Raw genomic sequence first — 57,671 nt, 5'->3', positions numbered from 1 at the left:
TTTTCTTCAATCCAAAGAAAGAACTTTTCTTGCTCGTTGAGGGAGGGAAGTTGCTGTTCGGGATGATAGCCAAACGCCGGATAGATGTAACGCGGATGCTGTTTAGCAAGTTCCAGATTGGCCTGAGCAGAAGCCAGATTCATAGAAACCGCAATGACGGCTTCGACCTGATGCGATGATAAGCTTAACAACATCTTCTCCTGTTCCTCATGTGTGTATTTATCAAAATGAATGTGGGCATCGATTAATGGTGCAAACGTTGGAGAATGCATGGGGAGTGCCTCCTTATATCGTAGGTATGTATATATATAACGCCGAGTTCATGGTGTTGGATCACCCATATTAGGAAAAATATAACTAAAAAACCCGCGCTATCAAGATAGGCGGGCTTTCTGCTGTTCTTCTTTCATCCACTGGGCAATCTGCCGTTTGCGTTCGAGAAAGGCAGGCTCTTCTGTTATTTCATCTCGTCTTGGACGGTCAAAAGGAACATGAACCTCGTGTAGCACAGCCGCCGGTCGATTGGATAATACATAGACCCGATCCGCCAGTAGTAGTGCTTCCTCGATATTATGGGTGATGAATAGCACCGAGCGACGATTCTGTTCCCAGATATCCAGCAACCAGCGTTGCATGTCGCTCCGCGTCAGAGCATCGAGCGCGCTAAATGGCTCATCAAGCAGCATCAGTTCCTGCGGGCTGAGCAGTGCACGAAGGAAAGCAACACGCTGTTGCATTCCGCCTGACAGCTGATGAGGATATGCCCGCTCGAAGCCTGCAAGACCAACGCTGCCCAGCCACTGTCTTGCCTCTGCGAGCGCTTCGGCACGCGGAGCAACGGGGGCAGTGAACGCTGTAGCAGAAGCGATCTCGCCTGCCAGCAACACATTGTCTTCAATGGTTCGCCATGGGAAAAGGGCGGGTTGCTGTGGCATGTAGCTGATATGTCCGCGTTGTCCCGTAACTTGCTTGCCGTTCATGAGCACTTGGCCATCCTGCGGCTTGAGCAAGCCACCGATGATGTGGAACAGGGTGCTTTTGCCGCAGCCGGAAGGGCCGACGATGGCAACAAACTCCCCTTTTTCCACCGTCAGGGACAAGCCATTCAACACAGACAGTTTCTGCCGCCGTTCCTTGAAGGACACATGCAAGTTAACAATGTCTAGCGCGGGAGGAACCGAAATGGAAACCGGACCATTCGTTTTATCCTTCGGGTATCTTTTCATAGGGAGTCACTTCCTAAGTACATAATACGTTAACCTCTGATATGCAAAACTAGCGCTTCTGTGGGCGCCAGCGAACGAGCAGCTTCTCTAACAGCGCAATGAGCAGGAAAAGCAGCAGGCTGAGTGCCACGATAATCATGATGGCAACAAAAAGGCGATCCGTGCGGTAAGCCGATTTCTGCAACATCATATAATAACCGATGCCTTTGTCGGCACCAATCCATTCCGCAATGATGGCACCCATCACGCTGTAGGTAGCGGCGATTTTGACACCGGAAAATATCGATGGAAGGGCATGAGGAAGCTCCAGTTTCCAAAAAATATGACGGCGATTCGCACCTGCCATGCGCATATAGTTCATCATCGCCGCATCCGTGCGTGTTAGACCGTCCATGGCAGCGACTGCTACCGGGAAGAAGCAGACCAGAATGATAGTAATCAATTTGGGTAGCAGGCCAAAGCCGAACCAGATCAGCAGGAGCGGTGCAAGTGCGATGGTCGGGATATTTTGACTAAGAATAAGTAGTGGATACAAAGCTGACTTCAGAAAAGGGATCAGATGCAGCACCATCGCAATGAACAGACCGACCGCTGTCCCGGCGACAAATCCGATAAGGGTTAGCTGAATCGTTGCAGAGGCGTGCATACCCAATCGGTCAGCCTGAGACGCTGCTTCGCGAGCGATATCGGACGGGGCAGGCAACATCCATTTCTCAATGTGGAATAGGGAGACGGCCCCTTGCCATATCGCAATAAAGAGAATAACCGCCACGAGGGGCGGCCATACACTTTTGAAATAGGCAGACATTAGCGATATTTCTCCGTCAGTGTATCCATGCTGAATCCGTCCGGGCTATGTGCGATTTTGATCTGGGAGATGATACTTGGACTACCGGCTTCCACAAGCACCTCGTGCATTTTGCGAACAACCTCCAGCAGTTCATCCAGTTCGCCTTCCATGGTGGTATCTAGCGCATTGACCTGATATTTCAGGCCGGATTGCTGAATCACTTCGATGGCACGGTCTACGTATGGATAAGAGTTCTCGCCGTTCGGTGTTTTGGGAATAACCTGAATACTGAGTAATGTACTTGCCATGAGAGATTAATGCTCCTTTCGTGTGTGGGTAAAATGAAAAGTATATCGTTACACGTGCCACTCCGGTTCCAGAACAACTTTTCGATCACTGTTATCCCCAGTTTCTTTGAAAAATTCTAAATAAATTCAACTAAAGATGGTTTACACATACACTTCGATGACAGAATAACCTTCCAATCGCTGTTATCCCCAGATTTTTTTGATTCCCTTTTCCAAAGGGGAAAATCCGGTGATAAAGGCGACCGCTCCGCTTTTTCAGGTTTTTTCTGTCCTCTCCGTTAATGTGTAAATGAGTAGTTCAATTGATGTAGAAGGGGGAAACTCGGCGAGCCTTATAAGCGATCGCTTCGCTCTAGTTTTCTCCTGTCCTCTTCGTTCAAAACGTGTAAATATCAAAGTTCATGGTTACATTTAGATTTAATACTACTGTGGTAAAAAATCATTGGTGTAAGCCTTCGTTACATCAATCTCTTTATCCAGTAATTTCTTGCTGAACATCCAGTCGGTGTAGTTCTTCCATACCTCTTCCTTTTGTTCACCCCAGCGCGGGGCATCATCTTTGTATTTCGGGCTGAGCCACTTTTGGCTTGCGAGTACTAATTCTTTGTCCAGGTCGGGAACAGCTTTGATCAAAATGTTCGCTGCTTCTTCAGGGTGATCAATCGCATATTGATATCCTTCAGAAGTGGCCTTTAGGAAAGCCTTCACCAGTTCAGGGTCTTTCTGAATCGTCTGTTCATTGGTCACGAGTACAGGAGTGTAATAGTCCAGCGCTTTGGCATAATCCTTCACATATAACATGTCAATCGGTTCCCCGCGTAATTCAGCCTCAATTCCTGTCCAGGCATAGAAAATCCACGCAAAGTCGATGTCCCGTTTCACAGCTGTGAAGAAGTCGGCATCGCCCATGTTAATCTTTTTGACTTTGGATACGTCAGCACCTTCGCCCTCCATAATGGATTGCATCACTGCTTCTTCCACCGGGGAACCCCAGCCGCCGTAAGTTTTACCTTCAAAGTCTTTGGGTGATTTGATCTTACGATCCACTGGAGCGGCAAAACCGGATGTATTATGCTGAATAACTGCGGCAATCGACACAAGGGGAACATCCTGCGTACGTGCCTGAGTGACACTTTCCTGGTAACTGACGCCAAACGGCACCTCACCCGAGGCAACCATCGTATCCGCACCGCCGGCTCCCGGCTGTACAATCTCCACGTTTAAACCTGCTGCTTTATAAAAACCTTGGTCCACCGCTGCATACAGACCGGTATGATTCGTATTTGGAGTCCAGTCGAGCACGACCTTCACATCTTTCAGTGCAGTGTTGCCATCCTTATTGGTTTGCTCCGAGCCTGTTGCACCTTGCTGCTCTGTTGGAGCGGCTTCTTTGCCACCACATGCAGCTACGGTAACGAGTAGCACACACATGAGTAACATTCCCATCGTTTTACGCCATTTCATCGTGTTTCTCTCCTTCGGTATGTCCGGCCAGATGGCACGGGGGTACTCCTTGGCTTCATATCCAATCCCTTTGCATAAATCGACGGATTTATACGTGCGGGTTATCCGAATAACGTCATTTTTCTGTTTCTGCTTGTCAAAAGAAAACAAAAAAAGCGCCCCGTAATCCGGGACGCGTGCAGGCGTGAGAGAGTGGCGTTCAGCTTATAGCTGTGCCGTTGCAATATACTCCGATTCCTACGCTGGCATGATCCAGATCAGGTCTAAGGGTTAGTATCTTGATGGGATACACTCTCAGCCGGCCAATTCCGACTCCCCTGGGAAACTATGAAGTTACGGGCATTACTAGGTGTAATTATAGGCCAGTGACGGGAGTGTGTCTAGTCGGTAAATCGTTCACAGAATGTTCACTTATGTGAGGGTAGTCCGATTGTCTATAATGATCCAAGTTACAGAAAGGATGAGTGTATTGCCAGTAAGCAAGAAACAACAAGTGATTTTTGGACTTATGATGTGTACAGGAATGGTCGTAGTGATGATGACCTTCAATCTATGGCATACGGGGATGTTAAGTCAGATGTCCGTGCCGCAGCTATTGCTCCAATTTGTGATCTGTTTTGCCATCGCCTTTTTGGTGGAGTCGTTCATCGTGGGACCGATAGCTAGAAAAATCACATTTTCCTTCTCATTTGCGAGGTCGAGTAAAATTAAAGGTGTAGTTACGATGTCCTTTTTAATGGTAATCGGCATGGTTTTGCTGATGTCTTTATATGGCATCATTACAGCCTATACTGCACGTCAGCTAGAAGGAGATTCCGTAATCAATGCGTATCTTCATACGATTGTACGTAACTTCGGTCTGGCATTGCCTTATCAGTTGATTGTACTTGGGCCGCTAGTGCGTTATGTATTTGGCAAGTTGTTCAAGGGACCAGCAGCCGTTGCGTCGGTTTAAATCATCGTATCGTTATCCATCATAACAAAAGTATTTCCTGGGCAATCCTGTGGTTTAAGAAGTTCTAGCGTAAGCGATCCAAAACAAAATACCAATAACCACAGCGGCAATAATGATCGTAGTGAAAACTCCGCTCAACCATGAACCTCGCTGGGCTTGGCGGGCAAGTTCATCTGCTCTTTGTTTGGCGGCTTCGCCCTCGGATGAATTCAGATGGTTTGGGTCCATATTCATGCAATATCTTCTCCCCTCGACAGCTTAATTTACCATAGTCTGAACTGTTATATAGGACAACTCATATATTTGAAAAACGGTTACTCGACTAATTGTTTAATGGAAGCTAAAGCCATGACGATACTAATTGCAAGAAGGAAAATACCTCTGAATTTAATACGTATGATGTCGGAAAGTATTAACTCGCCTTTATTCCGGTTGAAAGGCCAGGAATTCGGTATGAGCAGGGCTCTGATTCCAAAGACGAGTCCGAATAAACTAATCAACAGAAAGATGATGAAGAAAAACATAAATTCACCCCTTGGTGTTTTAGAAGTTATTTCAATTGTACTTGATCCAGCTTTGGAAAGATACGTAAACGGGCATATATGAGTTGCAATGTTGTTCTGTCTTCGTATATACTGAGAAACACAATTACAGATCGGATCATGCCGTTGAAGAGAATCCAACTCAGAGGCGTTTTCGCCAGGGAGCGAATTGAAACTATCCCAAGTTAACCGGAACCGCCCGTTATCGCGGACCAAGAGGCTGAATCAGGAGATTTGAACTGATTTGGCAAGTTGGGTGGCACCGCGAGCAGAGCGCTCCTCGTCCCAAGGGATGAGGGCGCTCTTTGTATTTTTTTAGCCAAAGGAGACGGTGACCATGTTAGACATGAAATGGGTTCGGGCACATGCAGAAGAGGTTCAGGCGGCAGCAGACGGGAAGAAGATCAAGGTTAATATCGCTGCGTTAATACAGCGGGATGACGAGCGCAAAGTGCTTTTGCAGCAAACAGAAGAAGCGCGTCGTCAGCGTAATACACTATCGGCTGAGATCGGGAAGCTTATGCAGTCGGGTGAGCGTGAGCAAGCGGAGAAGATGCGGGCACAGGTTAAACAATTGAATGAACAGCTGGAGCAAGAGGAAGCCAAGCTGGCGGTAATCCAGGAGGAAGTGACCAGACTGCAATGGCTGGTGCCTAATATCGTGTCGCCAGATACGCCTGTGGGCTTGTCGGATGAAGATAATGTAGAGCTACGGCGAGTGGGAGAGCTACCTGTGTTTGACTACGAGGCCAGAGATCATGTCGAGCTGGGAGAGATGCACGAACTGATCGACATTCCGCGGGGTGTGAAGATCGGTGGAACGCGAAGCTATGTATTGAAGGGGGCAGGTCTGTTGTTACACCGGGCGGTACAGCAACTTGCACTGGACCTGTTGCTGAAGAAGGGATTCACCCCGCTGGAGGTTCCGCTCATGGTCAGGGAGGATACACTGGTAAACACCGGATTTTTCCCGACAGGCCGGGATCAGGTATATGAATTGCAAGGAGAGAACAAATGGCTGGTCGGCACATCGGAAGTGCCGCTGGTTTCGTATTATGCGGATGAAGTGATTGATGTGAAAGAGCCCGTGAAGCTGGCCGCAGTGTCGACGTGTTTCCGCAGTGAAGTAGGCTCGGGAGGACGGGATGTGCGGGGCTTATACCGTGTACACCAATTTGCCAAAGTAGAACAGGTCATCCTGTGTGCGCCGGATGCGGCCGAATCAGAACGGATGCTACAGGAAATTACGGGACATGCAGAGGAATTGCTGCAACGGCTTGAATTGCCCTATCGTGTAGTGGCGGTATGTACGGGAGATATGTCGCAGAAAACGTACAAACAGTATGACATCGAAACATGGATGCCAAGCCGCGAAGCATATGGGGAAACTCATTCTTCGTCGAATTTGCATGATTTTCAGGCTCGGCGTTCGAACATTCGCTGCCGTGATGAGGAGGGCAAGTTGGTCTACTGCCATACGCTCAACAATACTGCCGTAGCTTCGCCGCGCATTTTGATCCCACTGCTGGAAAACCATCAGCAGGCAGATGGTAGCATTTATATTCCGGCAGCTTTGCGTCCATATATGGGCGGGGCCGAACGCTTGATTTTGCCAGAGCATGAGCAGGGTGGATAGAAGAAATACAGTAGTTTCAACTTAATGAGATGAAAGAAGCAAATAAAGAGGAGCCCTTATCGGGTTCCTCTTTATTCAAACATATGATCAATAACCCATTGATATTCTTTTTCAAACCGGGATGCCAATTTGATATTTTCTATGTTTACCGTGTTCCTTATATATGTCAGGTCAATGTTATCGAATTGGCTATACATGAGGTAACGAGCCCATTCCAGGCTACGGGCATCAGACCAGAACTCGGCTGCTCTTAATCGATCTAGGATAAGATCATCTATTCCAATCACATAACAATAACCTTCTGGTGTGTTTAATTTGATTATTTTTTCTTTCGAACCCTCAAGTGTATCCGAAGGGATTTCAATTGGTATATCCATCTCAGATACATAGTAATGCCTTCCTTCTCGGACGAAACCTAGTTCATCAAATAGAGCTCGTGCTAAATCATCTCGGATCATTACAAGATCAACATCAGCTGTCTTATAGCTTCCAGATGTATATAGTTCAACGGCATGTCCACCAACAATGATTGCTGGATCTGCATCTAGTTCATCAAGTATAGGAGTTATGATCCCCATGACATAGAATTCTTTAAGTTCTCTTCTGGATACATCGCCTGCAAGTTCAATAAGCTTTTCTTTAGCCCATTGAATTTTTTTCTGAATTTCTGGTGTTTTTATACGCTCCATAGTTCACCTGTATTCTTAACGCAGCTTCCATTCACGCTCGTTAATAATTTCGATCTTTCCGGATTTGAGTGCCTTTTCAAAACGATTGCGGGCCGTTCTCATTAGTAAGACCATCTCATCTTCTGAGCGTACCTTCGTAGATGTTGAAGTGGAAATGGTTCTCATGCGTTTGCGATTATTGGTGACAGCGACCACGTCCAGCAGATTCTTTTCGATCATACATGCTTCACCTCACTTGTTATTAGAACAGTATTTCATCGCTTATATATATTATACAATGAAAATCATAAAATGGTTCTACCTGTCCTTGCACTTTGTCATTTAACTTTAACCATCCAATGTCCGATATAAAGTATAGTAGATAGTAAAATATTAGGCGAAAAATAAATTAAACGGTTGGATGATGGGAGAATGAGACTGGACATGGACAAGAGTCGAATCAAATGGTCGTTACGAGGTATGCTTGCTCTAATTATCGCACTTACGGTTGTCGTGCCTACGTCAGTTTGGGCAGCGTCAGGTGATGTTATCTCCATTGAGATTTCAGGTAGCAGTCCGCAGAAGATGAATGTTGGGGAGACTACATCCTATCAGGTGCTGGCGACGGTGGAAGGCGCGGACCATAAACAGGATGTTACCGGGGGAGTAACCTGGTCCACTAGCAATACTGCTGTGGTGACAATCACAAAAGGTAAAGCCAAAGCGATCGCTGCAGGCGAGGCCACGATTGTTGCTCAAGTGAGCGGGGTTAAAGCACAGGTGGTTGTTCAGGTGCAGGATAAAATCAAAAGCATCAAGGCTTCACCTAATGCGTATACGTTTGTAAAAGGAAACGAAGGCACGCTTCCGAAAGTCAGCATTACGCGTGCTAATGGCAAGGAAGAGGAGGTCACATCCGATATTGTATGGACGGTGTCCAGTAACCTGGCTGTGATTGAGAACGGAAAGATCAAAGGCGTCACTCCTGGTAAAGTGATACTGCAAGGGAAGTACGGATCGACCCTCGTTAAGGTACCGATAACGGTGACAGACACCATTAGCAAGATAGAGGTTAAGCCTGCAACAATCCAGTTAACGATCAAAAAATCTACCCCGCTTAAAGTGATGGGGACGTACTCCAGTGGCAAAACAGTAAACCTATCCAAATCTGTTGTGTGGACGTCATCCAATCCCGGCGTGGCTGCGGTGAAAAATGGTACGGTCAAAGGGATGAACGAAGGACAAGCCACCTTGACTGGTACGTATCAGGGTCAGACCGTTACTGTACAAGTCAACGTAGTACCTACCCTCCAGAAGCTGATTATGGGTCAGAAGAGTTTGGTTTTGTCTCCGCAGTCCAGCTCGGCTCTAGGGGTAATGGCTCAGTATGATACAGGGAAAACGTTGATGGTGACAGGAAGTGCGGTGTGGAGCAGCTCCAAGCCGAATGTCGCCACGGTAGCGAATGGCAGAATTGTTGCGCTAGCTAAAGGTAAAACAAGCATCACCGCGAAGTGGGGCAATAAAAAAGTGACGATACCTGTGACGGTAAAATAATGTTCCCTTTTTCCATATAAGTGTTGATCAGATCGAATTGAATCCATGTATACTATGAGGGAGGCGTACTTATGCGTCTCCTTTTTTGAACATAGAATCGAGCTTCGAGGAGTGATTATGGAAATGACCGATCAGATGAACCCGGAGAATTGGCCTGCATGGGCCACGGAACCTGTAGAAGTTGTAGAAGCTAACCCCGCTTGGAGTGCGCAGGCTGAGCTTGAAATTAAGCAGTTAAGAGAACTTTTGAAGCACCTGGATATACATACATTTGAACATATTGGAAGTACGTCTATTCCTGGTTTATCTGCCAAGCCAATTATTGATCTGATGGGGGAGGTGCAGTCCTGGGATGACATGGAACGCATTGCCGAGCAGTTGAACCCTGTAGGCTGGAACTACGTTCCGCCCGAACTGGATGGCCGGGAATACAGACGATTCTGGGTCAAAGTTAAAGATGGGAAACGAGCTGTGCATCTGCATCTCATGCGTCCAGATGAGGAACGTTGGGAGCGACAGATCCGGTTTCGGAATGCAATGAGATCTCGGCCGGATTTGGTGAAGGCCTACGCCGAACTGAAAATCAAGCTTGCAGATGAGAATAAAGACGACAGAGAATCGTATACCGCTGCCAAAACCGAATTCATCTTAAAGGTTCTGGATGGACGGCTGTGAAGCATCAGAACGGGCTGTCCATTAAAAATAGATGGGTCTACTTCATCGCTGTGATCATCACGATGGCAGCGGGACTAGCTTCCAGAACATATGGAGCGGTTTTGCCGAACTGGGTTCATGAACATTTTGGAGATGCACTATGGGCAGGCATGATATATTTTGGCGTACGTATGGTATTCATTCACTTGAGCCGTGCGAGAGCAGTCTGGATCAGTGTTATATTCAGTTGGGGCGTTGAATTCTCTCAAATGATTCAGGTACCTTGGCTGAACGATCTGCGTTCGACGTTGTTGGGAGCTCTGATATTGGGTCGTGGATTTCTAGTCATTGATTTAATCCGATACCTAATCGGCATTTTATGTGTTTATTTTATAGACCGTTTTATCTTGACTAGATTTATACGTTTATAGAGTCAATTCATAAATAGGAGGTACGCTGAATGAATATCGATAAACTTTTTGCAGCATCCCCTGAGTTTGAAACCGAACGGTTGTACCTCAGACGTCTTACGATGGATGACCTCGATGAATATTATACATTTGCATCTGACCCGAAAGTTAGTGAGCAAAGCTTGTGGCAGTGCCATCAAAGCAAGGATGACTCCATCGGTTATCTGGAGCGAGTGCTGCGAAACTATGAGCAAAAAACGGTATATCTCTGGGCTTTTGTGCTGAAAGAAACGGGAACGCTGATTGGAAGAGGTGGCATTTTCCATCTGGATGAATTCATGCAGAGCGGGGAACTGGGGTACGCCATTGGTAGCGCCTATTGGGGCAAGGGGTTTGCCGCGGAAGCTATGCAACCTATCGTTGATTATTGCTTTGATCAACTGGACTGTAACCGGCTGGAAGGAAAATGTAATGCGGGCAACATCGGCTCTGCGCGTGTGATGGAAAAGCTGGGCATGGTGCAAGAAGGGGTGTTACGCAAGCAGTTGAAAATTAAAGGTGTGTTTACCGATCAGAAAATGTACGCCCGCATCCGGGATGATCTATAATATTAGATTAACATGAGCTGTCTTACAGCGACCAAGGAGGAAAAAACTATGATCTATAGCATTATTTCCCGTTCCGTATGGGAGGAAGTGTCCAAAGGAGACACATATGCACCAGAGAGCTTAGAAACGGACGGCTTTATTCATTGTTCCACTGCGGAACAGATTCCGTGGGTAGCTGGACAGTATTATGCAGGACGTACCGATCTGCTGCTGCTCGGGATTGAAGAGAGAACGTTGAAGGCAGAGCTGGTCTATGAGGATCTATATGAATTAAACGAGTTATTTCCACACATCTATGGAGAGTTGAATCTGGATGCGGTAAGTAAGGTCCTGAACTTTGAACCGAATGCAGACGGCACGTTTTCTTTCCCGGCATAACTTTCTGAAATGGGGGTAAGACGGATGGATATGAATCAGGCTTTTTTGGAAACAGCGGAGAAACAGTTCCTCTACTACAAGCAGCTTGGTGAACGCGCAATGGAGCAATTGGAGACGGAGCAGTTGTTCCAGACATGGAACGAAGACACCAACAGCATTGCAGTCATCGTAAAGCATTTGTGGGGCAATATGCGATCCCGCTGGACGGATGTGCTAACAACGGATGGTGAGAAACCATGGCGTGAGCGTGATGCCGAATTCGTGGGTGATTTTCATACGAGGGAAGAGTTGCTTGCCAAGTGGGAAGAGGGCTGGGACTGTCTGCTGGGAGCACTGCGTTCGTTTACTCCGGATCACATGTCTCAGATCATATATATTCGGAATGAGGGCCATACCATTATGGAGGCGATTATGCGGCAGTTGGCGCATTATCCGTACCATGTGGGGCAGATTGTGCACACGGCCAAAATGTTAAAAGAAACGTCGTGGGATAGTCTTTCTATCCCCAGAAACGGGTCAAATACTTATAACGAAGGCAAGTTTTTGAAACCAAAGACCAGAAAACATTTTACAGAGGGCGAGCTTGAATGAGTTTTAGAGAAAAGAGGGATTACAAACGATGACACAAATTGCGTTGATACGTCACGGCAGTACGGCATGGAATAAAGAAAAACGTTCGCAGGGACAGACAGACAACCCGCTTGATCAGGAGGGCAGAGAACAGGCAGCTTTGTTAGCGGCGAGGCTGGCGGAGGAATCCTGGGATGCCATCTACGCCAGTGACTTGGAGCGGGCAAGTGAAACGGCTCGTGTTATCGCAGATCGGCTTGGTATTCAGGAGATTCATCTCGACCCGAGATTACGTGAAATGGGCGGAGGTCAGGTGGAGGGCACAACAGAAGAGGAACGTGTCGCGAAATGGGGAGCAGATTGGAGTTTGCTCGATCTAGGAAAAGAGCACCCGGACACAGGTGCTTCCCGAGGGAAAGCGGCGTTAGAAGATATCCTTCGGCAGCATCCGAATGGACGAGTCATCGTGGTGAGTCACGGGGCTGTGCTTCGTAATACATTGCGGGCTCTGGTACCGGAACTGGATATCAGCGTAAAGCTGGGGAACACATCGATTACACGAATGGTGCATCAGGATCAGGCATGGCAGTGTGAATTGTACAATTGCAGTGCGCATCTGGAGTGAGGTAAAGCCATGGACACAATCTCCTATAACTGGACAGAGGACAGGTTATCTCCACTCGGAGAGCGTGGAATTGTAATTCGCTGCGGCGAGTCGCTGTCTGAGGTGGTACATCAGAGAGTGATGTCAGTATGTGCTCTTTTGGAAAAGGGATCTGTGACAGCTGCGGTGGAGTGGGTGCCTTCTTATTTGTCTGTCACATTGTTTTACGATCCTTGGATATCGTCTTATGAGGACACATGTAAGCTTCTGCTACAACATTTGCGTCAACTCAATGACGAATCTAAAGATTTGAAGTCGATTGGGATGGGGAATCCTCCTAGGATCGTGACTATTCCGGTATGTTACGGCGGAGAGTTCGGGCCGGATCTGGAACATGTGGCTAACGAACATGGGCTGACAATAGAGGAAGTCATAGCGATCCATTCATCGGTTGATTACCTCGTACATATGATTGGATTTGCCCCCGGCTTCCCATATTTAGGAGGACTGCCTGAACAAATAGCCACGCCAAGGAGGGCAACGCCGAGGCTTCAAGTAGAGGTGGGGACGGTCGGCATAGGTGGTTCTCAGACAGGGATCTATCCGATAACGACACCAGGTGGGTGGCAGTGTATTGGACGGACACCTATCCGTCTTTTCCGTCCTGAAACGAATCCTCCAAGTCTTCTTGAAGCAGGGGACTTTGTTCGTTTCCAACCTATCACAATGCAGGAATACTTGGAACTGGAGCGGAGGGAGGGGAAGGGATGAGTATACAGATCATTCGTCCTGGCTTGTTAACAACCGTTCAAGATGAAGGCAGATTCGGATATCGCCGTTATGGCGTGCCGGTGGGCGGTTCTATGGACATGTTCGCGGCCCGAGCAGCCAATATACTTGTCGGTAACTCTCGGCACGATGCAGTACTTGAAATCACGATGTCCGGGCCGGAACTGCAAGTACAAACCAATCAACTTGTTTCGCTATGTGGTGCAGATCTCAGTGCCACGGTAGATAGGCAGCCTGTACCTTTGTGGCGTCCCGTGCTGTTGCGGGCTGGCAGTGTATTGAAGTTTGGCGCATGCCGGCATGGCCTGCGTGCATATTTGGCGTTTGCTGGCGGGATCGATGTACCAGAAGTGATGGGTAGCCATAGTACGGATGTTAAGACCGGGTTTGGTGGTTTTCATGGAAGGGCTCTGCGTGCGGCAGATGTACTGGATACGGGGAGCATCCAAGAACAGGTTCGACAATGGATGCGTTTTATGGAAGAACAATTAGGCGATAACAAATGCATGGTCGCTCCGGCATGGCTATTATCAGAGCGGGAGAGACCCAACTATTACGGTAAAGCTGTCGTTCGAGTGATGCAAGGTCAAGACTGTGCGGAATTTAGCGCAGAGAGCCTGGATCGATTTTATACCGAAGATTACCTCATCTCTCCCCAATCTGATCGTATGGGATACCGGATGCAGGGGTTACGGCTGGAGCTGGATCGGCCATTGCATCGTTTATCTGAGGCGGTCACCTTTGGCACGGTGCAGGTACCTGCGGATGGGCAGCCTATCGTATTGATGGCGGATCACCAGACCATTGGAGGATATCCTGTGATTGCACAGGTAGCTGCGGTTGATTTGCCCATTCTGGCTCAGGCCAGGCCCGGAAGTCGCGTTTCTTTTGCAGAGATTACGCATGAAGAAGCACGTGATCTCTATATAGAACGTGAGCGGAACTTAAGATTGCTGGATCAGTTGATTCGCAGGAAAATGGCCGAAATGGAGGTGATATCATGAGCGTTTCATATACACTGGATATCAATTGTGATCTTGGTGAAAGTTATGGTGCTTATCAGACGATGATGAATTCCGATGAAGCCATGATGCCATTGATCACATCGGCTAATATTGCCTGTGGATTCCATGCGGGTGATCCCTCCGTCATGCGGCTGACGGTAGAACGGGCAATCGTGCATCAGGTAGCCATCGGCGCACATCCCGGGTTGCCTGATTTGCAAGGATTCGGAAGACGAAATATGGAGATTACACCACGGGAAGCCTACGACATGGTGGTGTATCAGATTGGGGCACTCGATGCTTTTGTCCGTGCCAGCGGAGGGCGTCTGCATCATGTAAAACCACATGGAGCACTTTATAATATGGCGGCAACCAATTCGAAGCTCGCTGAGGCTATTGCCGAAGCGGTATATAGGGTGCAACCTGAGCTTTATTTATATGGTTTGGCAGGCAGTGAGCTGATCAGGGCAGCTCAGCGAATCGGTGTTCGCGGCGTGAATGAAGTATTTGCAGATCGGACGTATACCTCTGATGGCAGATTAACGCCTCGCAGTCACGAAGGTGCTCTCATAGAACGATCTGAAGAAGCACTGGCTCAGGTGATTCGCATGGTTAAAGACGGAGTGGTCGTATCTACGGATGGAACCTTAGTTCCCATTACAGCAGATACAGTTTGCATCCATGGTGACGGCACACATGCCCTTACGTTTGCTCAAGAGATTCGTCGCATGCTGGAAGCGGAGGGTGTTGCACTGACCGCTTATGAAGCGAGATAAAGATGGAAAATAGAGGAGTTGTATACCATGAAACCGATACGGAATTCGGCCAAAGCGGTCATTGTTCAGGACGGAAGTTTGTTACTGATTCGTCTACAAGATCAGTATGGTGATGCCTATGTTTTTCCAGGCGGTGGACAGGAGAAGGGCGAAGAACTGAAAGATGCGGTAGCACGGGAGTGTCTGGAGGAGATTGGACAGGCGGTGCAGGTAGGCAAGCTATTACATATCCGGGAATACATCGGTGCCAATCATGAGTTTGCTGAGTGGGATGCAGATATCCATCAGGTGGAGTTTTATTTCGAGTGCAGTCTGGTTGATCCAAAAGCTTCAGTCTTTGAAGGCTCTAACCCGGATGATCATCAGGTTGCTGTAGAGTGGGTTGCACTTGAGGAACTGCACAACATCCGTCTGTATCCCAAAACCATCGGTGAATTGCTGTTGAAAAAGGGAGAGCAACGCATTTACCTTGGAGACCTTAATTAAGTTAACATTCTCAAAATTGTCATGCATATGTTCTGGTTCAGGGATTCATCATAGGTGAGGGGGGTACACTATAAGTACAGGCGTATGTTAAAGGAATCGTGCTTAAATATACATCTGTACATTGTGTCATTAGGAATCTGTGTCGACTGTTAGAGACATAGATTGTATACAATTAATCTTAAAAGAATAGTTCAAAGCTTTTGGGCTTTGAAACTGCTTCTACCAATGAAAGAACTGCAGAAGTAGTGAAAGGGACGAAGTCGATTCTGAAGAAGCGAAGCGCTCGCCTTTATCACCGGATTATTTACCATTAAACCATATTCAATAATAAATCCGGGGATAACAGCGATCGAAAGAACGATTCGTCACTGTAACGGTTACACTGCATAACTATGTTGGTAGCTAGATCAAAGCCAAGCTTTCAAACACTCCCCCATCCCGAAAGGAGCAACTCCCATGAACCAGAACGAATTGGAACAAAACATTGTGAAGGCTTTGGAAAATAACCCGTATTGCAGTTTCTCCACCGTAGAGAATGGCAAGCCGAAATCCCGTTATATGGCTATTTTCAATGATGGGCTGAATATTCATCTGGCAACCAACCGTCAGACGCACAAAGTAGAGGAACTGGAGAACAATCCGAATGTTAGTCTTCTGCTTGGTTACGAAGCCGGAGGCACCAAGGAAGTGGTGGAGATCGAGGGCACTTGTGAGGTCACTAAAAATGAATCCTTGCGTGAGCAAGTGTGGAATGATGAGTTGAAGGCATGGTTCGATGGACCTAATGATCCCAACTATGTAATCTTGGATATTACCCCAGCTCGCATAGAATATACAGGCAAAGACCATGAGCATCATGTGTGGGAGCAATAAATTCAGGCGTAGCTTCAAGGTAAAGCCAATTACCAAATGATTTTGGCGAATACTCGTTGTCAGACGACGAAAATATAGAGAATGTTCAACCGTGAATGCCTTTTCTAAGGCTTCGCGGTTTTTAATTTTATCCCAAAACAGCAAGATATGCAGTTGATGTGACATCGATGTAATATACGTGATTTTGAGTAATTATACCCTAACCCTTTCCTTATTCACTGCAAAATATGTCGAAATCACGCATGAAAACGTAAAATGGACTAGTTATGTGCGGATAACGTAAAAATTAATGCTTTTCATTGTTTTAACATTACGTTATGATTTGATATGTAAATACACGCACAGATATGAATAGATGTTCATGTGAGATAACCTTACCTGAAGACGCCGATGAGTGCTCATTGGATCATCAGTACGCACAACCCATGAAATCTATTATTTTCTGTGCCTGTGTTTGCGGTATTGCATGATTTAATGTACATAAACCGGGAGGGGTTATTTTTGAAGAAAAGTAAGAAGTTGTTATCAAGCCTGACTGCCGCTTTCGTTGCATTTAACGTGCTTGCGGTATTTCCAGTACCTGTATCGGCTGCCGATGCGGCCAAAGTCAAATTGCGGATCATGGAAACAACGGACATTCATGACAACCTGATCAACTATGACTATTATTCAGACAAAGCGACGGATCAATATGGACTGGCCAAAACGGCTACGCTGATCAAGAAAGCCCGTGAGGAAGCGAAGAACAGCTTGTTGTTCGACAACGGTGACTTGATCCAGGGTAACCCGATGGGAGACTATGTTGCGAAGATTGATCCTCTGAAAAAGGGTGAAACTCACCCTGTATATAAGGCGATGAATCTGCTCGATTATGATGCAGGCAACATCGGTAACCATGAATTCAACTATGGTCTCGATTTCCTTGACATGACGCTGGAGGGGGCAAACTTCCCTTACATCAATGCCAATGTTTATGTAGACGATGGTGACAAAGATGAGACAAATGACAAAAACTACTTCACTCCTTATAAAATTTTGGACAAAAAAGTAACGGATGAAAATGGTAAGGAGCATACCATTAAAGTAGGTGTGATCGGCTTTGTGCCGCCGCAAATCATGCAATGGGACAGTGCTAACCTTGAAGGTAAGGTTATTGCCAAGGATATCATCGCTACTGCGAAAAAATTTGTTCCAAAAATGAAAGCCGAAGGTGCGGACATTATCGTAGCGATCCCTCACTCGGGATTCGAGGATATTCCGCAAACCGACCTGATGGAGAACTCCGTGCTGTACCTGAGCCAAGTGGAAGGCATTAATGCCATTCTGTTTGGACATGCCCACAAAGTATTCCCTAGTGCAGACTTTAAAGGTAAAAAAGGAGTCGATCTGGAGAAGGGTACAATCAATGGTGTTCCTGCTGTTGAGCCTGGCTTCTGGGGTGATCACCTCGGAATCATTGATCTGGACCTGGAGCAAGTGGACGGTAAATGGAAAGTGGTTGATTCCAAAACAGAAGCACGTCCAATCTACGATACAGCGAACAAAAAACCGCTGGTAGATGCGGATCAGGCAATCGTTGATGCTGTCCATGACGAGCACGAAGGCACACTGGAATATGTACGTGGTCCCGTTGGCGAAACGACAGCACCGATCAACAGCTTCTTCGCTCTGGTGCAGGATGACCCATCCATTCAGATCGTAACGAATGCACAGAAATGGTACGTGGAAAAGAAACTGCAAGGCACTGACTATGAGAATGTCCCAGTCCTGTCTGCGGGTGCACCTTTCAAAGCAGGTGGACGTTCTGGTGCTTCGTATTACACGAACATTCCTAAAGGTACAATTGCCATCAAAAACGTGGCAGACCTTTATGTATATCCAAACACGGTACACGCTGTCATGGTGAATGGTGCCGAATTGAAAGAGTGGTTAGAATGGTCAGCAGGCCAATTTAACCAGATTGATCCGGCTAAAGGCGGTCAGCAACAATTAATTAATATGGATTTCCCAACGTATAACTTTGATGTTATCGATGGTGTAACCTACCAGATTGATGTTACACAACCAGCTAAGTACGATAGTAAAGCGACAGTGGTTAATGCATCGGCCAGCCGGATCAAAAACTTGAGCTTCGAAGGCAAGCCGGTAGATCCAGCACAAAAATTCATCGTAGCAACGAATAACTATCGTGCGTCTTCATCCAAATTGGCTAACCCGGACGGTAAACGTATCGTTCTGGCTGCACCGGATGAGAACCGTCAAGTGATTATCGACTATATCCGTGAAAACAAAACAATTAACCCGACAGCAGATGGCAACTGGTCACTGGCACCAATTAAACCTTCTGCTGGTGTAACTGCGGCAGCGCTGAATGACCTTGAGGTGGTATTTGCTTCTTCCCCGGATGCTAAAGATCTTGTGGAAGCGAATCCGGCTATGTCCTTTATTGGTACCAATAAAGATGGGTTCGCAGAGTACGGATTGAAACTGACAGGTGAGGCAGCAACAACACCAAAACCTGAACCAAGCCCGGCTCCGACACCGAAACCCGAACCAACACCAGCGCCGGCACCAAAACCTGTACCAGCACCAAAACCACAGCCGGAGAAACCAGCTACGAACCATAAAGTCGTATATGTGGTGCAAAAAGGGGACAACCTGTACCGCATCGGTTTAAAACATGGTGTAGACTGGCGTGTTCTTGCCAAAACAAACAAAATCACCAATGTGTATAACCTGAAAGTTGGACAAAAAATTGTCATTCCTGCTTCATAGAGTCTAATAAAGGGTATAGACGAGAGACTGGCAGTCATCAGACTGCTGGTCTTTTTTGTGGTAAGAAGGAATACAAATGTTTCTGTATACGTCATACAGGAAGTCATTAAAACATTAGAGATTAATTGTTGGACCCATGATATACTATTTACAAACTTTGGGTATAAAACTTGGTAACATTAATGATGTAGCTTGATAAACTGGCAAGGGGGTTCTACATGAATTGCAGTGGCTGCAGTCCAATCTATCCGATAGAGGGCCAAGGTACGTTGTACCTGCGTCCCGTCTCCCCTGCTTTGCTGGAAGCGCTGCAAACCAAGGGAAGGCATGTTGATTATTCAGAAGAGATGCTTTGGTTCCATTTTTCAGACGTACAGGAGTTACAGGATCGGATGGAAGAGATTATAGATATGGAGAAGACGTTGTCGATTTCGCTAGCCGTTCATTTAAAGTCTGTAACGGAACCATTCACCGATGGTTTTGAGGGTGATTGGATTAGTCTATCCATGCAACATGCCAGAATCAAATATGCGGATATCGTCTCAACTATTTTAGAACGCCAGTTTACCAGTTATATGCAACCGATTGTAGATGCCTCACAGTGCATTATCGGATATGAGTTTTTGCTTCGTCCGGCTGAACATGGGAGAGCATTTAGTTCCTATGAATTGTTTGAAGTAGCTCGCGAAACGGGACTGCATTCGTTTCTGGATCGTACTGCCCGTATTAAGGCCATTGAGACAAGCGCCAAATATCTGCCTCGCGGTGTGAAACGTTTTGTTAATTTCCTGCCTTCCTCTATTTATAACCCCGAATATTGCCTGACACATACATTTGAGGCGATAGAACGTCTCTCGCTCGATCCGAAAGATTTCGTTTTTGAAGTCGTGGAAACGGAACAGATCCAGCAACTGTCTACATTGCAACATATTTTTGAAGTTTATCGCTCTCGCGGTATGTCCGTAGCATTGGATGATGTAGGCGCTGGATTTTCGACGATCGAACTAATGAACCGCTTAGAGCCGGATTTTGTGAAAATTGATCGCAGCCTGATTGACTATTGTGATCAGGATGAAGTGAAGCAACAGAAGATCAGAAACATTGTTCAGTTATCCAATCGATTTGGAGGCAAAGTGCTTGCCGAGGGGATCGAAAGAATGGAGGAGTTTGATTTCTGCCGATCGGTTGGAATTGAACTTGCACAAGGATATTATTTTGGTAAACCCGCAGCACAACCTCCCGATGGTCCATATTCAGATCCATCGTACAGAGAAGCGAGATAACTGCCGTTCACATTTGGACTAAACACTAATTTTCAACATTAACACTACAGCACAAGTCACTTTCCCCTTGAAGTGACTTGTTTGTTTTGAACTTTGTTTTTATTCAAAAAAACTCCGTCATTAGCCGATATATAGTATAGACCAATAGAAGTTCATACATAGCTGGGAGAATGGCTTCATAATATGAGGGGGAGAACCGATTGAAAGAGACTAAGAACAAAAAGAAAAGTAAAAAGAAAGCTTTTGTCTGGAATATCCGCAATAAAATGCTCGTTTCGTTTTTGGTTGTTCTTTTGGTACCAAGTTTGGCAATTGGCTTGGTGTCTTTGTATATCGCGGAAGATACAGTACAAGCACAATTGAACGACAGTGCCCTTCAGAGCGTAAGTACGGCTAATAAGATTGTCGAAAGTCAGGTTAATAACAAAATTTTTGACATTAATTTCTTCTCGGATTCACTCGACCCGTCCTTGATCAAAGGAGAAGATGATAGCACGGAGCTTCAAACCAAGCTTGCTCAGTATCTGGGACTGCATCCGGATGCTTTAAATATTTTTGTAGGGTCGACAGAAGGAGTCATGGTTCGCGGCAAGCCAACAGAGAGTAGCCAGCGGGGAGAAGCTTATGATCCGAGAGAGCGTGAGTGGTATAAGCTCGCGATGGATAAGCCGGGTACGGTTGCTGTTTCGCCTGTCACCAAAAATACAGATGGCGTAGCGGTTGTTTTTATCTCCAAAACGCTTAAGGATCAATCCGCTGTAATTGGCTTGTCACTTGATTTGACCGATCTACGGGATCAGGCTGCGATTAAGGTTGGTCAAGAAGGGTACGTTATTATTCTGGATAAAGATAAACATGTTGTTGTTTCTCCTGTGCAAGAAGTAGGTACACAGGAAAAGAGCGGCGTGTTGGATCAAATGTATGATGGCAAGGAAGGTCAGTTTGACTATGATTACGAAGGCCGCTCCAAAACCATGATTTTCTCTACCAATGAAGCAACTGGCTGGAAAATTGCAGGTACGATGTTCAAAAGCGAAGTCACCGATGCAAGCAAAGAAATAAGGCTCGCTACACTCATCGTGCTTTTGGCTTCTGTGTTCCTGGCCCTTATCTTTATTATCTGGTTCACTCGTTCGTTAGTGAGTCCGATTAAACGGTTGCAGGAAAATGCAAGAGCTGTAAGTAAAGGCGACCTCACCGTGAAGATGGATAGTAAACGTAAAGATGAAGTGGGTGAACTCGCGAAGTACTTTGAACGCATGGTGGATAACTTACGCATGATGATTCTGGGTGTGCAGGAAACGGCAGAACAAGTATCCGCTTCTTCACAAGAGTTGTCTGCGAGTGCAGACCAAACAACCAAAGCCATCGAACATTCAACGATGGCGATCCAAGAACTGGCCGAGGGTGCAGAGCAACAAGTGAATAGTGTGAAGGATGGTTCTGGACAGATGAGTCGCATGGCAGAAGATGTTCGTCAGATGTCACAGCGTGTACAATCCATAACTACAGCGATGCGAAATACATCCGGGGCAGCATCTTCAGGGAATGAAGCAGCGGGAGAGGCTGTTGAACAGATGAATATCATCCAGGAAACGGTAGAACAGTTAGGAGATGTTGTGCAGTCCCTTAACGCCCGTTCAGTTGAGATCGGTAGTATGGTTGATGTCATTGCATCTATCTCGAAACAGACTAACCTCCTTGCACTGAATGCATCTATTGAAGCAGCACGAGCAGGAGATGCAGGACGTGGATTTGCAGTTGTAGCTGGAGAGGTACGCAAGCTGGCTGAAGAATCGGGTAGTTCCGCGGCTCAGATTGGTGAACTTGTGCATAATATTCGTCAGGACATGGACTCTGCCCTAACAGCGATGAATGCTGCCCAAAGCCGTGTCGGTGAGGGGATACAGGCTGTAAATACTTCTGGAAAATCCTTCTCTCAAATTCGTGAAGCAGTGGAAGATGCTGTTCATACGCTGGACGAACTATCCGAAACGACGAAACAATTGGAGAATGGTGCCTCTCATGTGGCTCAGACGATGACGGATATCTCGAACGTCACTCAGGAATCTGCGGCGAGTACCGAATCTGTATCGGCTTCATCGCAAGAACAACTGGCTTCTGTTGAGGAAATTGCTTCGTCTTCTGCACATTTGAATAGTATGGCTGAACAGTTACAAGGATTGCTGGGTATGTTCAAAATGATGGATGATCCCGCAAAAGATAATAGCAAAAAATAATAGCAAAAAATAAATATAGACATTCCTCTTGCGTCCCTGTATAAATATATCGTCTGGTTCTTACGGGCAATTGTACAGGACAGCAGGAGGAACTATGGTATATGTAGCAATATTAATATTTGTTTTGACCATTACGATGGTGATCTGGCAGCCTCGTGGCATCGGCATTGGCTGGAGCGCTTCGGGAGGGGCAATCCTTGCCCTGGCAGCAGGAGTAGTTAGTTTCAATGATGCTTCGGATGTGGCCTCGATTGTGTGGAATGCTACGCTGGCCTTTGTTGGCATTATTATGATTTCATTGATTTTGGACGAGACTGGATTCTTCGAGTGGGCTGCCCTTCATATGGCCCGACTGGCCGGAGGTAACGGACGTAAATTATTCCTTTATTCTATTTTACTAGGGGCCGCGGTGTCTGCCTTGTTTGCCAATGATGGCGCTGCATTGATTCTGACACCGATTGTTCTGGCAATGGTTCGTGCTTTAAAGTTTGATGAGCGCATGGTGCTGGCATTTGTCATGGCAAGTGGTTTCATCGCGGATACGACCTCATTGCCACTCGTGGTCAGCAATTTGGTAAATATTGTTTCTGCCGATTTCTTTGGCATTACATTTGTAGAGTATGCGGTACGTATGTTTGTGCCTAATCTGTTCTCTATTGCAGCGAGTACGGCGATGTTGTTTTTGTTTTATCGTAAAAGCATCCCGCAGACGTATGATGTCACGGCCGCTCGTGACCCCAAGGAAGCCATCCGTGATCCACGTGTGTTCAAGATTGCATGGTTTATGCTGGGGCTGTTATTGGTAGCTTACGCTTCCAGTGAATTTCTGCCGATTCCCGTCTCCGTTATTGTAGGTGCGGTAGCCCTGCTTTTCGGTATACTTGCACGCAAGAGCGAAGCGGTAGATTTGAAAAGGGTGATTAAGGAAGCACCTTGGTCTATTGTTGTCTTCTCGGTAGGGATGTACATTGTTGTTTATGGTCTACGTAATGCTGGATTAACGGATCATCTGAGTAGCTGGCTTGATGCTATAGCGGATTATGGTCTGTTGGCAGCATCGCTAGGTATGGGCCTGACCGCTGCGGTATTATCATCCGTGATGAACAATTTACCAACGGTATTAATTAATCTGCTCGCCATTCAAGGTGCACACACTGAGGGTATTGTTAAGGAAGCTATGATCTATGCCAATGTCATTGGCTCGGATCTAGGTCCAAAGATGACGCCGATTGGGTCACTTGCAACTTTGTTATGGCTGCATGTATTGTCCCGTAAGGGTGTTAAGATTACATGGGGATATTATTTCAAAGCAGGCATTATTCTAACCATTCCAACGTTGTTGATTACATTGGCCGGTTTAGCATTATGGCTGTGGATCTTGGGATAAAAATAAGCAGTGAGTTTAAAATAGTTATGATTTAAAAAGGCTATTCTTAACGGATGTGTTAACCACATCTGTTGAGAAGGCCTTTTTTCGTTTGCAATCATAAATACCGTGTCCGTTCCTCTCTTACATAAACTCGCCTTTGTCTCCGAATGTTTACATATGAAAAATGAAATCCATAACGATTTGGAGACAACAGCGATCGGAAGAATGATTTTCGTAACCGGAACGCCCAGCACGGAGTGGTTCTTTTACTGCCCTCAGCCTTAGCTAGGAATATAAATGTTTTAGAAACAGATGAGCGCTGACGTAGCGGAGGGAACGGAACGATTGTGGAAAAGCGGAGCGTTCGCCTTTATCCCCGGATATACTCCTCTAGAATATTAATCAATATATCCGGAGATAACAGCGATTGAAACAACGTCCGTTCCCGAAGCGGCCACCAGCGCGCAAAATATATTTCGTATGTTTCGTATTTTATCCCTAGCCTATATTTTTAACATTGCGTTTACAAAACATTGATTTTCAGATGACATAACGAAACTACAATGATTAAAGAGTTGATGGTGATCACACAAATTCACAAAACGCCATCACTACATTGGGGGAGGAAAACAAAAAATGTTTAAAAAGTTGCCGTTTATTTTGATGACCTTAACGTTCGTACTGGTGCTTGCAGCATGCGGAGCGAAAAACGACGCAGGTACTACAAATGGTACCGCAAGTAATGGATCAGGAGATAATACTGCTGCTGAACTCAGCGGTAACATTCTCGCTGTTGGATCAACAGCACTGCAGCCTCTGGTAGAGCAAGCTGGACAAAAATTTATGGCAGTTGATCAATATAAGAACGTGACGGTACAAGTGCAAGGCGGCGGTAGTGGTACAGGTCTGACTCAAGTATCTGACGGACAAGCTACGATCGGTAACTCTGACGTATTTGCTGAAGAGAAGCTGAAAGACGAAGCAAAAGCTAAAGAACTGGTTGACCACCAAGTAGCAGTTGTGGCAATTGCACCAGTAAGCAACAAAGATGCAGGTGTAACGGATCTGACAAAAGAACAACTGGTAGATATTTTCTCCGGTAAAATCACGAACTGGAAAGATGTTGGTGGTAAAGATCAAGCGATCGTTATCGTTAACCGTCCAAGTAGCTCCGGTACACGTGCAACTTTCGAAAACTTCGCGCTGGGAACGAAAGTAGAAGATATTCAAGGTTCAATCCAAGAAGATTCTTCCGGTACAGTTAAGAAACTGGTATCTGAGACTCCAGGAGCAATTGGTTACCTGGCTCTGTCTTACCTGGATGACAAATTGCAAGTTCTGAAATACGGCGGTGTTGAAGCTACAGTTGAGAACGTAGAAGCAGGAACGTATCCAGTATGGGCTTACCAGCACATGTATACAAAAGGTGAGCCGGATGCAGCAACAAAAGCATTCCTCGACTACATGCTCAGCGATGAAATTCAACAAAATGACGTTAAGGAACTGGGCTACATTCCGGTATCCGGCATGAAAGTAAAACGCGATGCAGCAGGTAATGTGACTCAGTAACATTCTTTGAACTTGCGCATACAGCGAAAGAGGCGGACCCAGGTCCTGCCTCTTTGCGCGGTTTGCTCAGGAATTATCCCATATTTTGCACTAATTCTACTATAGAAGGATGGTTGTTATGGAACAGACCGAAGGGGGAACGGTAATGAACAATAAACTGAAACCACGCCGGCCCTTGAGAGAGAAACATTACTGGGAAGAGTGGACGGGACGGATCTACACGTCGATATGTGTCGTTTTCCTGATCGTTGTCATGTTTTCCATCGTATATTTTGTCGCATCCAAAGGGTTATCAACCTTTTTCCAGGATGGCGTCAGCCTGCGTGAGTTCATTTTCGGAAAAACGTGGAATCCTACAGGTGAGCCTGGCGTTTATGGTGCATTACCGTTTATCACGGGTTCCTTTACAACCACCTTGCTTGCAGCATTGATCGCGAGTCCGCTTAGCCTATGTGCAGCACTCTTTATGACCGAGATTGTACCGGGTAAAGGTAAAAAGATTTTGCAGCCCGCGATTGAATTGCTTTCCGGTATTCCATCCGTTGTATACGGATTTATCGGTCTAAGCGTAATTGTTCCGATGTTACGCAGTATCTTCGGAGGACCCGGCATTGGGATTGCAGCCGGATGTCTGGTGTTGTCCGTCATGATCCTGCCTACAGTTACGAGTATCATGGCAGATGCGTTGTCTGCTTTGCCGAAGGGTTTGCGTGAATCTTCTTATGCGCTTGGCGCAACACGCTGGCAAACGATTTATCGGGTAATCATTCCGACGGTACTACCTGCATTGCTGACAGGTATTGTCCTCGGTATGGCTCGCGCATTTGGTGAAGCATTGGCTGTACAGATGGTCATCGGTAATGCGCCGCATGTACCGACATCCCTGCTCGAATCCGCTTCAACATTAACAAGTGTAATCACCCTGAGTATGGGTAACACCACGATGGGTTCTGTTCATAACAATGCATTGTGGAGCATGGCGCTTGTCCTGCTGGTAATGACCTTTGTCTTCGTCATTCTGGTTCGCCTGCTTGAAAGGAGGAACCGGGTATGAGAATGAAGCCAAAAACAGCGGATAAAATTGCAACAGTAGTCATCGTGATTCTGGCTTTATTCATTGTTGTACTTTTGCTCGGTTTACTCGGATTTATTCTGTTCCGGGGGATCGGTCAGATCAACTGGCACTTCCTGACGAGTGCACCGCAATTGCTCAAAGGTGGCGGCGGTATTGGACCGCAACTCTTTAACTCTATCTTTTTGCTTGTACTAACGCTGATTATTACCATCCCGCTCGGCTGGGGCGGAGGTATTTATATGGCGGAATATGCCAAACCGGGTCGGATTACAAGTTTCATTCGACTGGTTGTCGAAGTATTGTCATCTTTCCCATCGATCGTGATCGGTTTGTTCGGACTTTTGCTGATCGTAAATACGTTTGGCCTGGGCTTCTCACTCTTATCGGGTGCGATGGCACTGGCGATTTTCAACTTGCCACTTATGGTACGGACGACAGAGCAAGCTTTCAGGGCCGTTCCCAAAGAGCAGAAGGAAGCAGGACTTGCCCTTGGTTTGTCCAAATGGAAGATCATTACGTCCATCCTGTTGCCTGTGGCACTGCCAAGCTTGATTACGGGTACGATTCTGGCATCCGGTCGGATCTTCGGTGAAGCTGCAGCCCTGATGTTCACTGCAGGTATGAGTAGTCCACCGCTGGACTTTACGGACTGGAATCCAACAAGTCCAAGATCACCGATCAATCCGCTTCGTCCTGCGGAGACACTAGCTGTACACATCTGGAAAGTCAACAGTGAAGGCATCGGACCAGATTCCAAAGAAGTTGCAGCAGGGGCTTCTGCCGTACTGGTCATTCTGGTACTGGCATTCAATCTGAGCGCGCGCTGGATCGGCCGGGTTGTGTACCGCCGTATGACAGCTTCGAAATAAGGAGGAAATCCACATGGCCATACCTTTTGGTACGGAACAGTTAAGCATATATTATGGGCATTTTCAGGCCGTGAAGCAGATCAGCCTGACTTTCCCCGAAGCGAGTGTAACGGCCCTGATTGGGCCGTCCGGTTGCGGGAAATCCACATTCCTTCGTTCGTTAAATCGAATGAATGATGAGATTGCCGGGTCACGCACGGAAGGGCATATCTGGATGGACGGCAATGACCTTAACGAACCGGGGACGGATGTAATCAAACTTCGTCAGAAAATCGGCATGGTGTGGCAGAAGCCAAACCCTTTTCACAAGTCTATCTACAACAATATCGCATTTGGCCCTCGCTACCGCGGTACGAAGAGTAAGAAGGCGCTGGACGAAATTGTGGAAAAAAGCTTGCGCCGTGCTGCCCTCTGGGATGAAGTGAAAGACAGACTACATGAGTCAGCCTTGGCACTTTCAGGTGGACAGCAACAGCGTCTCTGTATCGCGCGCGCGCTGTCTGTAGACCCGCAGATCCTATTGCTTGACGAGCCTGCATCTGCGCTTGACCCTGTATCTACGGGTAAAGTGGAGGAATTGATCTCGGAGCTGAAGCAGGAGCTACGCATCGTTATCGTTACCCATAACATGCAGCAGGCGGCTCGTATCTCGGATTATACCGCTTATTTTTATCTGGGCAGTATGGTTGAGCACGGTGAGACGGAGCACATTTTTACTAACCCGGACAACCGCTTGACGCAGGAATATATTATGGGGCGTTTTGGTTAATAAGAGTCAAGGGTGTAGCATAGATTTATATATTTAGAGAAACACGAAGCATAACAGCATGATCTTTGAACGAGGGTGTTCACAGGTCATGCTTTTTATGTGTTTTTATATTAGAACATTTTTTATGAGTTGTTTACGAGTACACAAATCGCTACAATTGCAGGATCGAACTGGAATGTTGCCTATAAATATATGTCACAAGTACATTGGCAGGTTCATATGTGTCTATGATTCGTACCTGTCATGGAGTGAGGGCGGTCTTCGTTATTCGGTGCTATATAAGTTGAACTTTTCTTTTACACATTAACGGAGAGGACAGTGTGAAATTTTTAGTTCAACTTATATAGAAAAGATCGAACAAGCCTTGAACCATATGAACGAAATGAGCATATTCTATAAAGAAATGATGTGCTTTGAGAATACGTCACTTTTATTGACATATAGAGTATGGCATATTACGCTGTATATGATTGAATGCATGGCAGAATGGTGAACTTTCATTAAGGAAATAACAGAATATAGCGAATGATAACGAGCGGGAGAGACCTGGGCAGGATAATCGAGCACAGTACAAGTAGGCATGATTGATGCAATTTAGATTCAGAACTGTACTGTACAGATGGCTTAGGCACCGAAGGAGCAAGCAGTTATGCACCCGGCATAACCGTTAATCTCTCAGGTAAAAGTACCGTCGTTGGACGCAACTCTGGAGAGTGCGCGGAAGAAGCGCCACCCAAGGGGTATATGATTGTCAGATCGTTGAACGGATGAGTACTTGAGTGTACTTGACCTTGTTCTTCCTGACGTTATAATCATGAAACTCTCAGGTATCAAGGACAGAGAGAGGGCTAACGGCCTTCTTCTGTCCTTTTTTAATGTCATCATTCAGTAAATCAGGAACATTGTGGTGATTCTTGTCCAGATGTCGATGACAAAACCAATTGGAGGGTTACAAGGTGCGATTTAAAGATGTTTTTTCAATCATTGGCCCGTCGATGACGGGGCCATCCAGTTCACATACAGCCGGTGCGGCAAGATTGGGACGAATTGCGCGTCAGTGGCTGGGATGCACACCGGAACGTGCAAGGCTTACATTATATGGATCATTTGCGGATACCTATCAGGGACATGGGACAGATCTGGCACTCATTGGTGGTTTGCTGGGTTACGTTACAGATGATCCACGTATACCGGATGCAGAGCAATATGCAGATGAAGCAGGCATGGAGGTTGAATTTTACACCAGCGGTCTGCCAGCTCCCCATCCTAACACGGTCAAGATTGAATTGTGGCACGGCGAACGGGCATGCTCTTTAATAGGCGCTTCCATCGGTGGCGGCAGTGTATCTGTGCATGCATTAAATGATTTTCGCGTACAGATCAGTGGAGAGTTTCCGACACTTGTTTTGCGTCATGCCGATAAAGCGGGAGTTCTGGCATCCGTGACCTCAACCATTAGCTCATCCGGAGTGAATATCGGTTATATGCAAGTGGATCGAAAGGCTCGTGATGGTGAGGCACTTACAGCAATGGAGATGGATGCACCGCCAAGTGAAGACACGTTGAACAAGCTGCGTTCATTGGATCATATGCTGGACATTCGTGTGATTGATCTGAAGAGAGGGGTTGATCCGGATGCGGTTTAAACATCTGCATGAATTGAACACCATCTGCACTGCGGAGTCCAAAACGATTGCACAGTTGATGATTGAAGAGCAGGTGCAGGAGACCAACACACCCGAAACAGAAGTCGTAAAGCAAATGTCGGAGTACTACCAGGTGATGAAAGAAGCGGTACGTAAAGGACTTACAGAAGATACCACCTCACGTAGCGGACTGACGGGTGGGGACGGGAAAAAGATGGCCGAATATATTCGCCAAGGCGAAACATGCTCAGGTGATGCTTCTGCCCTTGCCATGGCCTATGCACTTTGCGTATCGGAAGTGAATGCCTCCATGGGACGGATCGTGGCTACGCCAACAGCGGGCTCTTGTGGCATCATTCCGGGTGTGTTTATCAGCTCGCAGGAACGTTTTGGCTGGACGGATGAACATCTGGTAAATGGATTGTTCTGCGCCGGTGCTATTGGTTACGTGATCGCCAACAATTCATTTATCTCAGGGGCCGAGGGCGGCTGTCAGGCGGAAGTAGGATCAGCGATTGGCATGGCTGCCGGTGCGATGGTGGAGCTTCGCGGAGGGACGCCGGAGCAGGTAGTGCATGCTGTAGGATTGGCTTTGAAAAATACACTCGGCCTCATCTGCGATCCGGTTGCTGGCCTTGTAGAGATTCCATGCATCGTGCGCAACGGACTCGGTGCCGTTACTGCACTGGCTGCCGCAGATATGGCACTCGCTGGTGTACGCAGTGCCATTCCGTCTGACGAAGTCATTGACGTGATGTTGGAGGTAGGCAGTGCAATGCCAAGCCGTCACCGCGAGACAGCGCAAGGCGGGCTCGCTCAGACACCTACAGGCCGCAAGATGATGGAGAAGCTGGCGAAGCCAAAGGCCAAGCGTTTGCCGGATGAGTCATCCGAAACATCAACAACAGGCTCAGAGGCAGAATAGCAAGTAGTAATTAGAGCATGTTAGTCGTTATTACTTCATAACAAACAAGCGTCCGCGAACCTGGTTTTCTCAGGTTATGCGAGACGCTTGTTTGTCCAGTTTGCCTAAACCGCCAAGATAGCAGTCAACCAATCGGAATTGGAGAAGGCAGTCATTTATTGTTCTTTCCAAAAGGCATCTACTTTACTTCTGTGCGCATCACGGCATATCCGTAAGCAGGCAGTTCAATGGCAAGCACACCGTCTTCCAGAGCGGTGCGATGGTTGCCCTCAAACAGCTCCGTCCAAGGTTGCTCTCCTGCATCCAGTTCAACGATGGCGGTTTCCTCAGAACGGTTGAACAGAATGAGGATGCGTTCCTCGTCACTTTGCCGCTCCATCACAAGCTGGCTACCGCCTTCCTGAGCTTGCAGGAAACGAATGGTTCCGGCTGCACGCAGTGCAGGATGAGCATGACGCAGAGCAATCAGCTTTTGATAAAAGTGAAGTAGCTCCCGATCCTGCTTCGCTTCGTCCCACTCCATGCATTTGCGGCAACCTGGATCATGTTCTCCGTCGAGCCCGATCTCGTCACCATAATAGATACATGGGGCTCCCATATAACTGAACTGGAACAAGGCAGCCAGCTTCATCTTGCGTTGATCGCCCTCACACAAGGTAAGCAGGCGCGGGGTATCGTGACTGTCGAGCAAGTTAAAGGCCACTTCGTTCGCTTGAAGTGGGTAGCGGGATAACTGCCGGCCAAGGGCACTCGCGAACTCTGCAGCGTGCATCTTATCTTCCACAAAGAAATGATTTACGGCGGCGGTGAACGGATAGTTCATGGCAGCATCGAACTGGTCCCCTTGTAGCCAGGAAGAAGATTCATTCCATATCTCACCCAGAATGTAGGCATCGGGGTTGGCTTCCTTAACAACCCGCCTGAAATCTCTCCAGAAAGCATCGTCCACTTCATCAGCTACATCAAGACGCCAGCCGTCCGTGCCAACTTCCTTGATCCAATATTCCGCTACTTCGAGCAAGTAGGCCTTCACTTCTGGATTCTCTGTGTTTAACTTGGGCATATGAGGTTCAAAGCCAAATGTCTCATAGGTTGGAATGCCATCCTTCACGTCCAGCGGGAATTCATGTACGTGAAACCAGTCCTTGTATTTGGACTTGGCACCAAGCTTTTGTACATCGACAAAAGGAGCAAATGTTTTGCCTGAATGATTAAACACGGCATCCAGCAGCACACGAATACCGCGTTCATGACATAGCTTCACCAGATGCTTCACTGTGTCAGCATCACCGAAATGGCGGTCGACGCGCAGATAGTCTTCGGTATCATATTTATGATTGGTTGTAGCTTCGAAAATCGGAGTAAAATATATCGCATTAATGCCCAGTTCACTGAGGTAATCAAGGTGGTCGATTACACCCTGCAAGTCACCGCCAAAGAAATTAAAGGGTGTAGGTTCACCGCCCCAAGGTTCAACCTCTTTGGGATTGATATCCGGGTTGCCATTGGCAAAGCGCTCGGGGAAAATCTGATAAAACACAGCATCTTTCACCCATGCTGGGGGTGTAAACACAGCTCCGGCATGAAGATATGGGAACTGAAACATGCGGCCTGGGTCATCGGGCTCCTCCTCTTGGAAATCCGTCTCGGTCATCCAGATGTGTTCATCTCCACTTTTGAGCAAAAAAGCATACTTCAATCGATGATACGGAGGTCTCACTTCCCCCTCGTAGTAGTCAAACATAGAGTCTGACGTCAATTTGGTCAGAGGAACCATATCTCTTGTTTCCTCCCACGCGTATTTATCTCCAGTCAGGGCATACACCTCGGTGAGATCATTCTTTTTGGCACGCAGACGTAGACGAATCGTATCCTGATCATAGGCATAGGCCCAGTTTCGTTTTGGTTGGTGAAAGATGGCTTCAAGCAGCATATGTAATTCCTCCTGTCAGATATGAATGAAGTAAGCAGAGACCAATTCATTTAAATTAGATTAAATATACTAGTAGTACAGTAATACAGATGATATGTAGACATTAATGCTGAAAGATATAGCTTCATATTACGTGACTGCAGATTGCGTTATAATGAGGGTATGAAAAGAGAGGGCAGGCTCTAAACGAGCGACATGGAATGTACTGAGGCCTAGGCAACGGACATTGTAGCTTGTGCAACCAGGCTTGCATTTAAACTCGCGGGGAGGTTCGCCCCATTCAAAATTTAAAGCCAAAAATCATAAAGATAAGCATTGCCGCCCAGATATATCATTAACCCAAAGGGAACGGAAAGGAAACGAGTACATAGATGAAAAACAAACTGTTATACATTGAGGATGATACGGAAATTGCAACATGGGTGAGAGAAGATCTGGAGGAGCGTGGATATGAGGTCGTCTGGCTTGGGAGCGGTGAAGGGGCCACCGAGGCTGTGGCAGACTGCTCCCTGATCATTCTGGATGTCATGTTGCCAGGGCTCGACGGATTCACGGTAGGCCAGCGATTAAAAAAAGAATATCCTGCTGTGCCCATCGTTATGCTCTCGGCCAGAACATCCATTGATGACAAGTTGCATGGACTTGATTTTGCCGATGATTATGTGACCAAACCTTTTCATCCGGACGAGCTTGCAGCGCGGATTGAGGTTCAACTGCGGAAAGCAGGCAAAGTAGCTTCAAGTGAAGCGGTACTTAAGCTGGATCATCTGTCGATTTATGAGCAGGATAACCGGATCGTGAATGAGCAGACGGGGGAAGAGATTATTTTATCCGGTAAACAGTTTCACATCTTCGCTTATTTGCTTCGGCATATGGGCATGATTCGCACCAAAGAGCAGATCTATGAAGCGGTGTGGAACGAGTCTTATCTCGATGGGGACAAAACGTTGATGGTGCACATCCGGCATCTGCGCGAGAAGCTGGAGATTGATCCGGCCAATCCTGTCATTATTCAGACAGTACGCGGTGTTGGCTATCGTGTGAAGAAGCCATGATCAGATGGTATAGAGAACGGAAGGCAAGAAAGTCTGAACAGAACAGAGGCAGTGAAACAGGACAGCCTATCCGTCCCAAAATAAAGTTTGGGCGATCACTGATGTCCAGATACATGCTACTGATTCTGGCAGCTTTTCTGTTTGTACCTGTTGTGGTACCGATGGTGGCAACGGTTTTTATTGTAGTCATCAATAACGTAAGCTCTAGTGAAGAAGCACCTTACGGAAACGCTGACCAAATTACCGAACTGTGGGCTATTGAATCCAAAAAGCTGGACGGGGCTTCTGACCAAATCATAGATAAACGGATGAAAGAACTGCAGGAGAAATACCCTAAATCGGCTATGTATCGTGTAGATGCGGCAGGCAGAACGAAGTTAGTGCTTGGCGGTGAAGAGGCGGAGGTACTGAAGTCTAAATCATTGCATCCTTCAGTCACCGCGGAAGGGGAGCCGGCGTCTTTAGATTCAGACGTCATTCTGAAGTGGTCGTTGGCAACTGGAAAAAAATCAGAGACCCGAATCCCGGCAATATGGACACCAAATGATACGGTTCAGTTTATGAAAGAAGCCTTGTATCGCGATCCTCTAACCGTGGTTTCTTTTATTGGCGGAGGAAATGCGAATAAGGGACAAGGGTTTATGGTGATTGAAGTCCCTCGTGAGCTCATTCAAAACCTTACCAATAACGGGCTATTGGAATTTGTCTATTTTGGGGTAGTGATGCTGATTGTGTTTGTCATCTTTATTGTGATGTCCGTTTTGTTCTTTGCTAAAATTCGCAAGCGACTGATTCACTTGCAATCTGCTATGGTTACCCCGAGCAAGGAGGGGATACCTCTTCCAGTGGACATTAAGAGATCGGATGAGATTGGACATTTGGAGGAATCCTTTAACCAGATGGTACATCAGTTAACGGATAGCCTTCAGCGTGAGCGGGAAGAGGAGCAACTTCGCAAACGGCTTGTGGCAGGGTTATCCCATGACCTGAGAACACCGCTTACGGTAATTCGCGGGCATATGCATGCACTGAATAAAGAAAACCTAAGTGATCAAGGCGTGCGTGCACTGAGTCGGATGGAAGGCAAGATACAGGATCTTGGTGAACTGATCGACAATTTGCTCACGTATAATCTGCTGACTAGTGGAAGATATACTTTAAAACTGGAGCAGAAAGATGCACTGCGTATGATAAGGGAAGCTGCTGCTTCCTGGTATCCGGTGTGGGAGAAGGAAGAGTTTGAGATCGATATTGACCTGCCTGAAACTCCGTTAATCTGGGATGTAGATGCGCAAGGGCTGCGGCGTGTGCTGGATAATCTGTTTCAAAATGTAGTTCGTCATGCGGCAAGCGGAAAATATATTCGCATTTCCACGGAGCAGATTCAGGGTCGAACTGCCGTAGTGATCGCGGATCGCGGACCGGGAATTCAGCCGGATTCGGGTACGAAGGGCACAGGACTTGGCTTATCCATTGTCGATCTGCTGATTCGTGAGATGGGCTTGCGGAAGCGGGTAGATAGCTCAGATGCGGGTGTCCGTACCTATCTATACAGCGGCAAAGAGATTGATCGGGAAGTTTGAACGCAGGCAGAAGAGGTTTCTTTTTAAACTAAACTTAAACTTGGATGTACGCTGGCTTTAACCTTGGAGGGTTACGATAGTTCCGAGGTGATAATGAATGAGCGAAAATATTATTCAAACAGCGAATTTATGGAAAACATATAAGGACCGTGCAGCGGTTCGTGAACTTGACCTTCATATTAAAAAGGGAGATATCTACGGATTTCTCGGTCCCAATGGGGCCGGCAAAACAACAACGATTCGCATGCTTCTTGGATTGATTAAACCGACCAAAGGTGTCATCCGGGTCTTCGACAAAGATATTCGCAAGGACCGTATGGACATTTTACGGCGTGTAGGTTCTCTGGTGGAGTACCCCTCCTATTACGGTCATCTGAATGCGGTAGAGAATCTTGAGGTACTGCGCCGCATTATCAATGTACCCAAGTCAAGGATTGCGGAAGTGTTATCTATTGTTGATCTGACGAAAGATGCTAAACGAAATGTAAAAGGGTATTCCCTCGGCATGAAACAGCGTTTGGGCATTGCAAGCGCACTACTCGGTGAACCGGAGCTGCTTATTTTGGATGAACCAACGAACGGACTTGACCCCGCGGGGATTCAGGAGATTCGGGAACTCATCAAACGTATGCCGCTGGAGCATGGCATCACCGTTCTTGTATCCAGTCATTTGCTGAGTGAAGTGGAGCAGATGGCGAGTCGTGTCGGTATTATAAGAGATGGCAAAATGGTGATGCAGGATACGATGGCGAGTCTCCATAGTCAGACAGGCAGCTCAATCAGGCTCACGGTGTCTGAACCGGAGGCAGCCATGAAGCTTGCTCGTGAGCAGGGGCAATTTGGTCAGAGACAGGGTGCTGAGCTTACCTTCCCCTACATGGATAACAGCGCAGTTGCACTGCTGGTACGCCGATTGATTGAACAGGATCATGATGTATACCGGGTCGAAGAACAGAGACAGTCTTTGGAGGATCTCTTCATGCGTGTCATTGGCGAGGGGGCTTCCCTATGACAGGACGTGCATTATCAGCCGACTGGCTTAAAATTCGTGGCAAAGGCATCTGGTTTCTTGTATTTCTGGCACCAATCGGCTTAACGGCCATGCAGGCTCTGAATTTCGGATTACGGCTGGATTATCTGAAAGAACAGTATGCCGACAATTTGTGGGGAGGTCTGCTGGGAAACGTGGTTGTTTTTGTGCCGCTGGCTTTAATGCTGGGCGCAACCATTTTGAGTTCGATGATCGCCGGAATAGAGCATGAGCAGGGGTCGTGGAAGCAACTTCTGGCGATGCCAATTAAAAGGCCAGCCGTTTATCTTGCAAAGTTTCTGCTGGCCTGTGTGCTACTAATGATCTCATGTTTGTTGTTAACGGCGGGGGTTGTTGGACTGGGACTTGTGCTTGGTTTCGATGCCAAAGATATACCGTGGGCACAGGCACTGAAGCTGGGGCTTATGCCGCTAGCTGGCGCACTGCCTGTATTGTCCATTGAATTATGGTTTACGCTGGTATCCAAAAATCAGGCGCTGCCGGTTACATTCGGCATTATTCTTGCGATTACCGGTATGTTCTCTCTCAGCATCTCTCCACAGTTTCCACTCGCTTGGGCACAAATGGCTTGGAGTGCGCCTAACGCTTACTTATACGCAGCAATGGGTGCAGGTTTAGGAATCCTCATTTTGCTGATAGGCATGATGCACTTCAGTCGGAAGGATGTGGCCTGATATGAATTTTGCTACAACCTATTTTCGTATCTTATCTGCGGAACGTTTGAAAATGGCCAAATCGCCAATCTCGCTTTTGGTTCTAATCAGTCCCTTGATCGCACTGCTCATCGGTCTGCTCTCTTCCCCATCGGGCGATTGGATTGCATTGATGTCAGCCATGGTGATGATTCACGGTATGCTTTTGTTACCGATGCTGACAGGGGTGTTCACCTCATTTGTCTGCCGTTTTGAACATGCAGGGGGTGGATGGAAACAGCTCTTGGTTTTGCCACTTACACGTACAGGTGTGTATTTAGGCAAATTCACAATTGTGTTACTGCTCCTCGCTGGTACACAGCTACTTCTATTCGGAAGTATCGTTTTGACAGGATTAATCCATGGGATGGCATCACCGGTACCTTGGGGATTCCTTGTCAGTAAAATGTTGCTTGGACTTCTGGCTTGTATCCCATTGGCGGCATTACAGATGTTTGTCTCTCTGATCTGGAGCAGTTTCGCCGCGCCGCTTGCCCTGAACTTCGCGTTAACGATACCTAACATTCTGGTTGCAAACTCCGCAACGTATGGGCCATATTATCCATGGGCACAGCCGATGATTCTGATGCTTCCCATTGAGGGAACAGGGTTCGGTGCGTTCAATGTTCCGCTCGGCACACTTCTAGCCGTAGTTGGTGGCAGCGCCGTGTTATTCATTGCGATGGGCATGATTTATTTTTCGAAGAAGGAAGTATAAAGTATACGTTCGATGAGAATAACAAATGAACCTTTCCTGAGGCTGTGCATCCAAAGAGTTGGTATGCAGACAGTCTCAGTTTTTTTTATATTATGCGATAAAGGGCAAATCCCATCTTTTTCATGCCTATTGATGTGAATTTCATCCTATTTGATAAGCAAAATGAGACGAGAATCTGGTAAAATAAAAAAAGCTGTTTCTAGTCAGGCGAACATGGTTATTCGAGGGTAAGACTGTTACAGCCGAAAATGGCGCATATGTAATGTGATGAAGAAAGAAGATTTTGGCTGAGAAAAGAGGGGTAGGCCTTTGGATCATAATAAAACGGAAACCCTGAAACGAATTATTTCTGAGGGTAGCTCTTACCGATCATTGTTTTTTAATCACCCGGATGCCATCTATGTGATGGACATTGAAGGGAATCACATCGATGCTAACCCTTCGTTTGAACGGTTATCCGGCTACAAGATTGAAGAGCTTGCAGGGGTGAGTCGGGATCGCATCAGCCCGCCTGAGAGTGAAAAGAGAAGAGTGCAATTCATCGAAGATGTTCTGGCTGGACGTTCAGTCAGCGAAGCGATGGCTTTTTATCATAAAGATGGCTCTGTGAAACATGCACAGGTAACCTATATACCGATTACAGAAGGTGATGATGTCGTCGGCATCTATGGTATTGCCAAGGATGTGACGGATAAGGTGATCATCGAACAGGAACTGCAGCAGACTCAAGAGAAATATCAGGTATTGGCCGAGCATGCGCAAGATCTGATTACAACCTGTGCTATAGATGGTGAACTCTTGTATGTCTCTCCATCTGTTCGTGCACTGCTTGGTTATGAGCCGGAGGAAGTCGCAGGGAAATCGTTTAAATCCTACTGTTACCCGGGAGATTATCCGGACCCTTTGCTCATTTCTAATATTGGTCATGGCTGCAAGATGAGAGTGTTACACAAAGATGGGCATTACATCTGGATGGAGACATTGGCGAAGCCCGTGACCGGGGAACATGGCAAAATAACGCAAATTGTGAGCATTAGCAGGGATATTACCCAGCAAGAGGATGCTGACAGACGTCTTCGCGAAAGCCGTGAGCGGTACAAGTCATTGTTTGAATATAATCCGGCTGCGGTATACTCCCTCGATCTGGAAGGGAATTATAGTGCTGTGAACAGCAATATGGTGCAAATGCTTGATATTCCGCGTAGCAAACTCATCGGACAGTCTTTTCTGTCGAACCTGGATAAACGAGAACGGCAGAAGGGGGAAACTGGATTTGAGCTCGTGAAGCAGGGGAAGCCTCAATACTATGAGACTCGTGTTGTAAATTCCAGTGGCCGGAAGATCGAAGTTTCGGTAACGAATGTGCCGATTATTATAGATAACGAAGTAGTTGGTGTCTACGGTATAGTATCAGATATAACGGAGCGCAAGGAGTACACGGAGCGTATTCAGGAGCTGAGCAAGCAGCATGAGTTGATTCTCAATACCGTTACCGAAGGAATCTACGGTCTCGATGCGGATGGCATTACGATGTTTATGAATCCGGCGGCGGCATCCATGTTTGGTTATGAAGCTCATGAATTCATTGGTAAAAGTTCACACCCGATTATCCATCACACGCGTGCAGACGGAAGTTATTTTCCAAAAGAAGAATGTCCGATTCACATGACGGTGCTCGATGGACATGCGCGTTCAGTGACGGAGGACGTGTTCTGGCGAAAAGACGGCAGTAGTTTCCTCGTACAGTATCAAGTAACTCCGATTATTGATGAGGGTCAGATTCGTGGTGCGGTCGTTGTCTTTAATGACGTTACCGGTGAACGTGAAATTGTTCGCGCCAAGGAAACGGCTGAGCTCGCTGCACAAGCCAAGTCCGAGTTCCTGTCCCTCGTCAGTCACGAAATCCGGACACCGATGAACGGCATTGTAGGAATGACTGAGCTATTGGTGGGTACAGACTTGTCAGAGGAGCAGCGAGAGTACGCCCAGATTATTCAAGAGAGCGGCGATGCATTGCTGAACATCCTGAATGATATTCTGGACTTCAGTAAGCTGGAGTCTGGTAAAATGGCCCTGGCCTACGAGCCGTTCTCGCTCCGCAAGATGCTGGAGCAGGTTGCGGAGCTGTTCAAGCCAAGAGCAGACGAGAAACATCTGGATATTCGTTTTCGTCTGAACCCGAATATCCCTGATTATATGGCGGGGGATTCGATGCGAATAAGGCAGATTCTGGTGAATCTCGTTGGCAACGCGCTGAAATTCACAGATCAGGGAAGTATCGATGTCACGGTGGACATCATTAAAGGAAGCAAACCTGAGGATAGTGTACTGGATTTTGCTGTGCAAGATACGGGGATCGGTATTCCTGCGGACAAGCAGGATCAGTTGTTCCAGTCGTTCTCTCAACTACATCCAGTAATTAATCGCAAATACGGCGGAACAGGACTTGGGCTGGTGATCTCCAAGAGACTTGTTGAGATTATGGGTGGAAGCATCAGTGTGGAGAGTACGGAAGGAGAAGGCTCCGTTTTCCGGTTTGCTATTCCGACGACGCGAGTTGAAGCATCAGGTGAAAAGTCAGCAAGTGAGTTCCAGCATGACCGTACACGTCAAAGTGACAAGGTGGCTATGCGTATTCTCGTAGCAGAAGATCATCCGGTCAACCGGAAGATTTTACAGGAATATTTGGAGAAACTGGGCTATGAGGCTGATGTGTGCACGAATGGTGTAGAAGCGATTGATGCCATCTCGCAGAATGCCTATGATATTGTTCTGATGGATATCCATATGCCTGTAATGGACGGTCTGAAAGCCACGAATCTGTTGCATCGGTTAATTCCTGAGGATCGGATTCCCCCGATTATTGCCGTTACGGGCAATTCGAGGCGGGAAGATAAAGAGGCCTGTCTGGAGATCGGCATGCGGGACTTTATCAGCAAGCCGGTGATGCTAAGTGAATTGAAGCGGGTCCTCCAGCAATGGGGACCGTCTGATGAGCCGCGGATTGGGCCTAGTTAAGTAGAGATTCATATGTGGATCATTGGATTGAGCCCAACGGATTAAAAAGATAGGTGTAGCAGAACAACCTTCATGTCCACAGTGTGGTGAAATGAAGGTTGTTTTTTTTGTTCTATTTTGCAACAAGCTCGCAGTGTAGACCTGTTCCTACTCAGAATTTACGAAGGCTTAGGCGATAGTCAGGCGGTTAATATTACCGGATAAAATTTCACAGGAACGCTCGAATTTCTCAACCTCCGCTTGATCGAGATTTAATTCGATAATCTCTTGAATACCGCCCTCCCCAATGATTGCAGGGACTCCTGCACAGACATTCTGCTGTCCATATTCGCCATCAAGAATCGCGGATACGGCAATGATTTTATGCTCGTCATTCAGGATGGAGCGAGTAATATGGGCAAGTGCATTCCCAATGCCAAACTGGGTTGAACCTTTGCGAGTGAAAATTTCCCAGCCCGCATCTTTCGTTTTTTTGGCGATATCGTCCAGATCCAGATGTTTGAACCGTTCCTTGTGTTGATCCAAAATGTGCAGAATAGGCTTGCCTCCAATGGTAACATGGGACCATGCTACGAATTGGGACTCGCCGTGCTCACCGAGTGCGTAGCCGTGTACGCTGCGCGGGTCGATGGAGAATACCTCGGAGAGCAGTGTTTTGAGCCGTGAAGAGTCGATCGAGGTTCCCGTCCCGATGACACGCTCACGCGGCAAACCGGACAATTTCCATACCATATACGTAACAATGTCCACGGGGTTGGCTGCGACAACGAAGATTCCGTTAAAACCACTGTTCATGATCGGAACCACGATATCTTTGGCAATGGACTCTGCTTCCTCCAGAACGTCGAGTCTTGTCTGTCCAGGCTTCGGATTGGCTCCAGCGGTCAAAATGATGACATCCATACTGCCGCAATCGGCATACGTTCCTGCGTATACTTTCGTTCGGTTGTGCGTAAAGTCCATGCAATGGGAAAAATCGAGTGCCTGTGCTACCGCACGGTCATACGTCCGATCGACCATCATAATCTCCCTGCATATCGATTGATTGATCATCGAATATGCACAACTTGAACCTACAAGACCCGCCCCGATGACCGCCACTTTCCCTGATTTGCCTAACACTGCCTTCAGCCTCCGTTTACATTGGATTTATCCATTACTTGATTATTGTTATGTTAAGTATAGTGCTTTATTTTATGCTGGAATTCAATTCTACGTTACATAAGATAACACATAAAAAAGCAATACAGCAATGATTCCCTCTGTCGCGGGAGCGTATTGGAGTAATGGAGTTAACAAAATTGACATCAATTCGATGCATTCCGAAATTTAGACGGCATTTGCATGTACCTTTTTCGACACGACAGCATTCCTCTAGCTTGTCGGATGAAGGGACTTTTATGCGGAATATATACCTGACAAAAGTTCTTATGAATCCCCAGAAACAGAACTAAACCGTCAAAGGGTTCTGCGAATAAACTGACGAATACTTACCGACATGCAAGAGAAACTGGATGGGTTACCTTGAGGAAGGTTGTTTTAGGATTGTTTAAGGTTTCATGTTCACAGTCCATGGTTGTGCAAAGAGAAAGGTCACCCGATCCGATGATAGTTCGTTGCAGGAGCGCTAAAGTCGTTATTTTGCAAGTCCAAAAGACTTCATACCGGGAGGGAATTCATGATGATTGAAGAAGTAGGAGCAACGACGGAAACGGCCAAGAGTCTGGGTATAGGTGCCAGTACTCTTCGTAAATATGCGGCAGCACTTGAGGAGCAGGGATATCGTTTCGAACGTTCTGCGAATAAGTCCAGATTGTTCAAATCCGATGATATCGAGTGCATTGAACGTCTGATGACGGAGCTTAGAGAGCATAACCTGCCGCTAGCTGATGCAGTGGTTACGGTGCTATCCCCGGCAGAAGAGAAAACAGAACAGCAGTCTGTCCAAGCCATACGTGAGCATACAGAGCAGGAGTGTGCTGCAACCAGTACGGTCTTATCTGGAGCTAATCCATTACCGCCGCTGGAAGTGGATCAGTACGGTCAATTGAGATCTTATGAAGGACTCGGCCAGCTTGTAAGTGAGGTTACCTACGGTGCAGTTGAGCCCAAGCCGGAAGAGGACGATCGCGTGCAGGTGTTACAGCACCGGGTGGATGAACTGGAACTGACACTCCAGCATCTGGCGGAGACTCATCTTGTGCTCCAGGAACAGATGGAGAAGCAACGTCAGTGGATGAACGAAAAACTGGAGGAAGAACGAGATCGCGAACTCGTGACCAATTTGCGCAGCTATCAGGGGCGAAAACGAAAGTCTAAAATCACTTCACTCCGTATGTTGTTTGGTTTGATGCCAAAGAAACATAAAGAAGCTTAAGTGATTCTACATGAGGGATAATCGTGATTTCACATATACAGCCTGCTATAATTAGCTCCAATACAACATGAAGTCCAGCCGCTGATCAGCCGTTTCTCATGACAGGACAGAAAACCGGATCAGGCATCAGATAGCTGGCATGGGAGGCAACGTGGAGCTGGAGAGAAGCTGGCAAAGATTGATCGGATTATTTGCAGACCGTCCTGGGCGGCAAGGAATAATCATAGGGGATCGTTATGTGATACGGGAGCTTCTAGGCATGGGGAGTTACGGACTGACCTATCTGTGCGTGGATCAGCAGACGGGAAGGGAAGTCGCGTTGAAGGAATCGAAGCCGAGTAAGGGCAGACTTGCTGCGCGGCTGCTGAGCAGGGAAGCGGATGTGTTACAGCATTTGCATCATCCAGCAATTCCGAAGCTTTTGGATACCTTTAACGTGCGAAGACGGAATTATATGGTGACAGAGTATGTCCGGGGACAGACGCTGGAACAATTGATCTTCGAAGAAGGTCAGCAATATACAGAGCGTGAATGCCTGGAACTCGCTTGTCAGCTGTTGTCTCCTGTAGCTCATGTTCATCAGCAGGGATTTATTCATGGCGACATCCGAATCCCTAACGTCATTGTACGAGAGGGACGAGTGCATTTGATTGATTTTGGCCTGGCGAGACGCTTGGGGGAGCCGTTGTTGCCAGAGTTAAAACGCCGAATGAAAGATGTGCCTGAACTTGAGGATGAACCGGCTATACCTGATCAGGATTTACAGGATATTGGTCACTTTCTGCTTTTCATGCTGTATTCGGCCTATGAGCCTCAGAAGGGTAGCGCACCTGCCAGCTGGCAGGAGGAGCTTCAGCTCACGCCTGCACTGCATGAGATGCTGGAGCGGCTTCTCGGGCTTCGTCCGGGTTATGAGGGCGGGGCAGGAGAGTTGCAGCGTGAGATGGATCGGTTGAGAGCGTTGCTGTAGAAGCAGAAGAGCGGAGTAGAAGTTTATGTAAAATTAAAAAGCAGGGGTGTTCCGAAGGCCGTGTGTACGGTATCGATGGAACACCCCTTTGTTATATCTGGTGGTTAAGAGTCAGGTTCAAGCGAGATTGAAGTCGGGACCGACGTAGAGTCATATCAGATTCGAACGTTTAGCTGGAGCTATGCTTTCTGCTTTTGTAATACCCTGATCCATGGCGCTGATCCCTGTACTTCATATCAGATGAGGAATAGCGTTTGTAGCCGCGTTTGCCAGAGGAACTGCTGTATTTTTTATAGGAACGTCTATTGGAAGAACTGTAACGTTTGTGTTGAGATGAGGACTTGGAGTCGATGAGTTTGCCTATGAGTTTCTTAAACATGAGTCGTTCATCCTTTCGTTTTCAGTTATTTTTATGCTAATACGTGGCTTGCCCAAGAGGGGTTTCGTGTTTTTGGAGAAAAAAATACTCATTCATTCACAGCTTGGCGTATAATAGGATGTTGCCTCAGTTATCGGAATTTTTTATTTTGAGCGTTTCGCGTTACAATAGAAGACAGGATAAGATCATAACGGACAAGGAGTAGTTGGCATGATCATGATAAAGACGAAAGAACAGATTGAACAAATGAGAAGAGCTGGAGAAATTCTGGCTGCGTGCCATAGAGAAATTGCAAAACTGATTCGTCCGGGAATCACAACACAGGAGATTGACCAGTTTGCAGAGGCATTTATGAAGAAAAATGGCGCTATACCGGAGCAAAAGGGCTACAACGGGTACCCTTATGCGACATGTGCGTCGGTTAATGACGTGATCTGTCACGGTTTTCCGGGAAAATACGTGCTGAAAGACGGCGATATCGTTACCATCGACATGGTCGTGAATTTGGATGGATGGCTGGCGGACTCGGCTTGGTCTTATGCAGTCGGAAATGTAAGTCCTGAAGCGCAACATTTGTTAGACGTGACGAAAAACTCTCTATACAAAGGCATTGAGCTTGCTATTGTCGGTAACCGGATCGGAGACATCTCGCATGCCATTCAAACGTATGCTGAAGGAGAAGGACTGTCCGTGGTTCGTGAATTTATTGGACACGGTATTGGAGAGAAGATGCACGAAGAGCCGCAGGTTCCTCACTATGGCCCACCGCATCGCGGTCCGCGGCTTAAAGAGGGCATGGTCATCACCATTGAACCGATGTTGAATATCGGAACATTCCGCAGCAAGCTGGATTCGGATGGTTGGACTGCACGCACTTTGGATGGAAGTCTGTCCGCTCAGTATGAACATACCATTGCCATTACAGCCGATGGACCGGTCATTCTGACTGCGCAATAAGATGGGGTAGGGATTCAGATGGGTGGACTACACACAGATGTAAGGCTATTCGCCCAGAATGAAAAGATTGTGTCATTTCACTATTGGCTAATTCATTTTCACTGTGCTGTAAGGTTGTTTTAGAGCTATAATGTGACGAAATTTGTATATTTCCGGGCGGCCCACGTTTGTGATCCGCCTGTTTCGGTTTAAACTATTATGAAGATCAACATAGAGCCAGTGGTGTGCCTGTGTTACTGCAGATGACAAGGGCTGACCTTGAAGCCACTGGGAATCAGGAGGTTATTTTAATGAGTGTAAATAAACAGATCGTACTGGCGTCCCGTCCTGAAGGGGCCCCATCCAAAGAGAATTTTGAATTCGTTGAGGCATCGCTACCTGAACCGGAAGCTGGGCAAGTGCTGGTTCGTACATTATATTTGTCGGTCGATCCGTACATGCGGGGACGAATGAAAGATACGAAATCCTATGCACCGCCGTACGCCCTGAATGAAGTCATTAAGGGAGGAGCGATCGGGCAGGTTGTGGAATCATCCGAGCCCAATTTACGCAAAGGTGATCTGGTGACGGGGATGTGGGGCTGGCAGCAATATGCTGCGGTCAATACGACGGATCTGTCGCTGATTGATTCGGACGAGGCTCCAATTACAGCTTATCTCGGTGCATTGGGCCTGACAGGTTTGACCGCGTATTTCGGCATGGAGGATATCGGCAAACCCAAAGATGGAGAGACCGTTGTGGTCTCTGGTGCGGCAGGAGCTGTGGGGATGATCGCAGGTCAGATCGGTAAAATCGTCGGTGCGCGTGTGGTCGGTATCGCAGGTTCTGACGATAAATGTACCTATCTGAAAGAAAAGCTTGGTTTCGACGTTGTGCTGAACTATAAGACGGAGCAAGATATGTCGGCAGCGATTGAAAAGGCTTGTCCTGACGGAGTCGACGTATACTTCGACAATGTTGGCGGCGATATCTCGGATGCTGTACTGCGTCATATCAATCGGAATGCCCGTATTCCGCTGTGCGGACAGATCTCGTCTTATAATCTGGAGAAACCGGATATCGGCATGCGTCCACAAACACTGCTGCTAACGAACACGGCGCTGATGAAAGGTTTTCTGCTGGGCGACTACACGAAGTCTTTCAAGGAAGGCCGCGCCAAGTTGGCAAAGTGGATTCAGGAAGGCAAGCTGCAGTATGAAGAAAATATTGTGGACGGCTTCGAACGGACGCCGGAAGCTTTCATTGGACTCTTCTCTGGAGATAATCTGGGCAAGCAGCTAGTGAAGGTTGCAGACCCTGAATAGATGGATTGAGCGAGTAAACTTGGGTTGATGGATGAGTACATTCATTCCAACGATTAAAGCGACTTCCGCATAACAGTTCTGATTAAGTCGTTGCAGCCTGCAAGCAAAAGACACGTTCGTGGCACCTTTTAATGGTGTGTTGAACGTGTCTTTTTAAATTGATGTTGATGTCGATTGATGTTATCGCTAAGTTGATGTGATCAATGTGATTGGTAAATGCTTAATACCTTGATTGTTTAATTTCTTATTGCTCTAGACCTATAAAAATCAGGGTAGTGCCGGGGGATTTTAGCTACCGTTTAGTTCTGAACAGCGAGCACTTCCTTGTAGTGTTTGTACATATATACACGCCAGCGCACAATCATACCGAACGCCAGCAGGAAGAACAGACCGCCTGTTTGCGGAATGCTGACATATCGCTGGATGACTTCATGCAGAATCAGGCGTACAGCCAGAAGTCCTAGCAAAATGAAGGCAAAGCTGCGGGAACGTGTGGCAAAAATCTCTTCTCCTACGCGTTCAAACTTGGTGCTGCGAATGAGAGGATACGAGAAAATAAACCAGCCGACTAGAAGCGCGATGAGCGCCCACAACCATGGAACATGGGTCTCCGGTACAACAAACATAAAAAAGCCTGTGCTCATGCCGAGCGGCGGAATAATAATTTTACGGATGGTGACCGGCCGGTGGCTGGCTTTCATACGAATGAAGATGGCAAGTAAGGCCATGACAAGCATGCCAACAGTCGCCCCGATTTGAAGATAGTACGGAGAGATTTGAGCCACGTAAACGCCCTCTTTCTACAATGATATGTAATCCGTTCAACCGGATAAGATACAAAAAGACCTGATTTTTCAGTTCCTATTATAGCACAAATACAGGAACTCGATAGAACACATATCTTTTAAAAATGCAGGCAATGTTGATCGTTTTTTGTTAGGAAAATATGTAGGAAGTGTCTGAAAACTCTGAAGAAAGCTGATTTTGCCGAATGTTCATTCCAAGCAAGGAAGTTTCCCGCAGGCGTATCGGGACACGTCAAGAGAAAGTGACGTAGCAGAGGCGGGAAGGGGGAAAGATGCACTTCAGTAGGTTTCAAGACACGCTCTAGTATTGTTCCCGATGAGTTGCCGTTTATTCGAATAAGAGGAAATTAAGCAGATGTACTAACAGATGTACTAATGGCTGCACTAAGAAGGGATTACTGCAACAGATGGACAGGCGTGGGATGGTGTATCTAAACTTATTAACCTCCTGCTCCTGTTCCTGGGCACAAGCTCTTTAGGCTAACGATCACCAGGAAGCTTATTTGCCGCATTTCTGCTTCTTTTAATTCTAACGATCAGGAGAAACCTTATTTTGTGAATTCTCGGTCTGTTATATGGTTTCTAACCGTTTTTTGAGAAAATAGCATCTCTGATGATCGTTAGAATTCCAAAAGGCTGTTTATCTGGCATATAAACTCTCTGGTGATCGTTAGAATTCTGGCAGACGCATGGAAGTCTCAATTTGTTGAGAGGAAATTGTAGTAGGTCGGACAGATTCAACGGATCAGGCGACGGAGGTTAGCTTAGTTGTAGGCATGCTTCGCATGAAGAGGGGCACCGCGTGAGCCAGAAGCTACAAGCGGTGCGGGAAACTTCGTTCGTTTGGTTAGACGAACCTCTATTACTTGGTGTAGCTCAGCTCTCGAACGAAGAGTATCTTGTTTCGTTCGGTTGCTTACGAGTATCCGGGCGGTTTTCTCTTGCTCGGATATTTTGGGAAACTTAGCTTTGCCCTCATTTATATGTCTTCAGACAGGTGGCGCAGCCCGTGGAGAAAAGCGGACACGGTCAGACGCAGGCTATCGTCCGGACTGAAATCCATGCCGAAGCCGCCTTGTGCCTCAATAGAGGCAAAACCATGGCAGAGGCTGCGCAACCCCCGAACAGCATGCAATGCTTGCGCTTCGGTGAGGGGGTATGGCTGCAGGGTATGCAGCAGCATGTCCAGCAGAGCTGTTTTGCATGCCGCGAGCTGCGGTTCATTCAGGTCGGGCGCATGGTATGAGGCTTCGTAGAGCCCGGGATGCTGGCGAACGAAGCCTATATAAGCAGCGGCGATGGCTTGAATGGCCTCGTCGCCGGTGCGATCCGCCGTAGCCTCGTTTACGGCAAGGCCAAGCTGTTGCACTGACATCAGCGCCAGTTCCTGGCGAAGCCCGGGGAGCCCGCTGATGTGGTTATAGAGCGACGGCGAGCGCACATCCAGCCGCTTCGCAAGAGCGGCCAGGGTCAGCGCCTCAAAGCCGTCGCTGTCCACGATCTGAATCGCAGCGTCAAGTAACGCGCCGCGATCCAGACCTTGCCGGGGGCTCATCGCTGCCCCCCGGCTGGTTGCAGTCGCTGCTGAGCATCAGCGACTGCCGCGCGCATGGCCGCCGCGGGCTGGCGGAGCATTCGTCCGTGGCCAACGGCCAGCACGGACGGCTCCAGCTCCGCCAGGCGCTTCCCGCTGGCTAGTGCCGCTTCGCGATTCCACGTGGCCAGCGCAGGGAACGGGAAGAGCGGGCGCACGCGGCCGGACACGGCGAGGCCCCCGCGCACTTGATACGCATCGCCGACGATCAACACTCGGCTGCGTGTATCCATGAAGGCCATATGCCCAGGCGTATGGCCTGGAGAAGCAATAGCGACCAGCGATCCAATCTGGTCGCCATCTTCGAGCAGGCGATCCGGCTGCGTACGGATGCCTTTGGGCACACTGCCGCGTACCGGGGTCTGCGGCTCGTGCGGCAACAGCGATGTGTCCCCGGTTAATAGCTTGGCATCTCGGCTGGAGATGCATACCTCAGCATCGGGGAGCGCATCCTTGAGACCATCAAGCGCTCCAACGTGATCCGCATGGGCATGGGTCAGGATGATGGTGGTGATGGGTTTCCCCAAGGAAGCGGCTGTCTCCAGAATACCTTTGAGACTGAATGGCATGCCTGTATCAATCAGGGTCAGGCCTTGTTCCTCTTCAACAAGATAGACATTTACAGGGAAGAGGCGGGGAAGAAAGGTGACTTGGTAAACATCGAATTCACGGGTGATCCGCATCGGAAATCCTCCTAAAACTAATGATGTTAGTAATATAACTAATGACATTAGTTTATGCAATATAAATTTTCATCATAACCGGATAAATCCTGAATCAGCTTAAAATCAAACTTTACAAAAAAAGCGTTTTCAAAATGAAGATTAGCGATTATAATAATCACGTAAGCCCTTTCATATGTCTATCTTATTGGAGCCCTTCGCGAAGCGAAAGGCTCACTTTTTTATGCATAGAACGTTTCCATCAACAGTTTTGAATCAGCGTTCGGCAGATTACCAAGAGAGTGTAAGTATTGATATAACAGGGAAATCTAAGATCAAATGACGTTCAGGAGCAAGTGTTGACAAACATAACTGTTATTCATATAATGACAGTTATACTTACCTTGGAATGAAGTTCATCGGTGTTGTATGCCGGGAAGGGAGTAAGTTATGAACAGCGAATTTACCATTGCGGTGCATTGTCTTGTTTTTCTATCGATGAGAAGCGAGTGTATGGCCAACAGTGAAGACCTGTCTCAAAGTGTGGGCACACACCCGGCCAGAGTCCGCAAGGTACTGAGTGTTCTGCGCAAACATGGTTACTTGACGACCAAAGAAGGTGCTCATGGGGGATACTTGCTTAGTCGACCAAGTGAAGAGATCAAGCTTGGAGAAGTGTACAGACTAGTTGCTGGAGGTTCGCTCGGGCCAAGCTGGTGTTCAGGTGAATCGGGTTCACCGTGTAAAGTTTCCTCTAATATGCAGGGTGTGATGGGGGCTATATACGATGGAGGGGAAGAAGCGCTGAGCGCTTATTTCGACCGCATATCCATCCTTGATGTGATGCAAAGCATTGAGCGTGGAGAAGGTCCTTTTCCGATGGAAGGGGTATCTACCAAAGAGAAGATCTGAATGGGTGCTGTCAGAGTCATGGCTCATGGGAGAGAAGTGTAAGAGATACGTATGCTCCGGTGTAAAAGAGGTTGAAAGTTGAGGTAATTCCGGGCATAACGTGAACACAGATGGGGAGCGTTCGTCTGCGCTGATGTTATTTTCGGAAGGCCTGTGCTTGGGGCGGAATGGCTTTCAAGGCGTGCTTTGCGAACGTAAAAATATAATATTCCAAACAGAACTAAGGAGTGGAACACATGTCCGTTACTGAAAAAAATGAAACACTTAGCGTTATTAGCGAACGCCACGCAGTTAAAAAGTATGAAAAAGGTTTTGTATTGCCGGAGGCTGACCTGAACGCAATCTTGACTGCAGCTTCTGAAGCCCCGTCTTCCTGGAACCTGCAACACTGGAGATTCCTCGTGATTGAATCCGAAGCAGACAAAGCAAAATTGCTCCCGATCGCTTACGGACAAACTCAAGTAGTGGACAGTTCTGTTACGATTGCCGTTCTCGGTGATCTGGAAGCGAACCGCAATACATTCATCTACGATCAAGCTGTTGAAGCTGGCGCATTGCCTGCTGAAGTTCGTGACGCGTTGGTGGGTCAAATTAACGGTGCTTACCAAAGCCCGCAAATCGCTCGTGATGAAGCAATCCGCAACGCTTCTTTTGCTTCCCAAAACATTATGCTGGCAGCACGTTCCCTGGGTTATGACACTTGCCCAATGGGCGGATACAACCCACAACAATTGATCGAAGCATTCAACATCCCTGCACGCTTTGTACCAACTTTGCTGATTACTGTAGGTAAAGCTGCTGAGCCAGCTCGTCCATCAGGTCGCTTCCCATTGTCCGAAGTGGTTGTAAAAGGTTCTTTCTAAGTCTATCTAAACGTGAATTATAGGCAGTAATATTCTAAGCGAGTACATCCTCTTATTGGAGGAAAGTACTCGCTTTTTTGCTATTTTTACAGACCGTCGGTATGCAATTTCTAGTAGAACACCAGTTGATTGTTGTAGATCCGTTTCAGGAGGATGGCTCGCTGAAGGAAGATTTGATCCTACGAAGCTCGGATTTAACCGACCTGGGAAACCAGTTTTTCTTAGAGCTTTTCCCCAAGTGTCTTAGAATCGCACTGAGGCTGTACACAAAACCCCGCACCTTCTAAAGAAGAAAGATGCGGGGTTTGCCATTCTATTCTTTTATCCTGAGATACCATTTACTTCTCCGGTGTTTCCGGGATTTGCGGTGTGAAGAAGGATTTCATGTGCTCCATGGCATTGTACATCATCACGGCAGCCTCAGCACGAGTAATGGCTTGTTTCGGATGGAACTGTCCTTCCGCATCCAGCGCGCTAATCTTCAGCACCAGAGAACGTTGTACGGCGCCTTGGTACTCTGGTGTAAGCTCATTCTCGTCCGCAATGTCTACCGGCTGGATTTTGATCATAGGCAGACCACCTTTGGCCTCAATCGCTTGCATGAGGAACAGAGTGTACTGCTCACGAGTGAGCGGTTTGGACGGATCAATATTTTGCGGAAGCTTGATGCTGTTGTACTGTGCGCGGATGAAAGCATCGCTGTACCAGACACCGTCTTTTACAGCAGAGAAATAATCACTAGGTACAGGCATTTTAATAAAACGAATAGCATTCAGGTTTAAGTCCAGTCCGTCTACGATCAATTGAACGCCTTGCGCGGTACTCAGCTGTTCTTCTGGCTTGAACAAGTTATCGCTAACCCCTTTAATTAATCCATTCTGATGGAGAGATTCGATTTTGTCTGCACCCGGAATACCTTGAATATCCGTAAATTTGGACGGCGCAGCATGGAGAGGGCCCGCACTTAAGGAGAGTGTAAGCAGGGCTCCTACTGTAAGAGTTGCTATAATATTTTTCTTCATTTCGGTGTCGCCTCGCTTTTCCAGGAAGTTCATATCCCTTTGTTTTAAAGTGATTTGCCCCTATAGACGACCCTTTTGTTCAAAAGGTTGCTGTAATTTCCCACAAATTTATCCTTTGGATTGGTTCCGGTAATCCGTGGGGGATTGACCCATCATTTTGCTGAACAGTCGTGAAAAATAGTACGGGTCACTGAACCCCAGCTCGGAGCTGATCTGTTTGATCGTCCAATCGGTAAAATCAAGATAACGGCAGGAATGCTGGATTTTGAGCCGTAAGAAATAATCGATGGGTGAATGACCCGTCACCTGTTTGAACACTTGGGAATAATGCGGCACGGACAAGCGGGCATGCGCTGCCAGTTCCTTGAGTGTAACCCCGCTCTCCAGGTGCTCCAGCATATACTGTACAGAATACTCGGCTGCTTGTTTGCTGGTCATCACTCCGTTATCTGTCGCAGAGGCATAGGAACCGTAAGCAAGCAAGCCGAGCATGTAACCAATAATCTGTGAGGCAAAGGTCATCGTTTGCAGCGAATATCCGGTTTCGAGTGCGCCGTAACACTCATGAAAAAGCTCCAGCCATCGTTGTGCCTTCGCAGGTGGCATTGTTGTAATTTGCTGTGAGATCAAAGATTCGATGTATGCATGGGCGTGTTCACCGCGCAAGTGAAACCAGTATATACTCCACGGTTCTTCCGTGTTGGCACCATAGATATGAGGAACGTGGGCGGGCAAAATAATCAGGTTCCCCGGTTGCACCTTGCAGGTTTTACCCTGCTCCAGTTCATACCAGCCTGAGCCTTCCGTGCAGTACATCAGAATGTGTGAGTCACATCCTTCGGGGCGATCCCGATAATGATGCTCTGCTTCATGGAAATATCCAATATCCGTAACATACAATCCCGATGTCACCGGGGAAGCAGCCGCTTCCATCAGTAATGATTCGGGTAGCACTATTAGTTTTTGCCGGCGGAATCCGTCTGATTTACGTAACAGGGGTGGTCGGTGTGTTGGTCTCATATTTTATATTATGGTGAGGGAGGGAAGTGGAGTCAATGTTGCGGTATTTCGGTAAAAAACGGAAAAAAACGTTTGACAGTCATATAGACTGCCTTTATTATACGTATATAATTTACTAAACAGGTAGGAATAATAAAAATGACTGCAAACACTTGAACAGCATAACGTTCTCACCGTATAGACGGAGGAACACCGCAGTGCATTTTACCGATGAAGCATACACGACTATAGGGGTCGGTATGACTTGATGAGGGAAGAATGCGCAGGGGGTTCCTCCGTCTTTTTGTTCTTTTCTGGTGCGTACCGCTGTTCTGCCGACCTGTAGTTGATCATGCAAGTTTATATCGGGGGGAGTGTAAGATGATGAAAAAGAGAGTTCACAAAGGAATTCTGATGGGGTTGGCATTGGTGTTAACGGGGGTGCTGGCAGCTTGCGGATCAAATAACGACGGGTCAAGTGCAACTGGCGCAGCAACAGGAACGGGGACAGATGGGAATAAAGAAGGCAGCAAAGCAGTTGAACTGCTCAATGTCTCCTATGACCCGACAAGGGAACTTTATGAGGAATATAACAAAGCATTTGCCGCCCATTGGCTGAAAGAGAAAGGCCAGGAAGTGACGATCAAACAATCTCACGGAGGTTCGGGTAAACAGAGCCGTTCGGTCATTGACGGACTGGATGCAGATGTGGTGACACTGGCACTGGGCTATGATATCGATGCGATTGAAGATAAAGGTCTGATTAATGCAGGCTGGCAGGACAAATACGAGCACAACAGCTCTCCGTACACGTCCACAATTGTATTTCTGGTGCGCAAAGGCAATCCGAAAGGCATCAAGGACTGGGATGATCTGATCAAGGGAGATACACAGGTTATTACTCCGAATCCGAAGACTTCAGGCGGAGCACGGTGGAACTATTTAGCGGCCTGGGGTTACGCGCTGAAGCATAACAACAACGACGAAGAGAAGGCTAAGCAGTTCGTGGCAGAGCTGTTCAAACATGCCCCTGTGCTTGACTCGGGTGCTCGTGGGGCGACAACGACATTTGTGGAACGCGGCATTGGCGATGTATTGCTGGCTTGGGAGAATGAGGCATTCCTTTCTGTCAAAGAGTTAGGGCCAGACAAATTTGACATTGTCGTGCCTTCTATCAGCATTTTGGCTGAACCTCCTGTAGCGATCGTGGATAAAAATGCGGATAAAAAAGGCACTCGCGACGTGGCAGATGCGTATCTCAAATACCTATATAGCGAAGAAGGCCAGACGATTGCCGCCGAAAATTACTACCGTCCTACGCTGGATAGCGTAAAGGAAAAATTCAAAGATCAGTTTCCGAAGCTGGAGCTGTTTACGTTAAAAGATGTCTTTGGTACTTGGCGGGATACCCAGGCCAAACACTTTAATGACGGAGGTATCTTCGACCAGATCTACGTGCCGGGTAGCTAAGAATAACAGGACAACAGCATCCCAAGCGAGTAAAAGAAATCAATCAAAGCAAACCAGTCAAAGTAAATCAAACAAAGCATAAATTGCGCTGTACGCAGCCAACCAGCCTGACCGGCTGACGGCAGAGAGGATGAATAGGCATGAGCAAGGTTATCGCGGCCCGGGGAAGGCGGACATTGCCGGGATTCGGATTAACGATGGGGTACAGCGTGCTTTACCTGAGTCTGGTCGTGCTGATTCCGCTGACGGCACTGTTATTCAACTCCACGGGATTGACCTGGGCAACGATGGTGGAGGTGGCTACCAATCCAAGGGTGCTGGCTTCGTTCCGGGTCAGTTTCCTGACAGCTGGTGCGGCGGCACTAATTGACCTGTTCCTGGGCCTTCTTCTGGCCTGGGTGCTGGTTCGGTATGAATTCCCTGGTAAGAGATTGTTCGATGCGGTTATTGATCTTCCGTTTGCGCTACCCACGGCCGTAGCCGGGGTGGCTCTGACAGCGATCTATGCCGGGAATGGATGGATCGGACAATTTGTAGAACCTTTGGGCATCAAGCTGGCATACTCTCAAGTGGGAATTACACTCGCACTTATGTTTATCGGCATCCCTTTTGTCGTGCGTACGGTACAGCCAGTGCTGGAAGAGCTTGAAGCTGAGGTCGAAGAAGCAGCGGCGACGCTGGGTGCGGGGCGATGGCGGATATTCCGTGCCGTTTTGCTGCCGGATCTCATCCCACCGCTGCTGACGGGGTTTGCGCTAGCATTTGCACGGGGCATTGGTGAGTATGGTTCGGTCGTATTTATTTCAGGCAATATGCCGATGAAAACGGAAATCGCACCGCTGCTCATCATGTCCAAGCTGGAGCAGTTTGATTATGCAGGGGCTACAGCGGTAGCCTTGTTACTCTTGTTGATCTCATTTATCCTGCTGCTCATCATCAACTCTCTCCAGCGCTGGAGTCGGAAGGCAGGGAGAGTGTGATCGCAGCAATAGTAGAGCCGGAAGAGTGCCCGATCACTTCACATTCTGTCCGTGCGGCTTGCCCATTCGTGGCGGCCCGGATGGATTAACATTGCCACAATGTGGCGCACTCACCAAACCGAAGGAGGTGTACATATGGCGGGTTCTGTTCTCCTTAGTCCTGTTCCACCTGTAAAAACCGGTCGCAGTACAAATCGCGCCACAACAGAAGCACCTTGGGTAAAATGGCTACTGATCGGACTTGCGAGTCTCGTCCTGATCTGGTTGCTGATCCTGCCACTGGTCATCGTACTTATGGAAGCGTTGAAGCAAGGCTGGGGGGTCTACATCGCTGCGCTGACGGAACCGGATGCCTGGTCTGCACTGAAGCTGACACTGTTGGTTGCTGCAATAACCGTTCCGCTCAATACGATCTTTGGCGTGGCAGCGGCTTGGGTTATCACCAAGTTCCAATTCAAAGGTAAAGGGCTGCTCATCACACTGATTGATCTTCCCTTTTCCATCTCGCCTGTCGTTGGCGGTTTGATCTTTGTCCTGGTGTTTGGCTCAAACGGATGGTTTGGCCCGTGGCTGGCCGAGCATGATATCAAAATCATTTTTGCACTGCCGGGAATTGTGATAGCGACGTTATTTATTACCTTTCCTTTTGTGGCAAGAGAGCTGATTCCGCTGATGGAAGATCAAGGTACGCGAGAAGAAGAAGCGGCTGTAACACTTGGAGCCTCCGGGTGGCGCATCTTCTGGAGTGTGACATTACCCAATATTAAATGGGGACTTCTCTACGGAATTATCCTGTGTAATGCACGTGCTATGGGTGAGTTTGGAGCAGTGTCGGTTGTATCCGGACATATTCGTGGAGAAACCAATACCTTGCCGCTTCACGTCGAGATTTTGTATAACGAATATCAGTTTTCAGCCTCATTTGCCGTCGCTTCCCTACTGTTAATCTTGGCTTTAGCTACGTTGCTACTCAAGAGCTGGCTTGGTCATAAAGCCGTTGCAGAAAAGGCATAGTGTGGATCAAAATATCAATTGACAGCTGCTGGAAGCCCTGATATTGTATAAACCAAGTATATGGGTTGGATAAGAATGAATTATAGTTCAACACTTTAAATGACAGGTACGTACAGGATGAATAACGGGTGTTAGCCCGAGAAGAGGAGGCGGCTCAAGTGGCTAAGCCGTTAAAAGTGGATGAGGTATGGTTAAACCGAATTGCCGGACAGCTGGATGACATGGAATTTGGTTCATTGCATATTGTGGTACATGAGGGACAGATTGTGCAGATGGAGCGTACCGAGCGCAAACGTTTTGAAAATACGTCCTCAGGCAATGCCTCCAAATCTGGCAATACGGCTAGAAGCAACTCCGCCCGTTCCGTTCGTGGATCAAACGCGAGTGCGAAAGGATAATCCCTTTTCATCTTATCCTAAGAGCATTTCATATGAAAATCCTGTGTGTTACATGGTTGATTTTAAAAAATAAACAGGCTATCCCTGTCGTCGTGA

The 57,671-nt window shown here is 47.4% G+C and carries 55 protein-coding genes and 3 riboswitches (1 of these 58 only partly in view); of the genes, 40 read left to right on the top strand and 15 right to left on the bottom strand.

Annotation, left to right across the window (positions count from 1 at the left end):
* The 5 genes from BLQ13_RS10225 to BLQ13_RS10205 all read right to left on the bottom strand — a co-directional run.
* Nucleotides 1-272, bottom strand: partial view of a TatD family hydrolase gene (locus BLQ13_RS10225; RefSeq protein WP_090918791.1) — the beginning only. 538 nt of this gene lie to the left of the window's left edge; 272 of the gene's 810 nt are visible here — the first part of the coding sequence; it begins with the start codon at nucleotides 270-272; the stop codon falls past the left edge of the window.
* Between the two features lie 102 nt (nucleotides 273-374).
* Nucleotides 375-1,226, bottom strand: a complete 852-nt coding sequence (locus BLQ13_RS10220) for an ABC transporter ATP-binding protein (protein ID WP_090918789.1) — start codon at nucleotides 1,224-1,226, stop codon at nucleotides 375-377.
* A gap of 49 nt (nucleotides 1,227-1,275) precedes the next feature.
* A complete protein-coding gene (locus BLQ13_RS10215; protein ID WP_090918787.1) occupies nucleotides 1,276-2,034 on the bottom strand; it encodes an ABC transporter permease in 759 nt (252 codons plus the stop codon).
* The gene (locus BLQ13_RS10210) at nucleotides 2,034-2,324 is read right to left on the bottom strand and encodes an MTH1187 family thiamine-binding protein (RefSeq protein WP_090918785.1); all 291 of its coding nucleotides are present in this window, start codon (nucleotides 2,322-2,324) and stop codon (nucleotides 2,034-2,036) included. The genes BLQ13_RS10215 and BLQ13_RS10210 overlap by 1 nt, the downstream gene beginning before the upstream one ends.
* Nucleotides 2,325-2,747: 423 nt before the next feature.
* Nucleotides 2,748-3,788 carry an ABC transporter substrate-binding protein gene (locus BLQ13_RS10205; protein ID WP_090919031.1) on the bottom strand — a complete coding sequence of 347 codons (1,041 nt, stop codon included), beginning with the start codon at nucleotides 3,786-3,788 and terminating at the stop codon, nucleotides 2,748-2,750.
* Nucleotides 3,789-4,004: 216 nt separating this feature from the next.
* Nucleotides 4,005-4,117: riboswitch (TPP riboswitch) on the bottom strand.
* 131 nt (nucleotides 4,118-4,248) lie between these two features.
* Between BLQ13_RS10205 and BLQ13_RS10200 the strand changes: the two genes are divergently transcribed.
* Nucleotides 4,249-4,743: a DUF2798 domain-containing protein gene (locus tag BLQ13_RS10200; RefSeq protein WP_420848928.1), complete on the top strand. Its 495-nt coding sequence runs from the start codon at nucleotides 4,249-4,251 to the stop codon at nucleotides 4,741-4,743.
* Nucleotides 4,744-4,797: 54 nt separating this feature from the next.
* Here the strand turns inward: BLQ13_RS10200 and BLQ13_RS10195 are convergent, their stop codons facing one another.
* Nucleotides 4,798-4,977, bottom strand: coding sequence for a hypothetical protein (locus BLQ13_RS10195; RefSeq protein ID WP_090918782.1), 180 nt, complete (start codon nucleotides 4,975-4,977; stop codon nucleotides 4,798-4,800).
* A gap of 645 nt (nucleotides 4,978-5,622) precedes the next feature.
* Here BLQ13_RS10195 and serS point away from each other — a divergent pair.
* Nucleotides 5,623-6,921, top strand: coding sequence for a serine--tRNA ligase (serS, locus tag BLQ13_RS10185; protein WP_090918778.1), 1,299 nt, complete (start codon nucleotides 5,623-5,625; stop codon nucleotides 6,919-6,921).
* Nucleotides 6,922-6,992: 71 nt separating this feature from the next.
* Here the strand turns inward: serS and BLQ13_RS10180 are convergent, their stop codons facing one another.
* Entirely contained in the window at nucleotides 6,993-7,610 is a 618-nt protein-coding gene (locus BLQ13_RS10180; protein WP_090918776.1) for a hypothetical protein, read from the bottom strand.
* A gap of 15 nt (nucleotides 7,611-7,625) precedes the next feature.
* Nucleotides 7,626-7,829, bottom strand: coding sequence for a hypothetical protein (locus BLQ13_RS10175; protein WP_090918774.1), 204 nt, complete (start codon nucleotides 7,827-7,829; stop codon nucleotides 7,626-7,628).
* Nucleotides 7,830-8,021: 192 nt separating this feature from the next.
* On the opposite strand from BLQ13_RS10175, the gene BLQ13_RS10170 reads away from it, so the two are divergent.
* The 22 genes from BLQ13_RS10170 to sdaAA all read left to right on the top strand — a co-directional run bounded on the left by BLQ13_RS10170 (nucleotide 8,022) and on the right by sdaAA (nucleotide 30,818).
* Nucleotides 8,022-9,146: an Ig-like domain-containing protein gene (locus BLQ13_RS10170; protein WP_244159275.1), complete on the top strand. Its 1,125-nt coding sequence runs from the start codon at nucleotides 8,022-8,024 to the stop codon at nucleotides 9,144-9,146.
* A 123-nt stretch (nucleotides 9,147-9,269) separates the two neighbouring features.
* Complete coding sequence (locus BLQ13_RS10165) at nucleotides 9,270-9,821, top strand: GrpB family protein (RefSeq protein ID WP_090918770.1); 552 nt, start codon at nucleotides 9,270-9,272, stop codon at nucleotides 9,819-9,821.
* Nucleotides 9,818-10,231 carry a ribosomal maturation YjgA family protein gene (locus tag BLQ13_RS10160; RefSeq protein WP_244159274.1) on the top strand — a complete coding sequence of 138 codons (414 nt, stop codon included), beginning with the start codon at nucleotides 9,818-9,820 and terminating at the stop codon, nucleotides 10,229-10,231. The genes BLQ13_RS10165 and BLQ13_RS10160 overlap by 4 nt, the downstream gene beginning before the upstream one ends.
* A gap of 29 nt (nucleotides 10,232-10,260) precedes the next feature.
* Nucleotides 10,261-10,818, top strand: a complete 558-nt coding sequence (locus BLQ13_RS10155; RefSeq protein ID WP_090918768.1) for a GNAT family N-acetyltransferase — start codon at nucleotides 10,261-10,263, stop codon at nucleotides 10,816-10,818.
* A gap of 48 nt (nucleotides 10,819-10,866) precedes the next feature.
* Nucleotides 10,867-11,196 carry a DUF952 domain-containing protein gene (locus BLQ13_RS10150; protein WP_090918766.1) on the top strand — a complete coding sequence of 110 codons (330 nt, stop codon included), beginning with the start codon at nucleotides 10,867-10,869 and terminating at the stop codon, nucleotides 11,194-11,196.
* A 24-nt stretch (nucleotides 11,197-11,220) separates the two neighbouring features.
* Complete coding sequence (locus BLQ13_RS10145; RefSeq protein WP_090918763.1) at nucleotides 11,221-11,787, top strand: DUF1572 family protein; 567 nt, start codon at nucleotides 11,221-11,223, stop codon at nucleotides 11,785-11,787.
* Nucleotides 11,788-11,815: 28 nt separating this feature from the next.
* A complete protein-coding gene (locus BLQ13_RS10140) occupies nucleotides 11,816-12,391 on the top strand; it encodes a histidine phosphatase family protein (protein WP_090918761.1) in 576 nt (191 codons plus the stop codon).
* A 9-nt stretch (nucleotides 12,392-12,400) separates the two neighbouring features.
* Nucleotides 12,401-13,141 (top strand): 5-oxoprolinase subunit PxpB, encoded by a 741-nt coding sequence (gene pxpB, locus BLQ13_RS10135; RefSeq protein ID WP_090918760.1) that lies wholly within the window; start codon nucleotides 12,401-12,403, stop codon nucleotides 13,139-13,141.
* On the top strand, nucleotides 13,138-14,163 hold the full coding sequence (locus BLQ13_RS10130) for a 5-oxoprolinase subunit C family protein (protein WP_090918758.1): 1,026 nt from the start codon (nucleotides 13,138-13,140) through the stop codon (nucleotides 14,161-14,163). Before pxpB ends, BLQ13_RS10130 begins: the two co-directional genes overlap by 4 nt.
* Nucleotides 14,160-14,939 carry a LamB/YcsF family protein gene (locus BLQ13_RS10125; RefSeq protein WP_090918756.1) on the top strand — a complete coding sequence of 260 codons (780 nt, stop codon included), beginning with the start codon at nucleotides 14,160-14,162 and terminating at the stop codon, nucleotides 14,937-14,939. The genes BLQ13_RS10130 and BLQ13_RS10125 overlap by 4 nt, the downstream gene beginning before the upstream one ends.
* A 27-nt stretch (nucleotides 14,940-14,966) precedes the next feature.
* Nucleotides 14,967-15,425, top strand: a complete 459-nt coding sequence (locus tag BLQ13_RS10120; RefSeq protein WP_090918754.1) for an NUDIX domain-containing protein — start codon at nucleotides 14,967-14,969, stop codon at nucleotides 15,423-15,425.
* Nucleotides 15,426-15,881: 456 nt separating this feature from the next.
* Nucleotides 15,882-16,298, top strand: coding sequence for a pyridoxamine 5'-phosphate oxidase family protein (locus tag BLQ13_RS10115; protein WP_090918752.1), 417 nt, complete (start codon nucleotides 15,882-15,884; stop codon nucleotides 16,296-16,298).
* A gap of 501 nt (nucleotides 16,299-16,799) precedes the next feature.
* Nucleotides 16,800-19,073: a bifunctional 2',3'-cyclic-nucleotide 2'-phosphodiesterase/3'-nucleotidase gene (locus tag BLQ13_RS10110; protein ID WP_090918750.1), complete on the top strand. Its 2,274-nt coding sequence runs from the start codon at nucleotides 16,800-16,802 to the stop codon at nucleotides 19,071-19,073.
* 218 nt (nucleotides 19,074-19,291) lie between these two features.
* Nucleotides 19,292-20,356, top strand: coding sequence for an EAL domain-containing protein (locus tag BLQ13_RS10105; RefSeq protein WP_090918748.1), 1,065 nt, complete (start codon nucleotides 19,292-19,294; stop codon nucleotides 20,354-20,356).
* A 200-nt stretch (nucleotides 20,357-20,556) separates the two neighbouring features.
* Entirely contained in the window at nucleotides 20,557-22,596 is a 2,040-nt protein-coding gene (locus BLQ13_RS10100; protein WP_090918746.1) for a methyl-accepting chemotaxis protein, read from the top strand.
* A gap of 94 nt (nucleotides 22,597-22,690) precedes the next feature.
* Entirely contained in the window at nucleotides 22,691-23,983 is a 1,293-nt protein-coding gene (locus BLQ13_RS10095) for an arsenic transporter (RefSeq protein WP_090918744.1), read from the top strand.
* A gap of 618 nt (nucleotides 23,984-24,601) precedes the next feature.
* Entirely contained in the window at nucleotides 24,602-25,534 is a 933-nt protein-coding gene (locus tag BLQ13_RS10090) for a phosphate ABC transporter substrate-binding protein (protein ID WP_090918742.1), read from the top strand.
* A 145-nt stretch (nucleotides 25,535-25,679) separates the two neighbouring features.
* A complete protein-coding gene (pstC, locus tag BLQ13_RS10085) occupies nucleotides 25,680-26,588 on the top strand; it encodes a phosphate ABC transporter permease subunit PstC (protein ID WP_090919026.1) in 909 nt (302 codons plus the stop codon).
* Nucleotides 26,589-26,590: 2 nt separating this feature from the next.
* Complete coding sequence (gene pstA / locus BLQ13_RS10080) at nucleotides 26,591-27,478, top strand: phosphate ABC transporter permease PstA (RefSeq protein ID WP_090919024.1); 888 nt, start codon at nucleotides 26,591-26,593, stop codon at nucleotides 27,476-27,478.
* Between the two features lie 13 nt (nucleotides 27,479-27,491).
* Complete coding sequence (gene pstB, locus BLQ13_RS10075) at nucleotides 27,492-28,247, top strand: phosphate ABC transporter ATP-binding protein PstB (protein WP_090918740.1); 756 nt, start codon at nucleotides 27,492-27,494, stop codon at nucleotides 28,245-28,247.
* 526 nt (nucleotides 28,248-28,773) lie between these two features.
* Nucleotides 28,774-28,947, top strand: a riboswitch (glycine riboswitch).
* Between the two features lie 4 nt (nucleotides 28,948-28,951).
* Nucleotides 28,952-29,089: riboswitch (glycine riboswitch) on the top strand.
* Nucleotides 29,090-29,203: 114 nt separating this feature from the next.
* Nucleotides 29,204-29,893, top strand: coding sequence for an L-serine ammonia-lyase, iron-sulfur-dependent subunit beta (gene sdaAB, locus BLQ13_RS10070; RefSeq protein ID WP_090918738.1), 690 nt, complete (start codon nucleotides 29,204-29,206; stop codon nucleotides 29,891-29,893).
* Nucleotides 29,883-30,818 carry an L-serine ammonia-lyase, iron-sulfur-dependent, subunit alpha gene (gene sdaAA, locus BLQ13_RS10065; protein WP_090918736.1) on the top strand — a complete coding sequence of 312 codons (936 nt, stop codon included), beginning with the start codon at nucleotides 29,883-29,885 and terminating at the stop codon, nucleotides 30,816-30,818. The genes sdaAB and sdaAA overlap by 11 nt, the downstream gene beginning before the upstream one ends.
* Before the next feature lie 178 nt (nucleotides 30,819-30,996).
* On the opposite strand, the gene BLQ13_RS10060 is transcribed toward sdaAA, so the two are convergent.
* Nucleotides 30,997-32,751: an alpha-glycosidase gene (locus BLQ13_RS10060; protein ID WP_090918734.1), complete on the bottom strand. Its 1,755-nt coding sequence runs from the start codon at nucleotides 32,749-32,751 to the stop codon at nucleotides 30,997-30,999.
* A gap of 371 nt (nucleotides 32,752-33,122) precedes the next feature.
* Here BLQ13_RS10060 and BLQ13_RS10055 point away from each other — a divergent pair, with 371 nt between their 5' ends.
* The 6 genes from BLQ13_RS10055 to BLQ13_RS10030 all read left to right on the top strand — a co-directional run bounded on the left by BLQ13_RS10055 (nucleotide 33,123) and on the right by BLQ13_RS10030 (nucleotide 40,868).
* Nucleotides 33,123-33,806, top strand: coding sequence for a response regulator transcription factor (locus BLQ13_RS10055; protein WP_090918731.1), 684 nt, complete (start codon nucleotides 33,123-33,125; stop codon nucleotides 33,804-33,806).
* Nucleotides 33,803-35,389 (top strand): sensor histidine kinase, encoded by a 1,587-nt coding sequence (locus BLQ13_RS10050; RefSeq protein ID WP_090918729.1) that lies wholly within the window; start codon nucleotides 33,803-33,805, stop codon nucleotides 35,387-35,389. Before BLQ13_RS10055 ends, BLQ13_RS10050 begins: the two co-directional genes overlap by 4 nt.
* 97 nt (nucleotides 35,390-35,486) lie before the next feature.
* On the top strand, nucleotides 35,487-36,401 hold the full coding sequence (locus BLQ13_RS10045; RefSeq protein ID WP_090918727.1) for an ABC transporter ATP-binding protein: 915 nt from the start codon (nucleotides 35,487-35,489) through the stop codon (nucleotides 36,399-36,401).
* Nucleotides 36,398-37,114 carry an ABC transporter permease gene (locus BLQ13_RS10040; RefSeq protein ID WP_090918725.1) on the top strand — a complete coding sequence of 239 codons (717 nt, stop codon included), beginning with the start codon at nucleotides 36,398-36,400 and terminating at the stop codon, nucleotides 37,112-37,114. Before BLQ13_RS10045 ends, BLQ13_RS10040 begins: the two co-directional genes overlap by 4 nt.
* A 1-nt stretch (nucleotide 37,115) precedes the next feature.
* The gene (locus BLQ13_RS10035; RefSeq protein WP_090918723.1) at nucleotides 37,116-37,850 is read left to right on the top strand and encodes an ABC transporter permease; all 735 of its coding nucleotides are present in this window, start codon (nucleotides 37,116-37,118) and stop codon (nucleotides 37,848-37,850) included.
* Between the two features lie 309 nt (nucleotides 37,851-38,159).
* Entirely contained in the window at nucleotides 38,160-40,868 is a 2,709-nt protein-coding gene (locus tag BLQ13_RS10030) for a PAS domain-containing hybrid sensor histidine kinase/response regulator (RefSeq protein ID WP_090918721.1), read from the top strand.
* 168 nt (nucleotides 40,869-41,036) lie between these two features.
* Here the strand turns inward: BLQ13_RS10030 and BLQ13_RS10025 are convergent, their stop codons facing one another.
* Nucleotides 41,037-41,990 (bottom strand): L-lactate dehydrogenase, encoded by a 954-nt coding sequence (locus tag BLQ13_RS10025; protein ID WP_090918719.1) that lies wholly within the window; start codon nucleotides 41,988-41,990, stop codon nucleotides 41,037-41,039.
* 556 nt (nucleotides 41,991-42,546) lie between these two features.
* On the opposite strand from BLQ13_RS10025, the gene BLQ13_RS10020 reads away from it, so the two are divergent.
* From BLQ13_RS10020 to BLQ13_RS10000, 4 genes are all read left to right on the top strand, one after another.
* Complete coding sequence (locus BLQ13_RS10020) at nucleotides 42,547-43,245, top strand: hypothetical protein (RefSeq protein ID WP_090918717.1); 699 nt, start codon at nucleotides 42,547-42,549, stop codon at nucleotides 43,243-43,245.
* A gap of 151 nt (nucleotides 43,246-43,396) precedes the next feature.
* Nucleotides 43,397-44,215, top strand: a complete 819-nt coding sequence (locus BLQ13_RS10015) for a serine/threonine protein kinase (protein ID WP_244159273.1) — start codon at nucleotides 43,397-43,399, stop codon at nucleotides 44,213-44,215.
* 589 nt (nucleotides 44,216-44,804) lie between these two features.
* Nucleotides 44,805-45,551, top strand: coding sequence for a type I methionyl aminopeptidase (gene map / locus BLQ13_RS10005; RefSeq protein WP_090918710.1), 747 nt, complete (start codon nucleotides 44,805-44,807; stop codon nucleotides 45,549-45,551).
* 290 nt (nucleotides 45,552-45,841) lie between these two features.
* Nucleotides 45,842-46,855, top strand: a complete 1,014-nt coding sequence (locus BLQ13_RS10000) for an NADP-dependent oxidoreductase (protein ID WP_090918707.1) — start codon at nucleotides 45,842-45,844, stop codon at nucleotides 46,853-46,855.
* A 299-nt stretch (nucleotides 46,856-47,154) separates the two neighbouring features.
* Here BLQ13_RS10000 and BLQ13_RS09995 read toward each other — a convergent pair whose 3' ends face one another.
* From BLQ13_RS09995 to BLQ13_RS09985, 3 genes are all read right to left on the bottom strand, one after another.
* A complete protein-coding gene (locus BLQ13_RS09995; RefSeq protein ID WP_186811773.1) occupies nucleotides 47,155-47,640 on the bottom strand; it encodes a CcdC family protein in 486 nt (161 codons plus the stop codon).
* A gap of 1,000 nt (nucleotides 47,641-48,640) precedes the next feature.
* Nucleotides 48,641-49,216 (bottom strand): TetR/AcrR family transcriptional regulator, encoded by a 576-nt coding sequence (locus tag BLQ13_RS09990; protein WP_090918704.1) that lies wholly within the window; start codon nucleotides 49,214-49,216, stop codon nucleotides 48,641-48,643.
* On the bottom strand, nucleotides 49,213-49,938 hold the full coding sequence (locus BLQ13_RS09985) for an MBL fold metallo-hydrolase (RefSeq protein WP_090918702.1): 726 nt from the start codon (nucleotides 49,936-49,938) through the stop codon (nucleotides 49,213-49,215). The genes BLQ13_RS09990 and BLQ13_RS09985 overlap by 4 nt, the downstream gene beginning before the upstream one ends.
* Before the next feature lie 429 nt (nucleotides 49,939-50,367).
* Between BLQ13_RS09985 and BLQ13_RS09980 the strand changes: the two genes are divergently transcribed.
* Together BLQ13_RS09980 and BLQ13_RS09975 are read left to right on the top strand one after the other, a co-directional pair.
* Entirely contained in the window at nucleotides 50,368-50,829 is a 462-nt protein-coding gene (locus BLQ13_RS09980; RefSeq protein WP_090918700.1) for an RrF2 family transcriptional regulator, read from the top strand.
* A gap of 236 nt (nucleotides 50,830-51,065) precedes the next feature.
* A complete protein-coding gene (locus tag BLQ13_RS09975) occupies nucleotides 51,066-51,692 on the top strand; it encodes a nitroreductase family protein (RefSeq protein ID WP_090918698.1) in 627 nt (208 codons plus the stop codon).
* A 338-nt stretch (nucleotides 51,693-52,030) separates the two neighbouring features.
* On the opposite strand, the gene BLQ13_RS09965 is transcribed toward BLQ13_RS09975, so the two are convergent.
* Nucleotides 52,031-52,714 (bottom strand): S-layer homology domain-containing protein, encoded by a 684-nt coding sequence (locus tag BLQ13_RS09965; protein ID WP_090918695.1) that lies wholly within the window; start codon nucleotides 52,712-52,714, stop codon nucleotides 52,031-52,033.
* A gap of 108 nt (nucleotides 52,715-52,822) precedes the next feature.
* Complete coding sequence (locus tag BLQ13_RS09960) at nucleotides 52,823-53,668, bottom strand: AraC family transcriptional regulator (RefSeq protein WP_244159272.1); 846 nt, start codon at nucleotides 53,666-53,668, stop codon at nucleotides 52,823-52,825.
* Between the two features lie 429 nt (nucleotides 53,669-54,097).
* Between BLQ13_RS09960 and BLQ13_RS09955 the strand changes: the two genes are divergently transcribed.
* The 4 genes from BLQ13_RS09955 to BLQ13_RS09940 all read left to right on the top strand — a co-directional run bounded on the left by BLQ13_RS09955 (nucleotide 54,098) and on the right by BLQ13_RS09940 (nucleotide 57,575).
* Nucleotides 54,098-55,183, top strand: coding sequence for a sulfate ABC transporter substrate-binding protein (locus BLQ13_RS09955; RefSeq protein WP_090919018.1), 1,086 nt, complete (start codon nucleotides 54,098-54,100; stop codon nucleotides 55,181-55,183).
* 140 nt (nucleotides 55,184-55,323) lie between these two features.
* Nucleotides 55,324-56,163: a sulfate ABC transporter permease subunit CysT gene (gene cysT, locus BLQ13_RS09950; RefSeq protein WP_090918690.1), complete on the top strand. Its 840-nt coding sequence runs from the start codon at nucleotides 55,324-55,326 to the stop codon at nucleotides 56,161-56,163.
* A 135-nt stretch (nucleotides 56,164-56,298) separates the two neighbouring features.
* Nucleotides 56,299-57,177, top strand: coding sequence for a sulfate ABC transporter permease subunit CysW (gene cysW / locus BLQ13_RS09945; RefSeq protein ID WP_090918688.1), 879 nt, complete (start codon nucleotides 56,299-56,301; stop codon nucleotides 57,175-57,177).
* A 158-nt stretch (nucleotides 57,178-57,335) separates the two neighbouring features.
* Nucleotides 57,336-57,575, top strand: a complete 240-nt coding sequence (locus BLQ13_RS09940; RefSeq protein ID WP_090918685.1) for a YezD family protein — start codon at nucleotides 57,336-57,338, stop codon at nucleotides 57,573-57,575.
* Nucleotides 57,576-57,671 lie beyond the last annotated feature (96 nt).

It is taken from the genome of Paenibacillus polysaccharolyticus (assembly GCF_900102085.1).
Lineage (GTDB): Bacteria > Bacillota > Bacilli > Paenibacillales > Paenibacillaceae > Paenibacillus > Paenibacillus polysaccharolyticus.
The sequence above is the reverse complement of the archived record's forward strand: the minus strand, read 5'-3'. Positions and strand labels throughout refer to the sequence as shown.

Coding starts and splice junctions, on each gene's coding strand:
- BLQ13_RS10220 (WP_090918789.1), bottom strand. CDS start 1,226: ATGAAAAGATACCCGAAGGATAAAACGAATGGTCCGGTTTCCATTTCG.
- BLQ13_RS10215 (WP_090918787.1), bottom strand. CDS start 2,034: ATGTCTGCCTATTTCAAAAGTGTATGGCCGCCCCTCGTGGCGGTTATT.
- BLQ13_RS10210 (WP_090918785.1), bottom strand. CDS start 2,324: ATGGCAAGTACATTACTCAGTATTCAGGTTATTCCCAAAACACCGAAC.
- BLQ13_RS10205 (WP_090919031.1), bottom strand. CDS start 3,788: ATGAAATGGCGTAAAACGATGGGAATGTTACTCATGTGTGTGCTACTC.
- BLQ13_RS10200 (WP_420848928.1), top strand. CDS start 4,249: ATGAGTGTATTGCCAGTAAGCAAGAAACAACAAGTGATTTTTGGACTT.
- BLQ13_RS10195 (WP_090918782.1), bottom strand. CDS start 4,977: ATGAATATGGACCCAAACCATCTGAATTCATCCGAGGGCGAAGCCGCC.
- serS (WP_090918778.1), top strand. CDS start 5,623: ATGTTAGACATGAAATGGGTTCGGGCACATGCAGAAGAGGTTCAGGCG.
- BLQ13_RS10180 (WP_090918776.1), bottom strand. CDS start 7,610: ATGGAGCGTATAAAAACACCAGAAATTCAGAAAAAAATTCAATGGGCT.
- BLQ13_RS10175 (WP_090918774.1), bottom strand. CDS start 7,829: ATGATCGAAAAGAATCTGCTGGACGTGGTCGCTGTCACCAATAATCGC.
- BLQ13_RS10170 (WP_244159275.1), top strand. CDS start 8,022: ATGAGACTGGACATGGACAAGAGTCGAATCAAATGGTCGTTACGAGGT.
- BLQ13_RS10165 (WP_090918770.1), top strand. CDS start 9,270: ATGACCGATCAGATGAACCCGGAGAATTGGCCTGCATGGGCCACGGAA.
- BLQ13_RS10155 (WP_090918768.1), top strand. CDS start 10,261: ATGAATATCGATAAACTTTTTGCAGCATCCCCTGAGTTTGAAACCGAA.
- BLQ13_RS10150 (WP_090918766.1), top strand. CDS start 10,867: ATGATCTATAGCATTATTTCCCGTTCCGTATGGGAGGAAGTGTCCAAA.
- BLQ13_RS10145 (WP_090918763.1), top strand. CDS start 11,221: ATGGATATGAATCAGGCTTTTTTGGAAACAGCGGAGAAACAGTTCCTC.
- BLQ13_RS10140 (WP_090918761.1), top strand. CDS start 11,816: ATGACACAAATTGCGTTGATACGTCACGGCAGTACGGCATGGAATAAA.
- pxpB (WP_090918760.1), top strand. CDS start 12,401: ATGGACACAATCTCCTATAACTGGACAGAGGACAGGTTATCTCCACTC.
- BLQ13_RS10130 (WP_090918758.1), top strand. CDS start 13,138: ATGAGTATACAGATCATTCGTCCTGGCTTGTTAACAACCGTTCAAGAT.
- BLQ13_RS10125 (WP_090918756.1), top strand. CDS start 14,160: ATGAGCGTTTCATATACACTGGATATCAATTGTGATCTTGGTGAAAGT.
- BLQ13_RS10120 (WP_090918754.1), top strand. CDS start 14,967: ATGAAACCGATACGGAATTCGGCCAAAGCGGTCATTGTTCAGGACGGA.
- BLQ13_RS10115 (WP_090918752.1), top strand. CDS start 15,882: ATGAACCAGAACGAATTGGAACAAAACATTGTGAAGGCTTTGGAAAAT.
- BLQ13_RS10105 (WP_090918748.1), top strand. CDS start 19,292: ATGAATTGCAGTGGCTGCAGTCCAATCTATCCGATAGAGGGCCAAGGT.
- BLQ13_RS10095 (WP_090918744.1), top strand. CDS start 22,691: ATGGTATATGTAGCAATATTAATATTTGTTTTGACCATTACGATGGTG.
- BLQ13_RS10090 (WP_090918742.1), top strand. CDS start 24,602: ATGTTTAAAAAGTTGCCGTTTATTTTGATGACCTTAACGTTCGTACTG.
- pstC (WP_090919026.1), top strand. CDS start 25,680: ATGAACAATAAACTGAAACCACGCCGGCCCTTGAGAGAGAAACATTAC.
- pstA (WP_090919024.1), top strand. CDS start 26,591: ATGAAGCCAAAAACAGCGGATAAAATTGCAACAGTAGTCATCGTGATT.
- pstB (WP_090918740.1), top strand. CDS start 27,492: ATGGCCATACCTTTTGGTACGGAACAGTTAAGCATATATTATGGGCAT.
- sdaAA (WP_090918736.1), top strand. CDS start 29,883: ATGCGGTTTAAACATCTGCATGAATTGAACACCATCTGCACTGCGGAG.
- BLQ13_RS10060 (WP_090918734.1), bottom strand. CDS start 32,751: ATGCTGCTTGAAGCCATCTTTCACCAACCAAAACGAAACTGGGCCTAT.
- BLQ13_RS10055 (WP_090918731.1), top strand. CDS start 33,123: ATGAAAAACAAACTGTTATACATTGAGGATGATACGGAAATTGCAACA.
- BLQ13_RS10050 (WP_090918729.1), top strand. CDS start 33,803: ATGATCAGATGGTATAGAGAACGGAAGGCAAGAAAGTCTGAACAGAAC.
- BLQ13_RS10045 (WP_090918727.1), top strand. CDS start 35,487: ATGAGCGAAAATATTATTCAAACAGCGAATTTATGGAAAACATATAAG.
- BLQ13_RS10040 (WP_090918725.1), top strand. CDS start 36,398: ATGACAGGACGTGCATTATCAGCCGACTGGCTTAAAATTCGTGGCAAA.
- BLQ13_RS10035 (WP_090918723.1), top strand. CDS start 37,116: ATGAATTTTGCTACAACCTATTTTCGTATCTTATCTGCGGAACGTTTG.
- BLQ13_RS10020 (WP_090918717.1), top strand. CDS start 42,547: ATGATGATTGAAGAAGTAGGAGCAACGACGGAAACGGCCAAGAGTCTG.
- map (WP_090918710.1), top strand. CDS start 44,805: ATGATCATGATAAAGACGAAAGAACAGATTGAACAAATGAGAAGAGCT.
- BLQ13_RS10000 (WP_090918707.1), top strand. CDS start 45,842: ATGAGTGTAAATAAACAGATCGTACTGGCGTCCCGTCCTGAAGGGGCC.
- BLQ13_RS09990 (WP_090918704.1), bottom strand. CDS start 49,216: ATGAGCCCCCGGCAAGGTCTGGATCGCGGCGCGTTACTTGACGCTGCG.
- BLQ13_RS09985 (WP_090918702.1), bottom strand. CDS start 49,938: ATGCGGATCACCCGTGAATTCGATGTTTACCAAGTCACCTTTCTTCCC.
- BLQ13_RS09980 (WP_090918700.1), top strand. CDS start 50,368: ATGAACAGCGAATTTACCATTGCGGTGCATTGTCTTGTTTTTCTATCG.
- BLQ13_RS09975 (WP_090918698.1), top strand. CDS start 51,066: ATGTCCGTTACTGAAAAAAATGAAACACTTAGCGTTATTAGCGAACGC.
- BLQ13_RS09965 (WP_090918695.1), bottom strand. CDS start 52,714: ATGAAGAAAAATATTATAGCAACTCTTACAGTAGGAGCCCTGCTTACA.
- BLQ13_RS09955 (WP_090919018.1), top strand. CDS start 54,098: ATGAAAAAGAGAGTTCACAAAGGAATTCTGATGGGGTTGGCATTGGTG.
- cysT (WP_090918690.1), top strand. CDS start 55,324: ATGAGCAAGGTTATCGCGGCCCGGGGAAGGCGGACATTGCCGGGATTC.
- cysW (WP_090918688.1), top strand. CDS start 56,299: ATGGCGGGTTCTGTTCTCCTTAGTCCTGTTCCACCTGTAAAAACCGGT.